The 55,338-nt window shown below is 65.8% G+C and carries 54 protein-coding genes; 24 read left to right on the forward strand and 30 right to left on the reverse strand.

Annotated elements, in window-relative coordinates:
* Positions 1-210 precede the first annotated feature (210 nt).
* A complete protein-coding gene (locus ASE69_RS20560; protein WP_056490979.1) occupies positions 211-945 on the reverse strand; it encodes an SDR family oxidoreductase in 735 nt (244 codons plus the stop codon).
* 130 nt (positions 946-1,075) lie between these two features.
* On the opposite strand from ASE69_RS20560, the gene ASE69_RS20565 reads away from it, so the two are divergent.
* Positions 1,076-1,387, forward strand: coding sequence for an ArsR/SmtB family transcription factor (locus tag ASE69_RS20565; RefSeq protein WP_056491156.1), 312 nt, complete (start codon positions 1,076-1,078; stop codon positions 1,385-1,387).
* 768 nt (positions 1,388-2,155) lie between these two features.
* Here ASE69_RS20565 and ASE69_RS20575 read toward each other — a convergent pair.
* A complete protein-coding gene (locus ASE69_RS20575; RefSeq protein ID WP_056490984.1) occupies positions 2,156-3,334 on the reverse strand; it encodes an acetyl-CoA C-acyltransferase in 1,179 nt (392 codons plus the stop codon).
* Positions 3,335-3,465: 131 nt separating this feature from the next.
* Positions 3,466-3,900 (reverse strand): MaoC family dehydratase, encoded by a 435-nt coding sequence (locus tag ASE69_RS20580; RefSeq protein ID WP_192974619.1) that lies wholly within the window; start codon positions 3,898-3,900, stop codon positions 3,466-3,468.
* Positions 3,901-4,057: 157 nt separating this feature from the next.
* Here ASE69_RS20580 and putA point away from each other — a divergent pair, with 157 nt between their 5' ends.
* Positions 4,058-7,111 (forward strand): bifunctional proline dehydrogenase/L-glutamate gamma-semialdehyde dehydrogenase PutA, encoded by a 3,054-nt coding sequence (gene putA, locus ASE69_RS20585; protein ID WP_235519033.1) that lies wholly within the window; start codon positions 4,058-4,060, stop codon positions 7,109-7,111.
* Between the two features lie 319 nt (positions 7,112-7,430).
* Here the strand turns inward: putA and ASE69_RS20590 are convergent, their stop codons facing one another.
* On the reverse strand, positions 7,431-8,603 hold the full coding sequence (locus ASE69_RS20590) for a mechanosensitive ion channel family protein (protein ID WP_056490993.1): 1,173 nt from the start codon (positions 8,601-8,603) through the stop codon (positions 7,431-7,433).
* Between the two features lie 11 nt (positions 8,604-8,614).
* Positions 8,615-9,571 carry a DNA topoisomerase IB gene (locus ASE69_RS20595; RefSeq protein ID WP_056491158.1) on the reverse strand — a complete coding sequence of 319 codons (957 nt, stop codon included), beginning with the start codon at positions 9,569-9,571 and terminating at the stop codon, positions 8,615-8,617.
* A 182-nt stretch (positions 9,572-9,753) separates the two neighbouring features.
* Between ASE69_RS20595 and ASE69_RS20600 the strand changes: the two genes are divergently transcribed.
* On the forward strand, positions 9,754-10,317 hold the full coding sequence (locus ASE69_RS20600; RefSeq protein WP_056490996.1) for a type 1 glutamine amidotransferase domain-containing protein: 564 nt from the start codon (positions 9,754-9,756) through the stop codon (positions 10,315-10,317).
* Between the two features lie 56 nt (positions 10,318-10,373).
* Here the strand turns inward: ASE69_RS20600 and ASE69_RS20605 are convergent, their stop codons facing one another.
* From ASE69_RS20605 to ASE69_RS22695, 3 genes are read right to left on the reverse strand one after another with little or no spacing between them, the layout of a single operon-like run.
* Entirely contained in the window at positions 10,374-11,456 is a 1,083-nt protein-coding gene (locus ASE69_RS20605; protein WP_056490998.1) for an acyltransferase family protein, read from the reverse strand.
* A complete protein-coding gene (locus ASE69_RS20610; protein WP_056491002.1) occupies positions 11,453-12,796 on the reverse strand; it encodes a putative O-glycosylation ligase, exosortase A system-associated in 1,344 nt (447 codons plus the stop codon). Before ASE69_RS20610 ends, ASE69_RS20605 begins: the two co-directional genes overlap by 4 nt.
* Positions 12,789-12,944 carry a hypothetical protein gene (locus ASE69_RS22695; protein ID WP_168711666.1) on the reverse strand — a complete coding sequence of 52 codons (156 nt, stop codon included), beginning with the start codon at positions 12,942-12,944 and terminating at the stop codon, positions 12,789-12,791. The genes ASE69_RS20610 and ASE69_RS22695 overlap by 8 nt, the downstream gene beginning before the upstream one ends.
* Positions 12,945-13,044: 100 nt before the next feature.
* Here ASE69_RS22695 and ASE69_RS20615 point away from each other — a divergent pair, with 100 nt between their 5' ends.
* From ASE69_RS20615 to ASE69_RS20625, 3 genes are all read left to right on the forward strand, one after another.
* Positions 13,045-14,253 carry a TIGR04063 family PEP-CTERM/XrtA system glycosyltransferase gene (locus tag ASE69_RS20615; protein WP_056491005.1) on the forward strand — a complete coding sequence of 403 codons (1,209 nt, stop codon included), beginning with the start codon at positions 13,045-13,047 and terminating at the stop codon, positions 14,251-14,253.
* Entirely contained in the window at positions 14,253-15,059 is an 807-nt protein-coding gene (locus ASE69_RS20620; RefSeq protein WP_156362456.1) for a hypothetical protein, read from the forward strand. The genes ASE69_RS20615 and ASE69_RS20620 overlap by 1 nt, the downstream gene beginning before the upstream one ends.
* 105 nt (positions 15,060-15,164) lie before the next feature.
* Positions 15,165-16,733, forward strand: coding sequence for a spinster family MFS transporter (locus ASE69_RS20625; protein WP_056491010.1), 1,569 nt, complete (start codon positions 15,165-15,167; stop codon positions 16,731-16,733).
* A 240-nt stretch (positions 16,734-16,973) separates the two neighbouring features.
* Here the strand turns inward: ASE69_RS20625 and ASE69_RS20630 are convergent, their stop codons facing one another.
* Both ASE69_RS20630 and thpR read right to left on the reverse strand, forming a co-directional pair.
* Positions 16,974-17,510 carry a superoxide dismutase family protein gene (locus ASE69_RS20630; protein WP_056491012.1) on the reverse strand — a complete coding sequence of 179 codons (537 nt, stop codon included), beginning with the start codon at positions 17,508-17,510 and terminating at the stop codon, positions 16,974-16,976.
* A 56-nt stretch (positions 17,511-17,566) separates the two neighbouring features.
* The gene (thpR, locus tag ASE69_RS20635; protein WP_056491015.1) at positions 17,567-18,124 is read right to left on the reverse strand and encodes an RNA 2',3'-cyclic phosphodiesterase; all 558 of its coding nucleotides are present in this window, start codon (positions 18,122-18,124) and stop codon (positions 17,567-17,569) included.
* Between the two features lie 122 nt (positions 18,125-18,246).
* Here thpR and ASE69_RS20640 point away from each other — a divergent pair, with 122 nt between their 5' ends.
* The 4 genes from ASE69_RS20640 (at position 18,247) to ASE69_RS20655 (ending at position 21,136) form a co-directional block, all read left to right on the forward strand.
* Positions 18,247-18,996, forward strand: a complete 750-nt coding sequence (locus ASE69_RS20640) for a Bax inhibitor-1/YccA family protein (RefSeq protein ID WP_056491018.1) — start codon at positions 18,247-18,249, stop codon at positions 18,994-18,996.
* Positions 18,997-19,084: 88 nt separating this feature from the next.
* The gene (locus ASE69_RS20645; RefSeq protein WP_056491021.1) at positions 19,085-19,864 is read left to right on the forward strand and encodes a transglutaminase-like domain-containing protein; all 780 of its coding nucleotides are present in this window, start codon (positions 19,085-19,087) and stop codon (positions 19,862-19,864) included.
* Between the two features lie 181 nt (positions 19,865-20,045).
* On the forward strand, positions 20,046-20,345 hold the full coding sequence (locus ASE69_RS20650; protein WP_056491024.1) for a hypothetical protein: 300 nt from the start codon (positions 20,046-20,048) through the stop codon (positions 20,343-20,345).
* Between the two features lie 236 nt (positions 20,346-20,581).
* Positions 20,582-21,136 (forward strand): hypothetical protein, encoded by a 555-nt coding sequence (locus tag ASE69_RS20655; RefSeq protein ID WP_056065323.1) that lies wholly within the window; start codon positions 20,582-20,584, stop codon positions 21,134-21,136.
* A 159-nt stretch (positions 21,137-21,295) separates the two neighbouring features.
* Here the strand turns inward: ASE69_RS20655 and ASE69_RS20660 are convergent, their stop codons facing one another.
* The 9 genes from ASE69_RS20660 to ASE69_RS20700 form a co-directional block, all read right to left on the reverse strand.
* A complete protein-coding gene (locus tag ASE69_RS20660; RefSeq protein ID WP_056491027.1) occupies positions 21,296-22,024 on the reverse strand; it encodes an extensin family protein in 729 nt (242 codons plus the stop codon).
* A 1-nt stretch (position 22,025) separates the two neighbouring features.
* Complete coding sequence (locus ASE69_RS20665; protein ID WP_056491030.1) at positions 22,026-22,787, reverse strand: NUDIX hydrolase; 762 nt, start codon at positions 22,785-22,787, stop codon at positions 22,026-22,028.
* A gap of 173 nt (positions 22,788-22,960) precedes the next feature.
* Positions 22,961-23,932, reverse strand: a complete 972-nt coding sequence (locus ASE69_RS20670) for an FAD:protein FMN transferase (protein WP_235519023.1) — start codon at positions 23,930-23,932, stop codon at positions 22,961-22,963.
* Between the two features lie 25 nt (positions 23,933-23,957).
* Complete coding sequence (locus ASE69_RS20675; RefSeq protein WP_056491033.1) at positions 23,958-24,797, reverse strand: DUF4198 domain-containing protein; 840 nt, start codon at positions 24,795-24,797, stop codon at positions 23,958-23,960.
* Between the two features lie 10 nt (positions 24,798-24,807).
* Complete coding sequence (locus ASE69_RS20680) at positions 24,808-25,302, reverse strand: DUF2271 domain-containing protein (protein ID WP_082453308.1); 495 nt, start codon at positions 25,300-25,302, stop codon at positions 24,808-24,810.
* A gap of 11 nt (positions 25,303-25,313) precedes the next feature.
* Positions 25,314-25,970: a PepSY-associated TM helix domain-containing protein gene (locus ASE69_RS20685; protein ID WP_056491040.1), complete on the reverse strand. Its 657-nt coding sequence runs from the start codon at positions 25,968-25,970 to the stop codon at positions 25,314-25,316.
* A gap of 105 nt (positions 25,971-26,075) precedes the next feature.
* Positions 26,076-26,843 carry an SDR family oxidoreductase gene (locus ASE69_RS20690; RefSeq protein ID WP_056491043.1) on the reverse strand — a complete coding sequence of 256 codons (768 nt, stop codon included), beginning with the start codon at positions 26,841-26,843 and terminating at the stop codon, positions 26,076-26,078.
* 75 nt (positions 26,844-26,918) lie between these two features.
* A complete protein-coding gene (locus ASE69_RS20695) occupies positions 26,919-28,112 on the reverse strand; it encodes an MFS transporter (RefSeq protein ID WP_056491046.1) in 1,194 nt (397 codons plus the stop codon).
* Positions 28,113-28,123: 11 nt separating this feature from the next.
* Entirely contained in the window at positions 28,124-29,158 is a 1,035-nt protein-coding gene (locus ASE69_RS20700) for an aldo/keto reductase (protein WP_056491049.1), read from the reverse strand.
* An 87-nt stretch (positions 29,159-29,245) separates the two neighbouring features.
* Between ASE69_RS20700 and ASE69_RS20705 the strand changes: the two genes are divergently transcribed.
* Entirely contained in the window at positions 29,246-30,154 is a 909-nt protein-coding gene (locus ASE69_RS20705) for a LysR family transcriptional regulator (protein WP_056491051.1), read from the forward strand.
* Between the two features lie 12 nt (positions 30,155-30,166).
* Here the strand turns inward: ASE69_RS20705 and ASE69_RS20710 are convergent, their stop codons facing one another.
* The 3 genes from ASE69_RS20710 to ASE69_RS20720 all read right to left on the reverse strand — a co-directional run bounded on the left by ASE69_RS20710 (position 30,167) and on the right by ASE69_RS20720 (position 32,079).
* A complete protein-coding gene (locus ASE69_RS20710; RefSeq protein ID WP_056491054.1) occupies positions 30,167-30,586 on the reverse strand; it encodes a lysozyme inhibitor LprI family protein in 420 nt (139 codons plus the stop codon).
* A 78-nt stretch (positions 30,587-30,664) separates the two neighbouring features.
* Positions 30,665-30,922, reverse strand: coding sequence for a hypothetical protein (locus tag ASE69_RS20715; protein WP_056065305.1), 258 nt, complete (start codon positions 30,920-30,922; stop codon positions 30,665-30,667).
* 218 nt (positions 30,923-31,140) lie between these two features.
* Entirely contained in the window at positions 31,141-32,079 is a 939-nt protein-coding gene (locus ASE69_RS20720) for a Gfo/Idh/MocA family protein (protein WP_056491060.1), read from the reverse strand.
* A 147-nt stretch (positions 32,080-32,226) separates the two neighbouring features.
* Between ASE69_RS20720 and ASE69_RS20725 the strand changes: the two genes are divergently transcribed.
* Positions 32,227-32,580: a lysozyme inhibitor LprI family protein gene (locus ASE69_RS20725; protein WP_056491063.1), complete on the forward strand. Its 354-nt coding sequence runs from the start codon at positions 32,227-32,229 to the stop codon at positions 32,578-32,580.
* A gap of 144 nt (positions 32,581-32,724) precedes the next feature.
* Here the strand turns inward: ASE69_RS20725 and ASE69_RS20730 are convergent, their stop codons facing one another.
* A complete protein-coding gene (locus ASE69_RS20730; protein ID WP_082453309.1) occupies positions 32,725-34,548 on the reverse strand; it encodes a diguanylate cyclase in 1,824 nt (607 codons plus the stop codon).
* Positions 34,549-34,837: 289 nt separating this feature from the next.
* Here ASE69_RS20730 and ASE69_RS20735 point away from each other — a divergent pair, with 289 nt between their 5' ends.
* Genes ASE69_RS20735 through ASE69_RS20745 form a run of 3 tightly spaced genes read left to right on the forward strand, consistent with a single transcriptional unit; the run spans position 34,838 to position 37,850 of the window.
* Complete coding sequence (locus ASE69_RS20735) at positions 34,838-36,136, forward strand: Hsp70 family protein (RefSeq protein WP_056491166.1); 1,299 nt, start codon at positions 34,838-34,840, stop codon at positions 36,134-36,136.
* Complete coding sequence (locus ASE69_RS20740) at positions 36,133-36,795, forward strand: spermidine synthase (RefSeq protein WP_056491067.1); 663 nt, start codon at positions 36,133-36,135, stop codon at positions 36,793-36,795. Before ASE69_RS20735 ends, ASE69_RS20740 begins: the two co-directional genes overlap by 4 nt.
* Entirely contained in the window at positions 36,792-37,850 is a 1,059-nt protein-coding gene (locus tag ASE69_RS20745) for an AbrB family transcriptional regulator (RefSeq protein ID WP_056491070.1), read from the forward strand. Before ASE69_RS20740 ends, ASE69_RS20745 begins: the two co-directional genes overlap by 4 nt.
* 160 nt (positions 37,851-38,010) lie before the next feature.
* Here ASE69_RS20745 and ASE69_RS20750 read toward each other — a convergent pair whose 3' ends face one another.
* Positions 38,011-39,336 (reverse strand): sigma-54-dependent transcriptional regulator, encoded by a 1,326-nt coding sequence (locus ASE69_RS20750; protein ID WP_056491073.1) that lies wholly within the window; start codon positions 39,334-39,336, stop codon positions 38,011-38,013.
* Complete coding sequence (locus ASE69_RS20755) at positions 39,333-41,117, reverse strand: sensor histidine kinase (protein ID WP_200924217.1); 1,785 nt, start codon at positions 41,115-41,117, stop codon at positions 39,333-39,335. Before ASE69_RS20755 ends, ASE69_RS20750 begins: the two co-directional genes overlap by 4 nt.
* Before the next feature lie 205 nt (positions 41,118-41,322).
* Between ASE69_RS20755 and ASE69_RS20760 the strand changes: the two genes are divergently transcribed.
* The 4 genes from ASE69_RS20760 to ASE69_RS20775 all read left to right on the forward strand — a co-directional run bounded on the left by ASE69_RS20760 (position 41,323) and on the right by ASE69_RS20775 (position 46,785).
* Positions 41,323-42,666, forward strand: coding sequence for a dicarboxylate/amino acid:cation symporter (locus tag ASE69_RS20760; protein ID WP_056491076.1), 1,344 nt, complete (start codon positions 41,323-41,325; stop codon positions 42,664-42,666).
* A gap of 51 nt (positions 42,667-42,717) precedes the next feature.
* A complete protein-coding gene (locus ASE69_RS20765; protein ID WP_235519027.1) occupies positions 42,718-44,256 on the forward strand; it encodes an alginate export family protein in 1,539 nt (512 codons plus the stop codon).
* A gap of 245 nt (positions 44,257-44,501) precedes the next feature.
* Positions 44,502-45,698 (forward strand): acyl-CoA dehydrogenase family protein, encoded by a 1,197-nt coding sequence (locus ASE69_RS20770; RefSeq protein WP_056491175.1) that lies wholly within the window; start codon positions 44,502-44,504, stop codon positions 45,696-45,698.
* A gap of 4 nt (positions 45,699-45,702) precedes the next feature.
* The gene (locus tag ASE69_RS20775; RefSeq protein ID WP_056491079.1) at positions 45,703-46,785 is read left to right on the forward strand and encodes an acyl-CoA dehydrogenase family protein; all 1,083 of its coding nucleotides are present in this window, start codon (positions 45,703-45,705) and stop codon (positions 46,783-46,785) included.
* A 163-nt stretch (positions 46,786-46,948) separates the two neighbouring features.
* Here the strand turns inward: ASE69_RS20775 and ASE69_RS20780 are convergent, their stop codons facing one another.
* Positions 46,949-47,317 carry a hypothetical protein gene (locus tag ASE69_RS20780; RefSeq protein WP_235519029.1) on the reverse strand — a complete coding sequence of 123 codons (369 nt, stop codon included), beginning with the start codon at positions 47,315-47,317 and terminating at the stop codon, positions 46,949-46,951.
* A gap of 78 nt (positions 47,318-47,395) precedes the next feature.
* A complete protein-coding gene (locus ASE69_RS20785; RefSeq protein ID WP_056491082.1) occupies positions 47,396-48,313 on the reverse strand; it encodes a LysR family transcriptional regulator in 918 nt (305 codons plus the stop codon).
* 106 nt (positions 48,314-48,419) lie between these two features.
* Here ASE69_RS20785 and ASE69_RS20790 point away from each other — a divergent pair, with 106 nt between their 5' ends.
* Entirely contained in the window at positions 48,420-49,946 is a 1,527-nt protein-coding gene (locus tag ASE69_RS20790; protein WP_056491085.1) for a CoA-acylating methylmalonate-semialdehyde dehydrogenase, read from the forward strand.
* 87 nt (positions 49,947-50,033) lie between these two features.
* Here the strand turns inward: ASE69_RS20790 and ASE69_RS20795 are convergent, their stop codons facing one another.
* Entirely contained in the window at positions 50,034-50,357 is a 324-nt protein-coding gene (locus tag ASE69_RS20795) for a GIY-YIG nuclease family protein (protein ID WP_056491088.1), read from the reverse strand.
* Between the two features lie 112 nt (positions 50,358-50,469).
* Between ASE69_RS20795 and ASE69_RS20800 the strand changes: the two genes are divergently transcribed.
* From ASE69_RS20800 to mmsB, 4 genes are all read left to right on the forward strand, one after another.
* On the forward strand, positions 50,470-51,627 hold the full coding sequence (locus tag ASE69_RS20800) for an acyl-CoA dehydrogenase family protein (protein WP_056491091.1): 1,158 nt from the start codon (positions 50,470-50,472) through the stop codon (positions 51,625-51,627).
* A gap of 115 nt (positions 51,628-51,742) precedes the next feature.
* Positions 51,743-52,786, forward strand: coding sequence for an enoyl-CoA hydratase/isomerase family protein (locus ASE69_RS20805; protein WP_056491094.1), 1,044 nt, complete (start codon positions 51,743-51,745; stop codon positions 52,784-52,786).
* Between the two features lie 77 nt (positions 52,787-52,863).
* Positions 52,864-53,637, forward strand: coding sequence for an enoyl-CoA hydratase (locus ASE69_RS20810; protein WP_056491097.1), 774 nt, complete (start codon positions 52,864-52,866; stop codon positions 53,635-53,637).
* Positions 53,634-54,629, forward strand: coding sequence for a 3-hydroxyisobutyrate dehydrogenase (mmsB, locus tag ASE69_RS20815; protein ID WP_156362457.1), 996 nt, complete (start codon positions 53,634-53,636; stop codon positions 54,627-54,629). The genes ASE69_RS20810 and mmsB overlap by 4 nt, the downstream gene beginning before the upstream one ends.
* A 3-nt stretch (positions 54,630-54,632) precedes the next feature.
* On the opposite strand, the gene ASE69_RS20820 is transcribed toward mmsB, so the two are convergent.
* Together ASE69_RS20820 and ASE69_RS20825 are read right to left on the reverse strand one after the other, a co-directional pair.
* Complete coding sequence (locus ASE69_RS20820) at positions 54,633-55,031, reverse strand: MAPEG family protein (RefSeq protein ID WP_056491103.1); 399 nt, start codon at positions 55,029-55,031, stop codon at positions 54,633-54,635.
* Positions 55,032-55,067: 36 nt separating this feature from the next.
* Positions 55,068-55,286 carry a hypothetical protein gene (locus tag ASE69_RS20825; protein WP_056491106.1) on the reverse strand — a complete coding sequence of 73 codons (219 nt, stop codon included), beginning with the start codon at positions 55,284-55,286 and terminating at the stop codon, positions 55,068-55,070.
* Positions 55,287-55,338: the final 52 nt, after the last annotated feature.

Below are 55,338 nucleotides of genomic sequence, written 5' to 3' on the forward strand. Positions count from 1 at the left end.
CCTCGCCATCGTTGTAACGCCTGGTCGTACCGTCAGTCATATGCCTCACTCTTATCTAAGAGCGGGGCCCTGTCAGGTCATTTAGGGGGCCACCTCACCGGGTGATGCGATCAGCTTGAGATACTCCAGGACAGCCGTGCTCCCCTCGATCGCACCCTCGCCCAAGCGCGATCAGCCCCTCCAATTTATCGGAGGGGCTGACCGGTAGCGTTAGGCAGCCGCGCCTCCGTCGATGTTGAGCGTGGTACCCGTGATATAGCTCGCATCGGGACCGGCGAGGAACGAGACCGCACCCGCGATTTCCTCGACCTTGCCGTAGCGGCCAAGCGGAATGAGTCCGATCATCTGCTGCGCGAACTCGCCGTTGGCGGGGTTCATATCCGTGTCGATCGGGCCGGGCTGCACCGTGTTCACGAGAATATTGCGCGATGCGAGATCTTTCGCCCAGCCTCGCGCCAACGCCGCGACGGCCGCCTTGGTCGCGCTGTAGACGGCGGTCGCCGGGAAGGCGAGCTCGCCCGAGACGCTGCCTATCAGGATGATCCGCCCACCGTCGTTCAGGTGCGACAGCGCCGCGCGCGTGCCAACGTGGAGGCCCTTCACGTTGACGCCGAACTGGCGGTCGAAGGTCTCATCCGTATCGTCGGCGACGGCAGAGAATTCCGCCACGCCGGCATTGTGGACCAGGATGTCGATCGCGCCGAGCGCGGCCGCCGCCTGTTCGACGCCCGCGCGCTGTGATGCAGGGTCGGCAGCGTCTGCCTGGAATGCGAAGGCAGTGCCGCCGGCACTCTCGATTGCCGCCACAGTAGCGTCGGCGGCAGCCTTGTTGCCGGCGTAGGTGATCGCGACGGCCGCACCGTCGGCAGCCAGTCGCTTGGCGATTGCTGCGCCGATGCCGCGTGATCCACCGGTGACGAGCGCTTTTTTGCCCTGAAGTGACATGTCAATTCTCCGAAATGTGGCCCGCGATCACGCCGTCGTGCGCTGTCGGCAAGACGGAACATAAGCTGACGCTTCCACAGTTCAATATATCCGAACTATTAAAGTGGGGCGGCTCCATTATATGAGCCCGATGCCCCGTTTCACGCATCCCCGTCTTGAGGACGTTCCGCTCGATCTCGCTCTCCACGCGCTGGCCGATCCCAATCGGCTGGCAATGGTGGCACGGTTGGCCATGACCGAGCGGCTGAGCTGCACCGACGCGGCACCATGCGAGTCGATCCCCAAGAGCACGCTGTCCAATCACCTGAAGCTGCTTCGCGCCGCCGGGCTGATCGAGACGACGCAGGCTGGGCGCGAGATGATCAACACGCTGCGACGCTCCGATTTCGACCGGCGTTTCCCGGGCCTGCTCGACGTGGTGCTCGCCAACAGCATTGCCTGACGCACACCGCGACGCCGACAGATCAGGCGCCGTATCGGGACCGAAGCTGGCGCTGGCGCTAGGCAGTCTGAGCGTCCGGGATGGGCCGGCTTGCCTCATTCCGCGAGAACCTAGTTGGATTGGTCTGTCGCCTTTGCGCTCTTGGTATCGCGAGAGGATGGTGAGCCAAAGAGCCGGGCATACTCGCGACTGAATCGCGATACGCTTTCGTACCCGACGCATAGCCGGCCGCGGCAACGTCGCGGCCGCTGACGATTAGTCGACGAGCCTCCTCCAAGTGCTAGCTCTTCTGATACTGTAGCGCGCTCATCGCCGTTGCCGTTCGGAAACGCCGATGTAGCGAAGCCGAACTCATGCCTGCCTCATCGGTCAACGCTTCGACGCGTAAAAGCTGGTCGAACTGTTCGTGGATTAGCGGAGTCGCGCGGTGCACCTGCGAAAGGCGGCTATCCGCACGTACGATTTGGCGGACGATCGCTCCCTGCGGGCCCCGAAGTAGGCAAAGGATTTCATGCTCGCAAAGCGGCGCCAATACCGTGATGTCCTGCGGCGCATCGAGTCGCCACACCAGTCGGAGCTAGGCGTCGAGCAGTTCAGTAATAGAAAAACCGGGCGGCATTTTAGTTTCGTAATGCGTTGTAGGGACCCGACTGCGTGCGGTTCCAGAGTATTGAACGGAGCTACTAACACGGCCGGGGACCATATAGGCAAGACGATGGGGACAGCGTCGGTGTAGTACGTGGGCTACACCGACGCTGCATTTCGAATTTACAGCACCTCGAACAACCCGGCTGCGCCCATGCCGCCGCCGACGCACATCGTGACCACGACATACTTGGCACCGCGACGCTTGCCTTCGATCAGCGCGTGACCGGTCGCGCGGGCGCCGGTCATGCCGTAGGGGTGGCCGATCGAGATCGCGCCACCACTCACGTTGAGCAGCTCGTCGGGGATGCCGAGGTTGTCGCGGCAGTACAGGACCTGCACCGCGAACGCCTCGTTCAGTTCCCACAGGCCGATATCGTCCATCTTCAGGCCGAAGCGCTTGAGCAGCTTGGGGATCGCCACCACAGGACCGATGCCCATCTCGTCCGGCTCGGTGCCGCCGACTGCCATGCCGACATAGCGACCGAGCGGCTGGAGCCCGCGCTGCGAGGCGATCTTCTCTTCCATCAGTACCGACGACGACGATCCGTCCGACAACTGCGACGCGTTGCCAGCGGTGATCGTGAAGTCGGGGCCCATTACTGGCTTGAGCGACTGGAGGCCTTCGAGCGTGGTGTCGGCGCGGTTGCCCTCGTCCTTGGTGATCGTCACGTCCTTGTACGTGACTTCCTTCGTCTCCTTGTTGACGATCGCCATGTTGGCGTCGACGGGGATGATCTCGGCATCGAAATAGCCGGCGGCCTGCGCGGCGGCAGTGCGTTGCTGCGACTGGAGCGCATAGGCGTCCATCGCGTCGCGGCTGATGCCGTAGCGCTTGGCGACGACCTCGGCGGTCTGCAGCATCGGCATGTAGACGTCCTTGTGCATCGCGATCAGCTGGGGATCGGGGGCGACGCGCATCTGCGGGGTCTGGACGAGGCTGATGCTCTCGACGCCGCCGCCGATCGTGATGTCCATGTTGTCGGTGATGATCTGCTTGGCCGCGGTGGCGATCGCCATGAGGCCGGACGCGCACTGGCGGTCGACCGACATGCCCGAGACGGTGACGGGGAGGCCGGCGCGCAGCAGCGAGGTGCGGGCGATGTTGCCGGCCTGATGACCCTGCTGGAGGGCGCAGCCGAACACTACATCGTCAACTTCGGCGCCGTCGATGCCGGCACGCTCGACCGCGGCCTTGATCGAATGCGAGGCGAGGGTGGGGGCGGGGGTGTTGTTGAAGCCGCCGCGATAGGCGCGGCCGATGGGGGTGCGGGCGGTGGAGACGATGACGGCTGAACGCATGATTTTATCCTTATCTGCTCCCTTCCCGCTTGCGGGAGGGGTTGGGGGAGGGGGTGGCCAGAGCAGCCGGCGCAATCGCGGCTATCTCGGACCCTCCCCTGACCCCTCCCGCAAGCGGGAGGGGATTAGTTTCAAACGAAGACCTGGCTGATCCATTCGGCGATCAGGGCGGGCTTTTCCTGGCCTTCGATCTCGACGGAAAACGCGTTGGTCTGCTGCCACTGCCCCGGACGCTTCTCGTCGAAGGAAAGCAGCTTGAAGCGACCACGCACCTTCGAACCGGAGCGGACCGGCGTCAGGAAGCGGACCGAGTTGCCGCCGTAATTCACGCCCATCTTCGCGCCCTCGATGGTCGGCGCATCGGGGACCTTCGACGACAGCAAGGGCATCAACGACAGGGTCAGGAAGCCGTGCGCGATCGTCCCGCCGAACGGGGTCTGCGCCGCACGGACCGGATCGATGTGGATGAACTGGTGGTCGCCGGTCGCATCGGCGAACTTGTCGATCATGGCTTGTGTCACCTCGACCCAGTCGGAAACCGTCTCGGTGCCGATGCGCTGTTGCATCTGCGCGGTGGTGATCGTCGCCACGGCATTCCCCTCAAAGCTCATTTGGCGCTAAGCGCTGAAATGTCTCTAGGCGTACAGGCGAGCGGATCGCAAGCCTCACCCAACCGGAAGCTGGAAAATGTCGACTGCCGTAACGTCCAATGCCCGCGATATCATGGCAAAGCTGTACCGCGCGAGCGAACCCGATGTTCTAAAACCGCTGCTCGACCGCGCTGCGCTCGATTCGGATTCGCGCGAACGGGTGATGGGGCATGCGCTGGGCCTGCTCGCGGACCTGCGGGCGGCGCAGAGCAAGGGCTGGGTGAACCAGTTCCTCCAGGAATATCGACTGAATTCGTCGGAAGGCGTCGCGTTGCTGTCGCTGGCCGAGGCGTTCCTGCGCGTGCCCGATCCCGAGACCGCGGATCTGCTGATCGCGGACAAGCTGGGCGATGCCGATTGGCGTGCGCATGCGGGCAAGTCGAATTCGAAGCTCGTCAATTCGGCGACCTGGGGGCTGGTAGTCGGCCGCGTGCTGGTCGGCGAGGGATCGACCGGGCCGCTGCGGCGCCTGATCAGCCGCGCGGGCGAGCCGTTCGTGCGCCAGGCGGTCGGCGCGGCGATGAAGATGATGGGCGAGATCTTCGTGATGGGTCGCACCATCGACGAGGCGATGAAGCGGATGCGCCGTCCGGAGAACAAGGGCTTCACGGCGAGCTTCGACATGCTCGGCGAGGCGGCGCGGACGCATGCCGATGCGCAGCGATACTTCCAGGCGTATGTCGGTGCGGTCGATGCGGTCGGGCGCGATCCGGCGGCGGGGCATTCGATCTCGGTCAAGCTGTCGGCACTGCACCCGCGGTACGAGGTGGCGCGGTGGAGCGAGTGCGTGCCCGCGCTGACCGAGATGCTGGAGGCGCTGGCGGTCCAGGCGGCGTCGAAGGGCATCGCGCTGACCGTCGATGCGGAGGAATCCGAACGGCTGGAGATGAGCCTCGACATCATCGGCACGGTCGCTGGGCTGCCGTCGCTGAAGGGCTGGGACGGGTTCGGCATGGCTGTGCAGGCCTATGGCAAGCGCGCGCGGCCGGTGATCGAATGGGCGAACGGGCTGGACCGCGTGATGAACGTGCGGCTGGTGAAGGGCGCGTATTGGGATAGCGAAATCAAGCGCACGCAGGTCGAGGGGTTGGCGGACTATCCGCTGTTCACGCGCAAGGCGGCGACCGACGTGTCGTATTTGGCTGTGGCGAAGGACATGCTGGCGGCGGAGAATATCCGGCCGGCGTTCGCGAGCCACAATGCGCTGACGGTCGCGACGATCATGGAATGGGCGGGCAACTCGCGCGACTTCGAGTTCCAGCGGCTGCACGGGATGGGCGACGGCCTGTACGAACGGCTGGTGCAGGAGAATGGGTATCATTGCCGGGTTTATGCACCGGTCGGGGGGCACCGCGATCTTCTGGCGTATCTGGTTCGACGGTTGTTGGAGAACGGGGCGAATTCCAGTTTCGTGCACCAGTTGGCGGACGAGCGGCTGACCGAGGCAGAGATTCTGGCGGATCCTGTGGCGAAGATCGCTGCGGTCGGGGGGAAGCGGCATCGCAGCATTCCGTTGCCGGTGGATTTGTTCGGGGCTGGGGGGCACCGGAATTCTGCCGGGTTGGATTTGAGTGATGTGGGGACGCTGGAGGCGACGGTTGCCGCGGTTAATGCCCCCCTCCCGCAAGCGGGAGGGGCCGGGGGTGGGCTCGCGCTATCGTCGTCGGCTACGGCTGGTGATGAGCGGGCAGCCGCAGCCGCAAGCGTTGCGGCCAGTGGTGAGCGCGTGCCCACCCCTAGCCCCTCCCGCTTGCGGGAGGGGGATGCTGTCGTGGCTGCCATTACGCGGGCGCATGCGGCGTTCCCCGGTTGGTCGACTACGCCGGTCGACGAGCGCGCTGCTTGCCTCGAACGCCTTGCCGACCTGCTCGAGAAGCATCGCGACGAACTCATGGCGATCTGCGTGCAGGAGGCGTTCAAGACGATTGGCGATGCGATCGGCGAGGTGCGGGAAGCCGCCGATTTCTGTCGGTATTACGCGCAGCAGGCGCGGTTGAACCTGCATCCGATCGAACTGCCGGGACCGACGGGCGAGCGCAACACGCTGCATATCGAGGGACGCGGAGTCTGGGCGACGATCGCGCCGTGGAACTTCCCGCTGGCGATCTTCCTCGGGCAGACGGTGGCGGCGCTCGTCACCGGCAATACCGTCGTCGCCAAGCCTGCACCGCAGACCCCGCGGATCGCGGCGCGTGCGGTTGAGCTTGCGCATGAGGCTGGCGTGCCGGTCGATGCGCTGGTGCTCGTGACCGGCGGGCCGGAGGTCGGCGCGGCGCTGACCGCGGATGTGCGGATCCAGGGTGTCGCGTTCACCGGATCGACCGCGACGTCGCGGAAGATCGCGCGGTCGTTGCTCGACGACGAGACGCGGCCGATCGTGCCGCTGATCGCGGAGACCGGCGGGATCAACGCGATGATCGTCGATTCCACCGCGCTGCCCGAGCAGGTGGTGGCGGACGTGATCGCGTCGTCGTTCCGGTCGGCGGGGCAGCGTTGCTCGGCGTTGCGCTTGCTGCTGGTGCAAGAGGATATCGCGGACGGCGTGATCGAGATGCTGTCGGGGGCGATGGAGACGCTGCGGATCGGGCGGTCGGGCGATCCCGCGACCGATGTTGGGCCGGTGATCGACCAGGCCGCGTATGACCGGCTGATGGCGTATCGCGAGAGCGTGAAGGCGAAGATCGTCAAGACGCTCGATGCGCCGGCGGACGGGCTGTTCGTGCCGCCGACTCTGGTGCGAATCGGGGCGATCGAGGACCTCAACCAGGAGTGGTTCGGGCCGATCCTGCATGTCGCGACGTGGGAGGCGGGGAAGCTCAGCGAGACGATCGCTCGGGTCAATGCCAAGGGTTACGGCCTGACGATGGGCCTGCACAGCCGTATCGCGCGGGCGGCCGAGGTGATCGAGGCCGAGGCTGCGGTGGGGAATCTGTATATCAACCGGTCGATGATCGGGGCGGTCGTGGGGTCTCAGCCTTTTGGGGGTGAGGGGCTTTCGGGGACTGGGCCGAAGGCTGGTGGGCCGCGGTATCTTTATCGGTTCTGTGCGGAGCGGGCGGTTTCGGTGGATACGACGAGCGCTGGGGGGAATGCGACGTTGCTGTCTTTGGATGAGGGTGGGATTTAGTTCCTGCTCAACTGAACTCGGCCTCCGTTCGTTTCATGATGCACGTCCCCGGCATCATAAAGCACCACCCCGGCGGAGGCCGGGGTCCAATTGGGGAACGGTGCTGACGACCGTCGCGCTTCGTTACTGCGACCTTGCCAATTGGGCCCCGGCCTTCGCCGGGGTGGTGTTGGGGCGTGGCGGCGAATTCTTCACGTCCAGCTTGTCTCAGCAGCGGTGGTTTCGCGGTACTCTAGCAAGCATTGTTTCCCCGCGAAGGCGGGGACCCAGACTGGGCTCCCGCCTTCGCGGGAGAACAAATTAGCAGAGATAACGCGGCTTAGGCGGGCGTTGCCTCAGTATCCGACCGTCGCCCCTCCGGATACGGCATCACCACCGAGCCATCCGGCGCCGCCATCATGTTCACCTGCGTCGGGAACGCGATCTCGATCTTCTCGTCGTTGAACCGCTTAAGGATCGCGATCCCCACCGCGGTGCGGCCATCGTAGAAGCTCGCATAATCCGGCCCCTTGCTGTCGAACTGAACCTCGAAATCCAGGCTCGACGCGCCGAAGCCGGTGAAGCCGGCGCGGGTGAAGATCTTGTCGTTGGCTTCGACGATCTCCTTCAGCATCGCAGGGATGAGCGAGCAGACTTCGGGGGGCGTGGAGTAGGTGACGCCGATGACGAACTTCGCGCGGCGATGGTTGCGTTGCGTGTTGTTGAGGATTTCCTTGTTGAGGAGGTTCTTGTTCGAGATCACGCGCTCCTCGCCGTCGATGCCGCGGATGCGGGTCGATTTGAGGCCGATCGCCTCGACGCTGCCCGAGGCGGTGTCGTAGCTGATCGAGTCGCCGCGGCGGAACGGGCGGTCGAAGATGATCGCGAGCGCGGCGAACAGGTCCGCGAAGATGCCCTGTGCCGCCAGACCGATCGCGATGCCGCCGACGCCTAGACCGGCGACGAGGCCGGTGACGTTGACGCCGAGATTGTCGAGTACGACGACCAGCGCGACCGCGAACACCACGAACGTGACGAGCAGGCGGATCAGGCCCATCGCCGAGAGCAGGGCTTCACCCGAATAATGTTCGGACTGCGTGCGGTGCTCAATCGCACCGAGGATGATCTCGCGGACCCAGACGGCGGCCTGGAACACTGCGGCGACGGTGAAGAGGAAGTTGATCGTCGTCGCGACTTCGCCGGGGGCGGCGGAGTACCCGGCGACCAGCTTTGCGGCGAGCATGACGATGAAGAAATTGCCGGTCCGCGCGATCGCCTTGCCGACGACGATGCCCCAGCCGTTGAGTGCGCGCGGGCGTTCGCAGAGCTTGCTGCCGAAGCGGCGTGCGGTGTGGAGCACGATCACGATAACCGCGCCGATCCCGAACGCGATCAGGATCTGGAGCCAATAGGCCTGGATCCAGGCGACGCTGGCGGTGACGAAGCCCTGGGCTTGGTTGCCGACGTCGCCTGCGTCGAAGATCGGCTGCTTGGGGGCGGTAGTGTTGGACATGGGGATACTCGTCAGGCCGCTTTTGCGATGGTTGCGACGGCGGGCGTGCCGGCTTCGAGGAAGGTGATCAGGCCACATTCCTCGCGGCTCATGTAGCGCTTGGCGCGGGGGAGGCGGAGCGCCTTGCGGAACGTACTTTGACCGGTCTTTACGAGTGCGATCAGCGAGGGGTGGACATAGCTTTTGCGCGCGATCGCGTGCGTGTTGCCAAGCCGCGCGACGACGGGTTCGAGCATCGACTTGAGGCTGAGGTCGCGCTCGGCCGACGCAAGCGCCTCGAACGCGGCGACGCTGGCGGCCCAGGTGCGGAAGTTCTTGGCGGTGAAATCGGTGCCGGTGACGTCGCGGATGTAGCAGTTGACGTCGGTTGAGGTGACGGGGTGCGCAACGCCGGCATCGTCGAGCCACGCGAACAGATGCTGTTCGTCGAGGTCCTGGCATTTCTTGACGAAGCTGCTGAGCGAGCGATCGGTGATCCTGAGCGTCCGCATCTTGCCGGACTTGCCCTTGTACTGGAGCTTCAGCGTCGCGCCCTTCACCTCGCCGTGGCGCTTGCGCAGCGTGGTGGCGCCGAAGCTCTCGTTCGCTTCGGCATAGGCTTCGTTGCCGATGCGGATGTGGCCGCCGTCGAGCAGGCGGATGACCGCGGCGACCGCGCGTTCGCGGGTCAGCGAGCGTTTGCGGAGGTCGGCCTCAACCGCCTTGCGGATCTTGGGGAGCGCATGGCCGAAGTCCGCGCAACGCTCGTACTTGGCGGCTTCCTGTGCTTCGCGGAAACCGAGGTGATAGCGATATTGTTTCCGGCCCTTCTCGTCCCAGCCGACCGCCTGGATATGGCCGTTGGGCTTGGGGCAGAACCACGCGTCGCGGTAGGCGGGGGGCAGGCCGACCGCGTTCAGCCGGTCGATCTCGTCGCGGTCGGTGATGCGTTGGCCCCTGGCATCCCAATAGCCCCAGCCGTTCCGCATCTTCTTGCGGGTGATGCCGGGCTTGGAGTCATCGGAATACACGATCTTGGTGGGCAATGCGGTGGTCCCTTGGGGGCGTCTGATTCTGACTATCTCTGCAAATGTTCGGGAAGGCGCATCGTTCCGGAACGAGGCGGGCTGCGCTTGGTTGAGGGGGCACGGGATTTCACTGGAGACATGACATGGCCGATCTTTCCCAAGCTCGCGTATTGATGCTCGCTGCCGATGGTTTCGAGACCGTCGAACTGTTCGAACCGCGCAAAGCGCTGGAGGCGGCGGGCGCGAAGGTCACGCTCGCGTCGATCAAGACCGACCCGATCCAGGGCATGAAGGGCGACATCAACAAGGCCGAGACGGCAACGCCCGACCTGACGCTCGACGAGGTCGATACCGACGATTACGACGCGCTGGTGCTGCCGGGCGGCGTCGCCAACCCGGACACGATGCGCCAGGAAGAGCGCGCGATCGAGATCATCACCGAGTTCATGGAAGACGGCAAGATCATCGCCGCGATCTGCCATGCGCCGTGGCTGCTGGCCGAGGCCGACGTGATCGATGGACGCCGCGTGACGAGCTTCCCGTCGATCCGCACGGACCTGGAGAATGCGGGGGCGGACGTGGTGGACGAGGAGGTCGTCGTCGACGGCAACCTTATCACGAGCCGCAAGCCGGACGATATCCCCGCGTTCAACAAGGCTATCATCGACGCGCTCGAGGAAGAGCTGGCCGACGAGTCGGTCGATTGACCTGTCCCCCTCCCGCTTGCGGGAGGGGTTAGGGGAGGGGAGCGGGCACCGACCTGTTACGGACGCCCCTCCCCCGACCCCTCCCGCAGGCGGGAGGGGAGCCTGTTTAGCCAGCGTTGAGCCGGGCGTTCTATTAGGTGGTAGAGGGCGATCGAAGTCAGCAGAACCAGGCCGAGATACAGCGCGACTTTCGTTAGCGGAACGGCCGCCGCGTCGCTGACGAAGACGAGTTTGAACGCTTTCCAGAGAATGAAGTGACTGAGATAGGTCGCGTAGCTGGTCTCGCCGAGATAATGGGTCCATCTCAGTTCGAACGGATTTCCAGGCCTGCCAGCGGTCAGTGCCAGCAAGAGCAGGACCGCTGCGAACAGTGCCGGAACGACCAGAGTTTCTGGCGCGCCGGCGATCCAGCCTCCTGCGAAAAGCACAGCCACCAGTGTCGCCCATACCGGGGCGCGCAAGACGCCACGCCAGCGCAACCATAACGCGCAGACGATGCTGCCGGTCGTAAACTCTACCAGGCAGCGAAGCAGGCCGTAGCGCGGGATGTCGGTGCCGAGCGTCGGCGCGTCCATCGCAAGGTGCAGGCCGACCAGCAAGCCGGCGATGATCGCCAGCAACGCCGAGCTCGGCAAACGCCGCCAGTCCACCGCCATAACCAGCAGCGGAAACAGCAGGTACGCACCCAGTTCGGCGCTGATCGACCAAGCCGGGTCGTTCCAGGCGAGGTGATGCGTGAAGCCCCAGTTCTGGAGCAGCATGATGTGGAGCGGCAATTCCGGGAAGACGAACTGCGGATCGCTGCGGCCGGTTGCGCGGAGCAGCAGGGCCAGTGCGACGGCGCCGCCTAACGTGACCAGATGCAGAGGCCAGATGCGGGCGATGCGTTTTTGCAGGAAGCGCGGAATGCTTGCCGCGCCGCCGGTACGAATGCGCTCGGACCAGGTCAGCCAGATCACGAAGCCGGACAGCAGGAAGAAGAAGTCGACCGCCAGATACCCTTTGGCAAAGACGTCGCGCACGCCGCTGGGCAGCCCCGCGATCGACAGGCGGATGTGGTAGAACACGACGAACCACGCGGCGATCCCGCGCACGCCGGTCAGCGCGCGCAGTTCGTGAACAGGTGTGCGATCCGTCACGCCGGAGATGGCACGGCACTGCGGCGCATCGGCCGGAACGATTGCTCGCTCCGCTTGCGCGCCAGATACGTGTCCAGGCCGATCTGCGCGCCGATCAGCATGTAGATAAACGGCTGAAACGCGATCGCGATGAACCCTGCGCCGAGCAGGTAGACGATGTGTCCGCTTTGGAGCGCGGCTGCGAGCGGTCCGGCCCAGGCATACTCCCCGTCCGGATCGCGGTAGCGGCGGCGTATGAATTCCATGCGGGCGATGCCGATCAGGTTGATCGCGAGCCATATTGCAAGGCCGGGATAGCCCTGCTCGCCGAGCATCTCGAAATAGGCGCTGTGATAGGCGCGGGCCTTGTCGACCTCGACCTTGGGTGCCTCGGCAGCGCCGGGTGTGGTCTTCAGGTCATAGCGGATGCGGTTGCCCAGATACGCGTTAAAGCCGCCGCCGAACGGGTTCGCCTTTGCGTATTCGATCGTCCATTTCCAGACCGCGAGCCGCGTCGACGCGGATTCGTCGGCGTCGTAGGTCTTGATGGTGTGCATGCGATTGGTGAAGGTCGAGGGCAGGAACGGGATCGCCGCCAGCCCCAGCACGCCCAGCATCGCCAGATACGCGACCTTGCGTTTCACGTTGCGGATCGACAGCAATGCTAGCAGGCCGATGCAGAGCAGCCCGGTGCGCGTCGACGTGCCGACCGGGATCAGCAGGCACGCGAAGACGAGCGCCACGCAATAGGCCTTTACCCGCCAGTCCGGCCTGAAGATCGTCCCGTGATGCATGAACCAGACGATGATCGGGACGATCGCGATCGCCACCGCGCTGATCGTGCTGCCCTCATACAGGCCTGAGTTATTGTCGACCATCAGATTCAACTGACCGTAGCCGCCGCCGCCGCTGGCGATCGTCTTGATCCCGCCGACGACGATGATCGACGATGCGGCGAGGATCATGAACAGCAGCAGCGCCTCGATCCGGACGCGCGTGCGCAGTGTCAGGGGGAGGAACGCGGCGAAGGCGAGCGCCTTCCACACCCAGTCCCATTTCTCCTTGGCCTCGACCGGGAAATCCGCGGCGATCGTCGTGCCCCAGCAATAGAGCAGCAGCAGCACGATCAGCACCTGGCGTCCGCCGACGCGCGTGTCCCGCTTGTCGTCGGCGAGGATCCACCCGCCGACCGCCAGCGCGACCGCGATCAGCGAGATCGGCACGCTGTTCAGTAGCAGGTAGGTCAGCCGCTGCGGCGATACGATGTCGATATAGACATAGACGAGCACGAGCAGGAACGGCCGCTTGAACCCCATTCCGAAAAACGCGAGCAGGAAGGCGATGAACGCGAGATCACGCATCGCGGCGGGGTTTCTCTATCGGCGCGGGCTTCTTTTCAGGCGCGTCGTGCGGGCTCGGCTCGCGATCGAGGTCGGGCCGCTTGAGCAGCAGGAACGCGGCGAGCATCATCAATCCGTGGCTGAGGCCGAGCGCGAGATTGTCGATCATGGGTACGGCCTCCTTTTCGGAAATGCGGGCTTCTCGGAATCGTCTGTACGTCTAGTCGGTTGACGCGCCGTTAAGCGATCTGTGGCAGGGGGATAGCACGATGCGTATCCTTCATATCCTCGATCACGGCCTGCCGCTGCAAAGTGGCTACACGTTCCGCACGCGGGCGATCCTCAAGGCGCAGGAGGCGCTTGGGTGGACCGTCGCGGCGGTGACCGGCCCGCGGCACGGCGTTGCACCCGCATCGGTTGAGTCGGTCGACGGGCTGACCTTCCATCGTACGGATGCGGGTGTGAAGCCGGGACCGGTCGGCGAAGTCGTCGGGATCGCGGCGTTCGCCAAGCGGATCGAAACGGCGGTCGATGCCTTCAAGCCCGACATTCTCCATGCCCATTCGCCGGTGATCGACGCGCTCGCCGCCCTCATTGTCGCGCGGAAACGCAAGCTGCCTCTGGTGTACGAGATCCGCGCGTTCTGGGAAGATGCGGCGGTCGGCAACGGGACGGGGACGGCGACGTCGATGCGCTATCGTGCGACGCGGGCGCTGGAGACGTGGGCGGTGCGGCGGGCGGATGCGGTCGCGGTGATCTGCGAAGGCCTGCGCGGCGACCTGATCGCACGGGGAATCTCCGGCGGCAAGATCATGGTCTCGCCCAACGGCGTCGATCTCGACCTGTTCGGCAACGCGCCGCCGCGTGACGATGCGCTGGGGGCTAAGCTGGGGCTCGACGGCGCGGATGTCGTTGGGTTCATTGGCAGCTTCTACGATTACGAAGGGCTCGACGACCTGATCGCGGCGATGCCTGCCCTGGTGGCGTTGCGGCCCAAGGCGCGGCTATTGATGGTCGGCGGCGGGCCGATGGAGGCGGCGTTGCGCGCGCAGGCGGAGGCGTCGCCAGTGGCGGACGCGATCGCCTTCGTCGGGCGCGTGTCGCATCAGGAGGTCGAACGCTATTACGGGTTGGTCGACATCCTAGCGTACCCCCGCAAACGGATGCGGCTGACCGATCTGGTCACGCCGCTGAAGCCGCTGGAGGCGATGGCGCAGGGGCGGCTGGTCGCGGCCTCGGATGTAGGCGGGCACCGTGAGCTGATCCGCGATGGCGATACCGGCACGCTGTTTCCGCCCGACGATCCGCAGGCGATCGCGGAGGCGCTGGCGGGGATGTTCGCGGATCGCTCGGGGTGGGACGAACGGCGTGCGCGGGGGCGTGCTTTCGTCCAGGAAGAGCGTAACTGGTCGTCAAACATTCGCCGTTATGCTCCAGTCTATGAGCGGCTGATCGCGGCCGCGGTGCGGGAAAATTAATGGCAGAGTTTGCTCTTCGGACTTTGCAGCGTGGCAATCTAAATCGTCTGATGCCGATCGTCGGTGCGATCGCCGGGGGGGTGATCGCGGCGGCGGGCGTGATGCTGTCGTCGGGCGAAGCGCTGGAGGCGCTCGTGTCGGAAACGGGGATCGCGGCGCTGATCCCGATGGCGGCACCGCCGCTCGGGGCGACGGCGCGCGCGATACTCGCGCTGGGGGCGGGGGCGTTGGTGGCGGCGATCCTATGGTCGTCGCTGTACCTATTGTTCGGGCCGGGTGGGGTGTTTGCCGGTGCGCGGCCGCGGGAAGACGGCGTGCCGGTGATCCGCCGCGCCGACGCGCATCCCGACGCGCCGCCGCGCAAGCCGATGTCGGCGGCTGATCTCGGTACGCCCTTGATGGAGGTGGGCGTTGCGGGGGCGGCCGATGGGGCCGCGCGCGATGAGCGGGCTATTCCCGCCGACCTCGACCTGCCGCTGGCCGCCTATGATCCGAAGGCGATGCGGCCCGTGCCGATGGAGCCTGCCCGGCCGGTCGCGCCGCTGGCGCAGCCAACGATGGTCGCGCCGGTGATCGAAATGTCGCCGACCGCCGAGCCGGACACGTTCGTGACCGCGCCTGTGCCGAAGCCGGTCGGGCCACCGCTCGTCGAAACGTCGCAACCGGTGGAGGAGGTCAGCGCGCCGACGCCGATCGCTCGGCCTTTGCGTGCGCAGGCCGAGCCGACTACGCCGCCGACGATCGAGACGCTCTTGCAGCGGCTGGAGCAGGGGGCGCTGCGTCGGGGTCGGATCGGGTCGCACTGAGGTAGACGCGCACCGCGCGCTCCGACGTACCCGACTATTCCGAAAGCGCTGTTTCTCTCTCCCACCCTCTGATACCCATAGCTCGAAAACAGCGAGGAGGGGTCAATGGCGAACGCCGAAACCGTTACGGGCGAGCCGGAAAAAGGCGCGTCGCGCTATGCGTGGTACGTGCTGTCGATCCTGTTCCTCGTCTATGTCCTGAACTTCGTCGACCGGCAGATCATTTCGATCCTGGCGGAGGACATCAAGCGCGACCTGGGGCTGAAGGATCAGGATCTCGGGTTCCTGTACGGCACCGCGTTCGGCGTGTTCTATTCGCTGTTCGGTATTCCGCTAGGGCGGCTGGCTGACAATTGGCACCGCGTCAGGCTGATGACGATCGGACTGTCGCTGTGGTCGGTGATGACTGCGTTGTCGGGCTTTTCGAAGACCGGCGGGCATCTTGCCGCCGCGCGGATCGGGGTGGGGATCGGCGAGGCAACTGCTAGTCCTTCGGCATACTCGATCATTTCCGATTATTTCCCGAAGCGGCTGCGGGCGACAGCTTTGTCGATCTACTCGGCCGGGTTGTACGTGGGCGGCGGCTGTTCGTTGTTCATCGGCGGGCTGATCGTGCAGGGCTGGAACAAGGCCTATCCGGGCGGCGGACCGCTCGGGCTGGTCGGCTGGCAGGCGGCGTTCATGGCGGTCGGCGTGCCGGGGCTGTTGCTCGCGGTCTGGATCGCGACCCTGAAGGAGCCGATCCGCGGGCTCGTCGAGGGGCTGCCCGAGCCGGAGAAGCATCCGGCGCCTTTCCGCGCGTTCGGGGCCGAACTGGTGACGATCGTGCCACCGCTGACGTTGATCGGTGCGGCGATGGGTGGGGCGCGGGCGCTTGGGTACAACCTTGCTGCGCTAGCGCTGGTGGTCGCGGCTGTGTCGGGGCTGGTCGCGGCGGGCGAGCCTTGGCCGCAATGGGTGGCGATCGGGATCGGCGTGTATGCGGTGTTCTCATGGGCGTCGGCGCTGAAGCGGCGCGATCCGCCGACCTTTGCGCTGATCGTCGGGACGCCGGCGTTCCTGTGCACGGTGGTGGCCTATGGGCTGAACGCGTTCCTGAGCTATGCGGCGAGTTTCTGGGCGGCGCCCTATGCGTTGCGCGAGCTTGGTGCGACGCCGGCGTCGGCGGGGTTCATGATCGGCAGCCTCGGCGCGACCGCGGGGTTCCTGGGGCTGACGATCGGCGGCGTGGTGTCGGATCGGTTGCGGCAGGGTAATCCGGCGGGGCGGTTGTGGGTGGTGATCTTCGGCGCGGTGGTGCCGGTGCCGTTCCTGATACTTGCCTTCACCGCGTCGTCGCCGACCGCGTTCTATACCGGAATTTTCCTGGCGCAGTTGACGGCGTCGTGTGCGCTGGGCGCCGCGGCGGCGACTACGCAGGACATGGTGTTGCCGCGGATGCGGGGCACGGCGACGGCGACGTTCTTCATTGGGACGACGCTGATCGGGCTGGCGCTCGGGCCGTACATGGCGGGGCGGGTGTCGACGCTGACCGGGAGCTTGTCGATCGGCATGCTGTCGTTGCTGGTGGTGACGCCGATTACGCTGGTTTGTGCGGTTGCCGCGTACAGACTTGCGCCTGGGGCCGAGGCTACGCGGGAGGCTAGGGCTCGGGCGGCGGGGGAAGTGGTTTAAGGTTTGACGCGCGCCCCACTCCGTTCGTCCCGAGTAGCCGTCGAGTAGCTGCTTCAGCAGCGTATCGAGACGGCGTATCGAAGGACAGGTTGGCGCGCGGAACCTGTGCTTCGATACGATCCCTCGATACGCTTCTCCGAAGCTACTCGGTCTCTACTCAGCACGAACGGAATTCGGGTTCATCCCTACGGAGGTTGAGATCACCCCAACGCAGGTCGGGGATCACTCCGTCGGCTGGTGTTACCCCGCCTGGAACACCCCGCAGGCGATCCGCCCACCGCTATTACCGGCCGGGTCGGTCATCAAGTCGTCCGGACCCGCGTGCACCACGAAGGCCGAGCCGTCCGTGTCCATCAGGCCCGCCATCGTCGCGCCGGGGATCGTGATGCCGATCGTGCCGCGGCCATCGGTGCCGATGATCAGGTTGGGCAGGTCGCCTTCATGCGGGCCCTGCGGGTTCATGCTGCCGTGCTTCATGCTGGTCGGGTTCCAGTGGCCGCCCGCGGTCGTGAAGTCGGGGGCGTCGCAGCGGCCGACCATGTGGATGTGCGCGCCGTGCGTGCCAGGGGGCATCGCCTTGGCGTCGAGCGTGAAGCGGAGGCCGCCCGCGACTTCGGTGGCGGTGGCGCGGCCGACGTCGGTGCCGGTCGCGGTCTGGAGCGTAGCGGTGGCACGCTGGCCGCCGGATACGGGGGCACCGGTCTCCATTCCAGTCTTCTCGCAGGCGGTCAGCCCGATCGTCGCCGCGCCGAGCAGTGCCAGTGTCGCAATCCGCATAGTGTCTCTCCCTGTTGATCTGTGACTTGGTCTTTGGGCGAACCCTCCGCCGTGGCTCAGGTTCCACCCCCGCTATCGAGCGCCCAGCGCGCGACCGGTTCGTACGTTGCGCCGTCGCGGCCGAGATGGCTCTGGTACAGCACGAGATGGGGTAGCGGGAAGGGCGCGCTCGACAGCGCGGCATGCGTCGCCAGCCAGTCCTCGATCGCGAACGCGACGCCCGCCGCCCGTGCCAGCCGCGCGACGGTGATGTGCGGGAGATAGGCACGATGTTCGGGCGGGAGGCCGGCACGAACGCACGCCTGGTCGACCTTGCGGTGGAGCGCGGCGAGCGCGTCGGGGGGCGTTACGCCGGCCCAGAGCGTATCGGTCCGTCCGCGCTTCTCGAAGCGGCCGACTCCGGTGAGCGACACTCGTGGTACTGGGGCGACGATCTGGCTCAGCGCAACCGCGACGTCCTCCGCGACCGGTCGTTCGACCTCGCCGATGAAGCGGAGCGTCACGTGCAGCTGTTCCTCGTCCTGCCAGCGCGCGGAGGGCACGCCCTCCATTATGTCGAGCAAGCTCTGACGGATAGCGGGCGGCGGGCGGAGGGCGACGAAAAGGCGGATCATGGATTGCGGCAGGTTAACCGCGAACCACTGTGCCGATGCAACCACTCTGCTTGAAAAGCGTCCTGTAAAAGACGATATTCACCGTAACCGGCACCATGCCGGACAAAGGAGCTGATTTTACAATGGCTAATTGGTCTGACCCCCGGCTCCGCGCCGCGCCGTTCGGAACGACGGCCACGGGCCAGCGTACCGAGGCCTATGACGCTGGTCTCCGGTCGTACATGCTGTCCGTGTATAACTACATGGGCTCAGCTGTCCTGCTGACGGGCATCGTCGCGATGCTGTTCGCATGGGGCGGCGCAGAGTCGCCCGCCGCACAGGTGTTCATGAGCGGTGGCATCCTGAAGTACGTCATCATGTTCTCGCCGCTCGCGATCGTGTTTGGCATGAGCTTCGGCCAGAACCGGATGTCGACGGGCACGATGCAGATGCTCTTCTGGGGCTTTGCCGTCCTGATGGGCCTGTCGATGTCGACGATTTTCCTGGTCTATAGCGGCACGTCGATCGCGGGTGCGTTCTTCGCCACCGCAGCCGGTTTCGCTGGTCTCAGCCTGTACGGCTACACCACCAAGCGCGACCTGTCGGCGTTCGGGACGTTCCTGATCATCGGTGTCGTCGGCCTGCTGGTCGCGAGCCTGATCAACATGTTCCTGCAGTCGGGCGTGATGCAGCTGGTCATCAGCGGCGTCGGCGTGCTGCTGTTCGCGGGCCTTACCGCCTACGACACGCAGCGTACCAAGGCGCTGTATGCGCAGGTCGCTGGCACGGACATGGTCGGCAAGGTCGTCATCATGTCGGCGCTGAGCCTGTACCTCGACTTCATCAACATGTTCATGTTCGTGCTGCGTCTGTTTGGTAGCAGCCGCAACTAACTCCCGCTAAGGGTGTGACGAACGCAGGGCTCGGCGGGACACCGCCGGGCCCTTTTCTTTTGGCCTCGGGACAGGAATGGGACGCGCAATGCGGCTCTCGATCGACGTGCGTCTGGATTACGGGATCACGGGGGATGCCGATGTGCTCCTCCAGATCGAGGCGGCGGCGATGGCCGACCAGACGATCGAGTCCGAGTCCCTTACCTTGTGGTCGGACAGCCCGATCCGGGCGGTGCGCGGCGAGGATGGGATCGGGCAACGTTGCTGGTCTCGTGGGCACGGGCGGTTCACGGCCGAGTATAAGGCCATCGTCGCCGTAAATCGCGAGCGGGTGCAGCTCGAGCTATATCCGGCAACGCCGCCGCGAATGCTCGATGGCGAACTGACACCGTATCTTATGCCGAGCCGCTATTGTCCCTCTGACCGGTTCGAGGGCTTCGTCGCGCGCGAGTTCGGCGGGCTGGAAGGTGGTCCGCTCGCGGCGGCGCTCACCGAGTGGGTGTATCAGTCGCTCGACTACCGCTGTGGATCGAGCAGTGGCGAGACAACGGCGCTCGATACGTTTGCGTCGCGGTCGGGCGTGTGTCGGGATTATTCGCATCTGCTGGTATCGCTGGCGCGCGCGGGCGGGATCCCGGCGCGGTGCGTGTCGGCCTATGCGCCGGGCGTCGATCCGCCCGACTTCCACGCGGTCGCGGAGCTTTGGCTGGCAGGGGACTGGCGGCTGATCGATGCGACCAAGATGGCGACGTGCAGCGATATCGCGCGGGTCTGCGTCGGGCGCGATGCGACCGACATCGCGTTCATGACGGTGTTCGGGCAGGCCTATCTGTGGGAGCAGACGGTCAAGGTGACACCGCTCGATTGAGTTGTTCTCCCCTCCCTGAAAGGGAGGGGGCAGGGGGTGGGTCGGGTTCCGCGTTGGCTGGCTTTCGACTAAAGTGGGCCGACCCACCCCCGACCCCTCCCTTCCAGGGAGGGGCGCAGGTAGCGGAACGCTCCGCCCCGTCGACCGTTGGTCATCGCCAAGATTAAAAAGGGACGTCGCAATGACCGACATAGACAAGAGCGCGCTGGATAGCCTGTCCGTAGCGCCCGACGACAAGGATGCCGAGGGCAAGAGCTCAGGCCGCGACCCGCGCCAGGAAGCGGGCCAGGACAAGTCGATCGGCAAGCGCCTGCAGAAGAATCCCGACAGCGCCGATGCGCGTCTTGACAACGGGCTCGACGAGTCGATGGACGGCAGCGATCCGATTTCGGCCACGCAGCCGGGCTCTGGCACCGAGCCGGCGAAGTCGTCGGGTTATGACGAAGATGCCGAGCGGGCGCTGCGCGAAAAGCAGACGTAACACTCGCATCTGCTCAACGAACGGGCGTCGGTCGGCAACGATCGGCGCCTTTTTGTTGCCCAAACGCCTCGCAAGACGATCAAATTGCTTAGTTTCGTTCGGTTCGTCGCAGCCTTGTTGCAGCGCAACAGCTTTCATGGTCGCTTGGTGTTACGGAAAGATGACGCGCGATAGGGTCGTTGTTAACCATCCGAGCGCATAGTCTGCCGGTTCCTTGACGAGAGCGGGGTGACGACATGGCTTCCAGAATGAAACCGGCACAGGGGTCGATGACCCTCGCCGAGATGAAGGAGTTCGCGGCTTTTCCGAGTTCGACGCAGCGGTATATCCGGCGTTCGCTCGATGTAGGCCTGGACCGCGAGGACGCGATGCAGCGCTGGTCGCGCGACGTCGTCGAGGCGGCGAGCATCCGGGCGCAGGCGCGGCTCTATAACAACCTTCCCGATCTGCGCGCGATGGTGCCGGACGATAGTGGTCTGGATGCGATCGAGCCGTTCCTGGCGCCGTTGATGACGTTGGTCGCGTTCGACCTGGGGCAGGGGCGGCTGACGAGTTTCTCGGCGTTGCGGTTCCTGTACGAGCGGTTGATCGGCGCGGAGGTCCGGCCCTGGCTGCCCTCGGCGTTCTGCGCGGCGGCGGCGTTGCCGCATCTGCATCCGGAACTGCGGCGGAAGCTGCTCCAGTCGATCAGCGAGGCGGCCGCGACTGCGTCGGGTTGGTCCAACCGTCAGCCGGCGTTTTTTCCGTACTGGGTCGAGAAGGTGGATTCGGGGACGACCTTGGCGAGCTGAAATCTCGCGGTTAGCGAGGCGGACTGCCAGGGCGTTATCCCCCCGGCGAAGGCCGGGGCCCAATTGGAGAGGTCGCAGTAACGATGCGCACCCCTTCGTTTAGCGAGGTCTGCCAATTGGACCCCGGCCGTCGACGGGGGGGTAACGAGGCGGATCGGATCACCGACACGCACGCCATCCCATCGACCCACGGTTCGCCTGGTCGAGATGCAGGTGGTCGGCATGCGCGGCGTTGTAGTCGGGGGACAGCGTCGTCGCGAACAGCTGACATGCGCCGTCGCGGACCTCGCCGAGGAATGCGGCTTTGGGATCGTCGCCCTTCCAGTCTCGCGCGACGGTGACGCGGGTACCGTCGGTCAGGCGGAAACCGGCGATGTCGACCGCGTCGGCGGTCGCGTGTTCGCTCCAGTTGCTCGAATGGCTGCCGGCGATGCGGCGGCAACTATAGCTGCCGAAATGATCGATCGTCGCGACGCGTGCGCCGAAGTGCCGTTCGGCGGCAGGCTGGACGATGTCCCATTCCCACATCGCCAGCGCCGCGGCGACCGGACAGGCGACGCCCAACCCGGCAGGTGCGAAGGCGATCTTTCGAGCACCGCCGGTCAGGCGCACGCCGTCTGCATAGCCGCACTGCCCGTCGCCCTTGCGCGGCGGCAGGACGGTGTAGCGGACGCCGGCGCGGCCGAGCAGCGCGCGGCAATGCGGAAAATCCTCGGTCAGTGCGGTGAGCTTGCGGCCCGTGAACAGCCCGATCGGCTGACCGAGATCAAGCGGCGCCCAAGGTACGTCCTGTAGCCGTCCGCGCAGGCTCGCCCACAGCATCAGCGCCAGCGTCGCGGTGATGGCCAGCGCGACCAGCCACCCGATCGTCCTTCGCACGGCGCGCATGTCAGCCGCGCACCGCGTCCGACATCGGCTCCGACGTTATCGGATAGCCAAGGTCATCGGGGATGCAGAGATGCTCGACGCTGTCGCGTATCTCGGTCCACGGCGTGACGGTGCGGATCGGATGCGCGCGCGCGTTAGCGACCGCGGCGTCGAAATCGGCGAACTGTGCGAGACGTTCGAGATTGCGGCGGGTCGGGAAGATGATCGTCGCGCGTCCGGCGTCAGTCTCGGCGAGAATGTGCGCGGCGGTTGCCCAGAACAGGCGGACGTTTTCGGTTTCGTCGACCCGCGCCGCAGGGGCCTGGGCGGGCAGGCGGGCGAGATAGAAGCGCGTGTCGAAGATGCGCGCATGGGCGTGTGCTGGCCGCCAGCGGGCGAAATACTTGAGTGTTTCGAGATCGAGGGATGTGCCCGCTTCCGCTAACGCCTCGCCGAACGCGGTGCCGGCGTGGAGGGCGGCGCGCAACCGCTCAAAGGCCTGCGTAGAAGGCATCGGTGACAGGCCGATCGGCAGCCCAGCCTCCTCGATCGTTTCGCGGATCGCGGCGATGCGTGCAGCGGTTTCGTTGTTGGGCGAGCCTAGTACCGCGGCCAGCGCGTGGTCGCCGGGATCGACGCGGCCGCCGGGGAATACCAGTGCGCCGCCCGCGAACGCCATCGCCTTCGCACGCTCGACCATCAGCAGTTCGGGAGGGCTGGCTGCCGTGTCGCGGAAGATGACGAGCGTCGCGGCGGGGATGGCGGGGGGAAGCGCGTCGGTCATTGGCTTTGGTAACGCGCGAGGGCGGGATCGGGTAGCGTCGTGGGGGCGTTGGCGTTTCGGGGCTAGGGATACATGCGATCCGGCGCGGTTAACCTTGTTTTCCCGCGAAGGCGGGAGTCCAGTCTGGGTCCCCGCCTTCGCGGGGAAACAGGGAGACGCTCGGTTGTCAGCCGTCAGTCTGCGAGCATCGCGGCGAGTGCGGGAGTCAGGTATTCGCGCGCAATTCCGCCGATTTCGGTGACGAGGCGGGCGGCGATGCCGTGATTGTGCGCGAGGTCGAGGCCGTCCGGCCCCAGCACGGTGAGTGCGGTTGCCCAGGCGTCGGCGTCGAGCGCGGTGTGGTGGATAACGCTGGTGGATACGACGTGCGTTTCGATCGGGCGTCCGGTGCGTGGATCTAGCGTGTGAGCGCCGCGGCGGTAGTCGCCGGAGGTTGCCACCGCTTGGCCGTGGAGCGCGATCCGAAGCGGGGGGAGTGTCAGCCCTGGGGGGCTTTCGAGGTCGACCCACCAGGGATCGCCGTCCGGCTTGATCCCGCGACCGACGAGTTCGCCACCGATCTCGATCAGCGCGTTGGCGATGCCGACGTCGTGCAGCAGGTCGGCGATGGCGTCGACCGCGTGGCCCTTGGCGATCCCCGACAGGTCGAGCGCGGTGCCGCCGGGTTGGCGGAGGTGCGCGCCGGTGGCGGCGAACGACAGTCGGGACCAGCCCGATGTCGCGCGCGCCGTCTCGATTTCGGGTGTGCTCGGGGGGCAGGCGACGGGGACGGGACCGAAACCCCAGGCATCGACGAGCTTGCCGATCGCCGGATCGAACGCGCCGCCGGTTATCTTGGCGATCGCCAGGCCGCGCGTCATGACGTGTGCGAAGTCGCGTGGGAGCGTCGTCCAGGTGCCGCTCGGCGACCGGTTGAAGCGGGACAGGAGCGAGTCCGGTGCCCAGTGGCTCATCTCCGCGACGAGCCCGGCCAGCCGCGCGACGATCGCGGCGCGGATCGACGACGGATCGGTGCCGGCGGGCGCGGCGAAGCGCACGCACCACGACGTCCCCATCGTCTCGCCGTGTAGATCGAGCACCACCGCCGACGGATCGCGCCCCCCGAACGCCGCGGCGTCGATCGTCGGTGGCAGCGCGATCCTCATGCCGCCAAACTCACACCCGGACGCCTCAGGGCGTGAGCACTTCGAGCGTCGTGACGTAGCTCATCCGGCGCTCGGTCGCGCGCGGGGTGGTTGCCTTGGCGTCGGTCAGCGTCGCGTTGAGCCAGTACATCCCGGCGGTCGGCCATGAGACGCTGAGCACGCCGTCCGCCCCGGTGGCCAGCTCGCGTCCGCCCTCGTCGTTGCGGTAGCGCTTGCCGCCGGGGATGACCGTGATCTTCACGTTGGGGGCGGGTTTGCCGTCGACCAGGAAGCGGAACTTGGCGGTCTCGCCCGCGACCAGTTCGTCGGGGTGCGTGATCGGTGCGAACTCGAGGCCCTTGCCGGTCGGCTTGAAGACGGTGGTGGTCGGCGCGCCGGCGGTCACGAAGATCTCGTTGCGGCCCGACACCTCGGTGACCTTCACGTCGGTCGCGTTGGCGGGTATGTCGGCGACGGTCAGCGGGGCGGGGGCGTTCGGCTGCGGCGGACCACGACGACCGCCGAGGCGCTTCTCGACGCCATCGACCTTGAAGCTGCCCATGACGGCGGACATCTGCGTGCCGATCTTCCACGTGCCGGGCTTGTCGAGCTTCACGTCGAATACCGAGCGATAGCGCCCGGTTGCGCCGTTCTGCAGTGCGCCTTCGCTACCGTCGGGCTGCCACACCTTCATGCCATCGAGGCGGAGCGGCTGGTGATCGAAGAAGAACAGGTCGTTCGAGACGGCGGCGTCGACCGTCACCCAGCCATCGGTCCCCGAGAACACGGTGGCCGACGGCAACAGCCACATACGGTGCGCCGACAGCGCGGCGGGGATCGACAACAGCGCGGCGGCGGCCATCAGGCGTGCAACAAAAGGCTTCATGCTGTGATCCTTAGCGGGCGGAGATGGCGACGGCGCCGAGCTCGGTCTTACCCGTGGTGCGGGCTCCGGCGGTAAGCGGTACGGAGACGAGTTCGCGACCACCGGTCTCGCGCGCAGCCTCGACGTTGAGGACATACTGGCCGGGCTTGACGTCGGCGGGCAGGGGGATGGTGTACTGGCCCGGCGTCCGCGTCGCGCCGCTGACGCCGTCGGCGGGCATCGTCATGCTGCGGCCGCCCTTGCGCCACCACGCGCGCAGGTCCGCGAGCCATTTGGTACCGGGATCGTTGCCGCGCTTCTTGAGATCATACCAGACCGCCAGCGTCCGCGGCGCGCCGCCACCGACCGGCTCCAGCCATACCGCGACATAGGGACGATGATATTCCGCGACGTCGAGCCGCGGGATCGTGATCGTCACGGCACCGGGCGGCGCTGCAACCGCAGGTGACAACAGGGCAGGCGCGGTGATCGCCCCGCCGAGCAACAGGAACGCGGTAGGACGCATGGCTAAACCCCTCAATGGATGAACAGGATGGCGAGCAAGACGGGAAGTGCGAGCCCGGCCGCGACGATCGGCCAGGTCGAGGGCCGGTGCCGCGCGTGGAGTTGCAGCAACAGCAGCCCGGTGAGCGTGAAGAGGATGCACGCGCCTGCGAAGACGTCGATGAACCAGAACCACGCCGCGCCCGCGTTTCGACCCTTGTGCAGGTCGTTCAGATACGAGATCCAGCCACGATCGGTGGTTTCCGCGGTGATCGCGCCGGTCGCGCGCGCAATGCTGACCCAGCCGTCGCCGCCGGGGCGGGGCAAGGCGACATAGGCGTCGCTATCGGACCATTCGACGGGCTTGCCGGCGGGATCGAGCCCGACCGCGGTGACGACCGCCTTAGCGACGGGAACGGGAAGCGGCGCGTCGGCGGTATGCGGTGCGCTCAGCATGTGGAGCAGCGAGCGCGGTAACGTGCCGCTTTTCTCCACGACGACCGGTTTGGCACCGATCGTCGCCGCATGGTTCAGCGTGATGCCGGTGATCGCGAACAGCAGCATCGCGGTCAGCGACAGCGCCGCGCTGATCCAGTGCCAGCTGTGCAATTGCTTGAGCCACCAGCTTCGCCACTTGCGTTTGCGCTTGGCGATCGTCGCGGGCGACGGGGAAGTTTGGGAGGCGTTCACAGTCGTCCGCCTATCGGCTCGCGACAGGCAGATCAAGGCTATTGAGAATAGTTAGCAGAAAAGGCGGGTAGAGCCTCGACGTTTCGTACGTCGAGGCACCAGCGATCAGCCCCCGCGGCGCGCGCGTTCGGCCATTTCGTTCAACTGCACGACGGCTTCCGGAAAGCGATGATCGGCTTCGGCATTGCGCAACGGCCGAACACGTTCGACGAGTATTTCGTTAGGCGTCGGCTGCTGCTTCCAGAGCGTCATGACCTCATCCGCAAACGCCTCCAGCGGCATATAGCCGGGACGCGTTTCCTGCCCGGGGGTAAGGCCGGTCTGCACGCCGGGGGGGGCGATCTCGATCACCTCGACCTTGCCGTCCAGAACGCGACGCAGGGACACGGTGTAGGAATGGATCGCCGCCTTGGTCGCCGAATACGTGGGGGCGGCGGTCAGCGGGACATAGGCGAGCCCGGACGTCAGGTTGACGATCGTGCCGCCGGATTGCGCTGCAAGATAATCGACCAGCGCGTTGGTCAGTCGGATCGGACCCAGCAGATTGGTGACGATCGTCGCCTCCGCATCGGTCAGATCACGGCGGGTCGCGGCGTCCTCCAGCTTCATGATGCCGGCATTGTTGACGAGTACGTTGAGCGCGGGATGTTCAGCGACGACGCGCTTGGCAAAGTCCTCGATCGCGGCGGGGTCGTCGATGTCGAGCGTCATCGCACTCATGTTCTCGCGCCCTGCGATCGCCTCGTCGAGCGCTTCCTGACGTCGGCCGGCAACGATTATCGCGTTGCCCGCATCGTGGAGACGCTGCGCCAGCGCGGCGCCAATACCCGACCCGCCGCCGGTGATGAGGATAGTGTTGCCGGTTGGGTTCATGGTGCGTCTCCTGATGATAGCGGCCGTACAACGCAGGCGATGCGCGTTCGGTCCCCATCGATCAGGGGTCGGCTTCTACATAGCCTCGACCGTGCCCACCGACGCAGGATGGCGGCGACTGCGCGTGGCAACCCTACGAACGCTGACGACCACCGCGATCAGCCCGAGAGCCGACGAGACGGCACCCGCCATCGCCACCGCCGGATACCCGAACCCTGCCGCGATCACGCCACCGCCGACCGCCGCGCCGATCGCGTTGCCCAGGTTGAACGCACCGATGTTCATCGCGGATGCAAGGTTGGGCGCGTCCGCCGCGGCATGCATTACGCGGATCTGCAGCGGCGGAACGAGCGCGAAACTCGCGATACCCCAGAGGAAGATGAGGATCGCGGTCGGAATCTTGAACGGCATCAGCAGTGCGAACACGATCAAGATTGCCGTCAGGGAGGCGAGCGTGATGATCAACGTCTTGTCGACCGAGCGATCGGCGAAACGGCCGCCGAGCCAGTTGCCGAGCGTCAGCCCCAGGCCGTAGGTCACCAGCATCGCGGTAATGTAGCCGAGCGAGGCGTGGGTCACTTCGCGCAAGATCGGCGTGATGTAGGTGAACACGGTGAACATCGCGCTCGCGCCCACCACGGTCAGGCCCAGCGCGCCGAGCACGGGGCCCCGTGTCAGTACGCGCAGTTCCGCCATCGCATCGCTGCCCTCGGGCGCAGGCAAAGCCGGCAGCGTCAGCCGCAGCGCCGCCATCGTCGCCACGCCGAGCGCCGATATGCCCCAGAACGACGCGCGCCAGCCGAGATGGTCGCCTGCCCAGGTCGCGAGCGGCACGCCGACGACGTTCGCGATCGTCAGCCCCATGAACATCGCCGCCACTGCGCCGGCGCGCCGTTCCGCCGGCACGAGGCTGGCCGCGACGATCGACCCGACGCCGAAGAACGCGCCGTGGTTGAACGAGGTCAGGATCCGTGCGGCCATCAGCATGCCGTAGCCGGTCGATACCGCCGCGAGCAGGTTGCCGATGGTGAAGATACCGGCGAGTGCGATCAGCAACGTCCGCCGCGGCACCCGCCCGGTGGTCAACGTCATCAATGGCGCACCAATGACGACGCCGAGCGCATAGGCGCTGATCAGCAACCCCGCGGTCGGGATCGACACGCCGAGATCGGTCGCGATGACGGGAAGCAGGCCCATCGGCGCAAATTCGGTCACGCCGATGCCGAACGCGCCGACGGCGAGGGCCAGCAGGCCGGGATTGAGTTTCATGATGTCGTTCCTCAGACCAGCGCAGGGTTCAGCCGGGCGAAACCCTCTTGCTGGCGATAGGGCGTATGGGGGTAGGGTGGCAGCACATCGCTGGCCGTATCGAGCATAGCGACCTGCGCCGCCATCAGTTCCCAGCCGACCGCCCCCAGATTGTCGCGCAACTGGGCTTCGTTGCGTGCGCCGATGATGACGGACGATACGGTCGGGCGGCGCAACAGCCAGTTGATCGCGACCTGCGGCACGGTCTTGTCCGTCTCCGCCGCGACCGCCTCGAGCGCGTCGATCACGCGGTAGAGGTGCTCGGCCTCGACCGGCGGTGCGAATTGTTCGGTATCGTGCAGGCGGCTGCCCGCGGGGATCGGCCGGTCGCGCCCGATCTTGCCGGTCAGGCGACCCCAGCCAAGCGGGCTCCACACCAGCGCGCCGACTCCCTGATCCGCGCCGACCGGCATCAGGTCTGCCTCGTACGCGCGACCGATCAGCGAGTAATAGACCTGGTGCGCGACTAGCCGCGGCGAGCCGTGGCGGTCGGCGATGCCTTGCGCCTTCATCACCTGCCAGCCGGGATAGTTGGATACGCCCGCATAGCGGACTTTGCCCGCAGCGATCAGCATGTCGAGCGTGCCCATCACCTCCTCCGTCGGGGTCGATGCATCGAAGGCGTGAAGCTGGAGAAGGTCGACGTGATCGGTCCCTAACCGGCGCAACGAATCCTCGACCGCGCGGATCAGTCGCGACCGCGACGCGCCCCAGTCCTGCGGGCCGTCACCCATCGGCAGGCCGGTCTTGGTCGAGATCAACACCCGGTCGCGCCGCCCCCTGATCGCCGCGCCGAGCACGGACTCCGAGGCGCCGTTGGAATAGACGTCGGCGGTGTCGAACAATGTCACGCCCGCCTCCAGGCAGACATCGACCAGCCGTCGTGCTTCGGTCTCGTCGCTGCGTCCCCACGCGCCGAACAACGGCCCGGTGCCGCCGAAGGTCGCGGTGCCGAAGCTCAACACGGGAACACGCAAGCCCGATGATCCCAATTGCCGACAGTCCATGTGCGTATCCCCGATGTTCGCGTTGGTGCATAGATGGACGGTATGGTGCCCCCTTATTAGACGATGTGACGGCGAAGGATTTGTGACGTGGACGCAAAGATCGGGATAGGCGCCGACCGGGCCCGTGCGCTGGAGATCTTCGCGACGGTGATGCGCGAGGGCAGTTTCTCGGGGGCTGGGCGCGCGCTGGGGCTGACGCCATCGGCGGTGGCGCGGTCGATCGACCGGATCGAAACACGGCTTGGCGTGCGGTTGCTGCTACGCTCGACGCGGGCCCTGACGCCGACCGTCGAGGGGCAGGTCTATCTGCAGACCGCGCGTCGGATCCTCGCCGACCTGGACGACGCGGAGCAACAGATCGCCGATCAAGGTGCGCCGCGCGGGCGGCTGCGGATCAGCGCCGCGCTATCGCATGGGCGGTTGTGCATCGTGCCGTTGCTGGGCGAGTTTGCACGTTCGTATCCGCATATCCTGGTCGATTTCGCACTGACCGATACGCTCGTCGATGTCGCGGGCGGGCAGGCGGACGTCGCGGTGCGCTTCGGTCCGCTGGCCGACAGCCTGCTGACCGCCCGCAAACTGGGCGAAAGCGGGCGCGTCATCGTCGCGGCGCCCGACTATCTCGCACGGTGCGGGACGCCGACGGTCCCCGAAGACCTGCACGCGCATAATTGCCTGAACTTCAACTTTCGCCGCGTCGAACCGGTTTGGCCATTCCGCCGCGAGGGGCAGGACATCGCGTTGGCGGTGAAGGGCAATATCGAGGCGAACAACGGCGAAACGCTGGGTCAGCTCGCATGTGCAGCCGTCGGGATCGCGCGTGTCGGGGCATTCAGCGTCGTCGACGACATCGCCGCGGGACGGCTCGTACCCGTACTGGAGGACTTCAATCCAGGCGATGCCGAGCAGATCCACGCGGTGTTCGTCGGCGGCACGAACACACCGGCGCGCGTGCGCGTGTTCGTCGACTTCCTCGTCGCCCGGCTGGCCAACTAGGCGATCGGACGGTCAGCGCTCGATCGAGAGTATGCGCGCATAGCCTTCCAGTTGCAGCGCGCGGTCTCGCGTCAGGATTGTCCCGGCGGCCGCCTCCATCGGAACGTACATCGTGCCGCGGCGGGTGGCGTAGAGCGCATTTCGCGCCCTGTCCTCGGCATCCCGGAAGGTGATCCAGGCCCTTTGCGATTGGCGCAGAGATTGCGCTGCCGGGGCAGAGAGCCGCCGCAGCAGTGCCGCGTACGCAAGGTTCATGCGCCGATCATAGTCGCGCAGCGCTGTAGTCTGGCATTCGGTCTGGCCGGCGGTGGAGGCGTTGGCTTCGCGCTCCAAACAACGCGCCAAGCTGGTGCCGGTAGGATCGGCCGACGGCATTGCGGCAAGGTGGGCGGGCGATGCCAGCAGCGTCAGGAGAAGCCATGCGCGGGTCATTAGTTCGCCTCGATGCGGCTCGATCCGCGGCAATCTGTTCGATAGAAAAATGGGCCGGTGTTACCCGACCCATTTCACTTAGTTGCTGTCGGAGTTGTTGTCGTCTTCATGGTCGACGATCAGGTACGTCACACCAGCGACGATGCCGACGCCGATGATCAGCGGAACAATGCTCACGCCGGTGAGATTGCTTGCCTTCTTCGACGACGTGCCCGCACGAACCGGCGACGCGACCGAAAGCGACTGTGCCGAATTGGCGACAGGCGCGGCGCTGGCCGCAACTGGCAGGGCAGTCATGGCGACGGCGGACGCGCCGAGAATCAAAGTTTTAATCATAAGTCACTCTTCTCATGGAACAGCCGTTGCGGCTGCGGGGCACCAACGATTCCAGACCGAGTGGGTTCCTGAGGATAACATGTCCGGATCGGACGGATAATGGTGTCCTGTATCGAAGCGGATTGGTTGCTTACGATGAGAAGAATTCGACGCTGAAACTCAGCCGATTTGGTTTTGATGTACTTGTATTATAGTGCGTATGTATCGGAGATCTCGTCCTAATTACCTGAAATATCTTCATAAGATGATTGGTCGGCTCTCCCGGGCGCATCCGCATGGACGGTGATGGCTTCGCAGAGCGCGTGTGTCGCCAGAATGTCTGCGGCCGGGGTGGTACGGCCCGCGCGTGCTGCCGTCAGAAAGTCGGCGCACATCGCTTCGAACCCACGCTGACGGCCGACGGAGGTCCAGTCACCGCGCCGGTGGTGGCACTCCGTACCTGCCGAGCGCACCAGTTCCGACATGTTCCGCACCGACTGCCGCACGCCGTTACCGATCACGTCCAGTCGTTCCTCATCGAGTCCGCTATCCCGGTGCATCGTGCCGATGGCCGTAAAGCCGTCGCCCGCCAGCATCAGCGTCACCGCCTTCAGCAGTCCATGCTCGAGATGAGTCTCGATCGTGCGGCGCAGTATTGGGGCAGGTGCCAGAAACAGCAGCGTGTCGACGACATGGATGAAGTCGTCGAACACCACTTTGCGCGGGGTGTCGGCCTGTCGGTGACGGTGCTTTTCCATGACGATCAAGCTCGGGCCGGTACCACGAAGCGCCGCATAGTCTGGCGCGAACCGGCGGTTGAACCCTACCGTCAGCAACGTTTCCTGGCGTTCGGCCAGCGCCACAAGTTCTTGGGTTTCGGCAAGATTGTCGGCGAGCGGCTTGTCGACGAAGGTGGGGATACGCCGCTCCAGCAACAGGCGAACGAGCGCCGGATGCGCACCGGTCGCCGCATGGACGAACGCCGCGTCGAAGGTCGCCGCCGCCAATGCATGCTCTACGCTGGCATGAAGGTGAGGCACGCGGAACGAACGTCCGGCTTCACGGAGAACCCGCTGGTCGCGCGTCGCCAGATGGAGTTCCAGTTGGGGGTTGGCCGCCAGCACCGGCAGATATCCCTTGTGAGCGATGTCGCCCAATCCCGTCACCAACACGCGCATCGCGACCTCCGAACTGTCAATTCCGGTGCGGTAGATACCGCAATCGCGCTCCGTGCCGATACGTGGCTCCCGCGTGGCTGACGATTTACGCAGGCGCCACAGAACCGACCCGGCCTTGCGACGTTGGACAGGCAAAGGAGACCTGAAATGCTGATCCTAGCACTTGCCCTCACCCTAGCTGGCTCGCCTGATCTCGACCGCTGCCTCAACACCGGGGAGGCCGCACAGGGTATCACCCCAGCGATGGCGGCCTGTTTCGGCGCGGATTACAAGCGGGCCGATGGGCGGCTGAACAGGACCTATGGCACCACCATGAAACGGTTGCCGTCTGCGCGTCGCGCCGCATTGCGCATGTCGCAGCGCGCCTGGATCAAGCAGCGCGACGCTGCCTGCCCGATCGATCAAGGCGACGGCGTCGGCACGATCGAACGCCTGAACCATCCCGCCTGCCTGACGAAGCAGACTGACTGGCGCACCGCGTGGCTTGCGCGCTACCGCTGATGTGATTCCTGCCGCAGCCGATTGGAAGCGGAGCGGGGTCGGAGAGAGACTTCAGTCCGGTGAGATCCTCTATCCGGGCAATCCGGTTCTCAATCCGACGCGGTTCAAGTCAACGGCGCGCCGGGACCGGTCCGAACGGCCGGATCAAGCCGCTTGCATGCTGATGGTGGCGCGGTTGCGGCCATCACGCTTGGATTGATACAATGCCATGTCCGCCGCCTGGATGAGTGTCGCGCCATCCCGGTCCATGGCGTCGGACCAGGTCGCGATGCCGAACGACATGCTGGTCGAGCCCAGCGTGCGGTTGCCGTGTCGGACCGCCAGTTCCGCAATGGCGCGCCGCACGGTCTCGACGCGACCGGCAAGCGCTTCCGCCGTCGTGCCCGGCGCGATGATCGTGAACTCCTCGCCGCCGAAGCGGCAAATGACATCGCCGTCGCGGAACCGGCTGCGCATCTCCGCCGCGACCATCTGCAGCACTGAGTCGCCGGCATCGTGGCCGAACTCGTCGTTGAACCGCTTGAAATGATCGATGTCGCACATGACGAGGCTGAGCGGAGTTCCCGCGCGCGAGGATCGGGCGATCTCCAGCTTGAGCGTTTCTTCCATGTAGCGACGATTGAACAGGCTGGTGAGCGGATCGCGGATCGTCTGCTCGCGCAGCGATCGCTGCAAGCGGTGGTTGACCAGCGCGGATGCGATGTTCTCGGTCAGCACGTTCATCCGGAAGCGGTTCTCAGCCCCGATCCGTCCCTGGAGATAGAGCACGCCGATGACCTCGCCGCCCGCGAGCAGGGGTTCGCAATGATACACCTCGTTCTCCGCGACATGCCCGCAGACGATCTCTCGGCTGGGGTCTTCGACGGAGTGGCTCTGGCCGCGACGCAGCGCCCAGCACCGCTCCGGCGCAAAGCCTTCGATCGGCACGGTGATGCCGCCCCAGCTCGCGACGGGGACAAGGCAATTGCGCGAGTTGTTGTGCGCGTACAGCGCGCCGGGAATGTCGGGGAGCACCTGTGGTACGAACACCCGGATGATCTGCGCCAACTCGTCGTCGGTGCGCGCGGCCTGCATGCGATGCGCCATGCCGCCGAGCAGTTCGATCACCTCGCCGCGTTCGCGAAGCGACTTCGTGTTCTGCTCCAGTTCGGTGTTGACGATCTGCAATTGCCGCTCGCTGGTGCCCTGGTCTGCGACGGCACCCCTTAATCGGTCGGCCATCGCATTGTAGCCGACGGCAAGGCGGGCAAATTCGCGCGATCCCATCGCAGTATCGATGCGGGCGTCCTGTTCGCCGCTGCCTAGCGCGGTCATCGCTCGCATCATGGTCGCCAGCGGGCGGCGGATCGCCCGGACGAGCAGTGCAAAGCTGCCGACGACGACGAGGGCGACGGCGATCGCGCCGAGTATCGCCAATCTCTTGCCGCTCTCCAGCCGCTGAACCGCCGCGTCCTGCCGCGTGGACTGGAGCGCGCGTTCCTCGTCGAGAAAGCCCTGCGCGCGCACGCTGATCGCATCCATCAGTTCGCGGCCGCGGCCACTCGCGATGACCGCGACCGCGCCGGAAAAATCACCCCGGCGGGCAAGATTTAACGGTTGCAGCAAAAAGGCGGAGCGTTCCTTCATCAGCAACGCGATTTCCTTCGCCCGTGCGTGCTGAAGCGGATTGTCGTCGGTCTGTTCAACGACTCGGGCGATGGTTCGGGCAGCGCTATCCACACGTTCGGCGTACGACCGAGCATAGGCTGGATCGCGCGTGATGACGAAGCCACGCTGGCCGGATTCGGCCTCGCGCAGATCGCCCAGCGCCGCCTCGGTCGTCTCGATGATCCCGGCGGAATGCGCGGCCCAGTGAACGCTCTGGCTGGCCTGATACGACGCATCGGCGAGGAGCCCCGCCAAAGACGCCAACGCCAGGAGGACGATGAGTCCGATCGCGGTGATACGCGCTGTCAGCGATACGAACATCGCGGCATGCTTATCCCGAAGAGCTTAGCGTTTGGTTACGCTGCGAGGGACCGGCCTTGTTTCGTCCGCGGGAAAAGGGGCGTGCCCGATAAAATCTGGGCGAACGGCTCCCTTGGAGAACGGCAAACCGCTGGAGACCGACTCTCTAGCGGGCTTCCGCTGTGTGCGGTCATCCAGTCATAGATCACAGCTCAACCAAACCCGCTCAACTGGTCCGCCGAAGCACGCATGGGGTTGCCATCCCGGCCCCCGCATCGGCATAGGCGCGCGTTCATTGAAGGACGACGCGATGCAGACGGACGCTGGCGGCCCCGCCTTGGGGCTGGACTTCGGCACGACCAACAGCGTCGTGGCACTGGGGACGCGCGGCGGGACGCCCGAACTCGTGACGTTCGCCGCTCCTGCCGAAACGAGCCCGGTGTTTCGCTCGGCGCTGTGCTTCTGGCAGGACGACAGCGGCAAGGGGCTCGCGTCGGATGCTGGGCCGTGGGCGATCGCCGAATATATGGAGTATCCGCTCGACAGCCGGTTCATCCAGTCGTTCAAGTCGGTCGCGGCGATGAAGACGTTCGAGCAGGCGTCGGTCTTCGACAAGCGCTATCGCTTCGAGGAGATGGGCCAGCTGTTCCTTGAAAAGCTGATTTCGCACGCGGGGGGCAAGCTCGACACGCGGCCGCACCGGATCGTGGTGGGTCGCCCGGTCGAATATGCTGGCGCCCGGCCCGACGAGGCCTTGGCGCGGACGCGGTATGACGCGATGTTCAAGGGGTTCGGCGCGGAGATCCACTACGTCTACGAACCGCTCGGCGCGGCCTACAGCTATGCGACGCGGTTGACCGAGCCGGCGACGATCCTCGTGGCGGATTTCGGTGGCGGGACGAGCGACTTTTCGGTGGTGCGCGTTGCCGAGCCGGGCGCGGCGCGGCGGTGTACGCCGCTGGGTCATGCCGGTGTCGGGATCGCCGGCGATCGGTTCGATTACCGGATCCTCGACCGGCTGGTGCTGCCGATGCTGGGCAAGGGCGGCGCGTACAAGTCGTTCGGCAAGGAGCTTGAGATTCCGCGCGCGTATTTCGCCGATTTCGCGGACTGGTCCAGGCTGGCGCTGATGCGCAACCGCAAGACGATGACCGAGCTGGAGCGGTTGCAAAAGACCGCCGTCGACCCCGACGCGATCGGGCGGATGATCGCGGTGATCGAGAACGAACTCGGCTATCCGCTGTACGATGCGGTCGGGTCGCTCAAGCGTGCGCTGTCGAGTGGCGAGGACGCGCATTTCCATTTCGCAGGTGCGGGGCTTGAGATCGAGGCGGACGTGACGCGCGCGCAGTTCGAGGGGTGGATCGCCGATGATGTCGTGCGGATCGAGTCGGCGGTCGACCGGGCTTTGGAGGTGGCGAACGTCGGTGGCGGCGAGATCGACCGGGTTTTCCTGACCGGCGGGTCGTCGCTGATCCCGCGCATCCGCCGGATATTCGTCGAGCGGTTCGGCGAGGCGGCGATCATGAGCGGCGGCGAACTGACGTCGATCGCGCATGGGCTGGCCTTGATTGGCGAGCAGGACGATATCGCGGCTTGGTCGGCATGATCCCTCGCGTACTCCTTGGAACGGCGCAGGTGCCGGGTGGGGGTGAGCTGCGGTTGCTCCAGCGTGGTGCCGAGTTTTCGATCATGCTCGGTGCGAACGAGTTGATGAACAGCCGGTTGAGCGGATCGGAAGAGGCGCTGGCGGAGCAGGCTTGCGACCGGATCGGGGGGCGGCCGGGCGTGCGGATGCTGATCGGCGGGCTTGGGATGGGGTTCACGCTTCGCGCGGCGCTCGCACGGCTTGGGCCTGATGCAGAGGTAGTTGTGGCGGAGATCGTGTCGGCGGTGATCCAGTGGGCGCGGGGGCCTATGGCCGCGCTGCACGGGGACAGCCTGACCGATCCGCGGACGCGCATTTTCGAGGGCGATGTCGCCGCGGCGATCGCGGAGGGCGATTGGGACGCGATCCTGCTCGACGTCGATAACGGCCCGGACGGGATTTCTCGGCCGGGTAATGACCGGCTTTACGGCGCGCGCGGATTGTCCCTGGCGCGAGAGGCTTTGCAGCCGGGCGGGGTGCTCGCCGTGTGGTCGTCAGCGCCGAGCAAGCCGTTCGCCACACGCCTTGCTGAAGCCGGTTTCGCGGTGGACGAGGTTATGGCGCGGGCGACGCGGAAGGGCGGCGCGCGGCACACGATCTGGTTCGCCACCAAGCCATGATCTGGCGGTGGGCCGTCTTGATCGCGCTGTCGGCGGTGATCGCGGGGCTGCTGGAGCTGGTCGGGCTGCCTGCGGGGTTGCTGCTCGGGCCGATGGTCGCGGCGGTCGTGCTGGCGGTGCGGGGGTGGTCGCTGAGCGTGCCGACTTCGGCGTTTCGCGGGGCGCAGGCGGCGGTCGGAACGCTGATCGCGGGGTCGATCACCACCGGGATCGTCGCGACGGTGGCGGATCACTGGCCGGTGTTTCTGATGGTGAATTTCGTCACGCTCGCGGCGAGCAGCGTGCTTGGGTACCTGCTGAGCCGGTGGCAGGTGTTGCCGGGGACCGTCGCGGTGTGGGGATCGACGCCGGGTGCTGCGAGCGCGATGGTGTTGATGGCGCAGGCGTATGGCGCGGATTCGCGGCTGGTCGCGGTGATGACCTACACGCGGGTGGTGAGCGTGGCGGTGGTCGCGTCGGTGCTGGCGGCGGTGATGGTCGGTGGCGGGAGCGGGCATCATGTTGCGGCGACTTGGTTCGCATCCGTAGACCCGGTCGCCGTGCTGCGGACGATCGCGATTGCCGGTGTTGGTGCGACCGTGGGGGTCGTACTGAAGCTTCCCGCCGGCGCCTTGCTCGGGTCGCTGGTCGCGGGGGCAGCGCTTAACGTCACCGGCGTTGCGCAGCCGGTTTTGCCGCAGTGGTTGCTCGCAATCAGCTACGCGGTGGTCGGGTGGCGGATCGGGCTATCGTTCACGCGCGATACGCTGCGGGTGGCGGGGAAGGCGATGCCGCGGATCCTGTTGTCGGTGGCGCTGCTGATTGCGTTCTGCGGCGGGATCGCGGCGGCGTTGACGCGGTGGTGGGGGATTGATCCGGTTACCGCGTATCTGGCGACTAGCCCGGGTGGGATGGACTCTGTGGCGATCATCGCGGCGTCTAGCCCGGTGGACGTGCCGTTCGTGATGGCGTTGCAGGTGTTGCGGTTCCTGGGGGTGTTGCTGGTCGGGCCACCACTCGCGAAGTTCGTGGCCACGCGGCAGGGCGGTGTGCCGCCGCCGGTTATTCCGACTTAGCGCTGCGCTTGCAGCCGTAGCGAACTCGTGATCCTCCCCCGCCAGGGGGAGGTGGCTGGCGCTTGCCAGACGGAGGGGGAGGTCAGGATAACCACTGCTCCGTGTCCTCCCCCTCCGTCACCTTCGGTGCCACCTCCCCCTGGCGGGGGAGGATTGAGAGTTAGCCCTTGTTCGGGCGGTAGGCTTCGACGTCGATCTCGTGGCGCTTCAGCTTATCGTAGAATGTCTTTCGCGGGATGCCGAGCGCGGCCAGCGCAGACCGCACGTCGCCACTCACCTGTTGGAGCACGGCGCGGATCGTCGCTTCCTCGAACTTGTCGACGCGGGCGGGGAGGGGGATGTCGCTGTCTTCGTCGACCGCCTCTTCCGCCTCGACTCGGAGCACGAGACGCTTGGCGAGGTTGTCGAGTTCGCGAACGTTGCCGGGCCAGTCGTGCTGGCCGAGATACGCTAGCGTCGCGGTGTCGATCGTCGGCACCTCGCGGCCGAACCGCTCTGCCGCCTGATGGAGCAGGTGGCCGAACAGGAGCGGAATATCGTCGCGTCGTTCTCTGAGCGGCGGGATGCGCAGGCGGACCGCGTCTAGCCGGAACAGCAGGTCGGCGCGGAAGCGGCCTTCCTCGACCGCGTGATCAAGGCCCGGTTTGGCGGCGGCGATCACGCGTAGGTCTAGCGCGCGCGGCAAGTCGCCGCCGACCGGCATCACCTCGCGCTCCTCAAGTACCCGGAGCAGTTTCGCCTGGAACGCAGGGAGTGTGCTCTCGATCTCGTCGAGGAACAGCGTGCCGCGGTTCGAGGCCTCGATCCGGCCGGTGCGGGGCAGGCGGGAGTCGCCGTCGTGGCCGAACAGCTCGATCTCCGCGACCGCCTCGGGCAGCGCGGCGCAGTTGACCGCGACGAACGGACGCGAGCGGCGGTTGCTCCAGCGGTGGAGCAGGACCGCGACGAGTTCCTTGCCGGTGCCGGTCTCGCCTTCGACCAGCACGTCGATGTCGGCCTGCGCGATCTGGCGCATCGTTTCGCGGAGGCGGACCATGACCGGGGTCTCGCCGATCAGCGGTTCGGCGCCGATCGTTTCCTCGGCGGCGGCGCGGAGACGGCGATTGTCGAGGACGAGGCGGCGCATTTCGAGCGCCCGGCGCGCGCCGGCGATCAAATGGTCCGTCGCGAAGGGTTTCGGGATGAAGTCGAACGCGCCGTTCTTGAGCGCGGCGACCGCCATCGCGACGTCGCCGTGGCCGGTCATCAGCAGCACCGGGATCTCGTGGTCGATCGCAGCGATCCGGCGGAAGAGCTCTAGCCCGTCCATCTTCGGCATGCGGATGTCGGACACCACCGCGCCGTCGAACCCCGCGGTCACGCGGGCGAGCGCCACGGTCGGGTCGCGCTCGGCGATCACCGCGATGCCGGCGAGTTCGAACGATTGCTCAAGCGCCCCACGCAACACGTCGTCGTCGTCGACGAGCAGCACCGCTTGCTCGCTCATGCCTTCACCAGGATCATACGGAAGATGGCGCCTTCTGGAGCAGGGACGAGGTCGAGCGTGCCGCCGAACTCGGTCATGATGTCGCGCGCGATGCCGAGCCCGAGCCCGAGGCCGTCCTTCTTGCTCGTCGCGAACGGGGTAAAGAGGTGGTCGGCGATGTCGGGCTCGATGCCGGGGCCGTTGTCGGCGACGGTCAGCACGACATCTCGGCCTTTCCTGCCGACGGTGACGCTCACGCGGGCGTCGCGGCGGTCGGCGACCGCGTCGAGCGCGTTCTGGAGGAGGTTGACCAGCACCTGCTCCAGGCGGACGCGACCGGCGATCACCGTCAGTCGCGCCTCGGGACCGTTCGGCAGGTCGAGCGTAACGCCCTTGGCGCGGAAGCGGTCGCCGATCAGCAGGCGGACGCCGTCGATCGCCTCGTCGAGCGCGACGGGGCCGATCGATCCTGCGCCGCGCCTTGCATAACGGCGGAGGCCCGCGGTGATCGTGCCGATCCGGCTGGTGAGGTCGACGATCGACTGGAGATTGGTTGCCGCGCGCGCGGGTTCGCCGCGGTCGAGGAAGGCGGCGGCATTGTCGGCGAAGGTGCGGATCGCGGCGACGGGCTGGTTGATCTCGTGCGCGACGCTGGCGGTGATCGTGCCGATCGAGCCGACGCGGTTGGCGTGCGCCAGTTCCTCGCGCGCCTGGCGGAACCGCTGGTCGGACGCCTCGCGCTGCTCGACCTCGATCTGGAGGCGGTCGGCGGTCGCGCGGAGCTCGGCGGTGCGGCGGGCGACTTCCGCCTCCAGTTCCGCGCGCGCGCCGACGTTGCGCTTGCGCCGTTCGTACAGCCACCACGCGCCGAGCATCGCCGCGATCGTCAGCATCGCGGCGATCGCGGTGGCCCAGCGCGTGCGCGCGGCGGCGGTGCGCAGGGCGGCGTCGAGCGGCTCCATATGCACCAGCCGCCAGCCCGAGATCGGCACGGGCAGCGACACCGTGATCGCAGGCGATCCGTCGGGCAGCCGCGAAACCCCCTCGGCAAGGGTGAGTAGGGCGGGGGCCAATGGCGATGCCCCGAACTGGCGCGTCTCGACCAGTTCAGCGCGGCGCGAAGGCGAGAGCGGGCGGGTGGTGCGGAATTCGAGCTTCGGATCGCTGGAGATCAGGATGACGCCGTCGGGATCGGTGACGAAGGTCGCCATCCGGTCCTGGATCCACGCCCGCGCGATCTTCTCGAACTCGACCTTGACCACGACGACGCCGAGCGGTCGACCGGCGCGGTCGATCCGTCGCGACAGGTACAGGCCCGGTCGCCCGCTGACGCTGCCGAGTGCGAAAAACTCGGTCGCGCCGGAGGCCATCGCCTTGGTGAAATAGTCGCGGAACCGGTAGTCGTGGCCGAGGAAGCTGTCCGGGCGCCCGGCGTTCGAGGCGGCGATCGCCATGCCCTGCGTGTCGAGTGCGTAGATCACCGGGGCGCCGGTGCGTTCGGCCAGCAGCGCGAGCTTGGTGTTGAGCGCCGGGTCGACCTTGCCCGACGCGAGTGCCGCGCGGACATCGGGGTATTCGCCGAGCATGATCGGCAACAGGCGATAGGTCTGCAACTCCGCTTCCAGCAGGCGAAGGTTGCTCCGCGTCTGCTGGACCGCGCGCATCCGCACGCCTGCGCGCGCGTCTTCGGCGGCGCGCTGGCCGTAGATCGAGGCGACTCCCGCGACGATCGTGCCAAGCGCCGCGAACGCCATCAGCACCGTCAACGCCGTGATGAAAAGGGGAGATCGGAGTCGGATCATTTTGTGCGGATTATCACACACGCAGCGGTCACGCTATTACTGAAACACGACATTTCCCACACGTCAGAATAATCGGTATGCAAATAAATGGCTTAAAACCAACGTTTTGCGGGCTTGTGACCCCCACTCTTGTAGTCCCCGGTCCGGCCCGGCATTACCGTCGCACACAACGTCCCGCGTGAGTGGACGAGAATACCAGGAGGCGATGTTGACCCTACCCACCCAGACATATGGCGTCGCGGAAACGCCCGCGCGGAAGCGCTGGAGCGGCCAGCTCTATATCCAGGTCCTGATCGCGATCGCGCTCGGCGCGGCGCTCGGGCATTTCTATCCGACCTACGGCGCGGCGCTGAAGCCGCTTGGCGATGCATTCATCAAGCTGGTGAAGATGATCATCGCACCGGTGATCTTCCTGACGCTCGTCACGGGTATCGCCGGGATGAAGGAGCTCGGCTCGGTCGGCCGCGTTGCGGGCAAGGCGTTCGCCTACTTCCTGTTCTTCTCGACGCTGGCGCTGATCGTCGGGCTGATCGTCGCCAACGTCGTCCAGCCGGGCGCGGGGATGAACATCGATGCCGCCACGCTAGATACCAAGGGTATCGCCGACTACACCGTGAAGGCGCACGAGACGACGATCACCGGGTTCCTGATGAGCATCATCCCGGACACGATGGTCAGCGCGTTCACCGAGGGCAACATCCTCCAGATCCTGCTCGTCGCGATCCTGTTCGGCATCTCGCTGAGCCTGGTCGGCGAGCCTGCCAAGCCGGTGCTGAACTTCCTCGAGCGCCTCAGCCTGATCGTCTTCAAGCTGGTCGGCATCCTGATGCGCGCGGCCCCGCTCGGCGCGTTCGGCGCGATCGCGTTCACGATCGGCAAATACGGGATCGGCAGCCTTGCCAATCTTGGTGCCTTGGTCGCGACCTTCTACCTCACTGCCGCACTGTTCGTGGTCGTCATCCTCGGCACCGTCGCGCGGCTGACCGGCTTCTCCATCTTCAAGCTGATCCGCTATCTCAAGGCCGAGCTGCTGCTGGTCCTCGGCACCTCGTCGTCGGAAGCCGCGCTGCCGAACCTGATCCAGAAGATGGAAGCGGCAGGCTGCGAGAAGTCGGTCGTCGGACTGGTCGTGCCGACCGGTTATTCGTTCAACCTCGACGGTACCAACATCTATATGACGCTGGCGGCGCTGTTCATCGCGCAGGCGACCAACACGCATCTGACGCTCGGGCAGGAACTGTTGCTGCTGGTTGTCGCGATGATCTCGTCGAAGGGTGCGGCGGGCGTTACCGGCGCGGGCTTCATCACCCTGGCCGCGACGCTGTCGATCGTGCCGACGGTGCCGATCGCGGGCATGGCGCTGATCCTCGGCGTCGATCGCTTCATGAGCGAGTGCCGCAGCCTGACGAACTTCATCGGCAACGCGGTCGCTACGATCGTCGTCGCCCGCTGGGAAGGCGGTCTCGACCGCGACAAGCTGAACGCGGCGCTGTCGGGCAAGCTTCCTGAATTCGTGCCTGCTCCAATCGCAGCCGTTCCTGCCCACTGACGCGTACGGGGCCGGTTCGCCGGTCCCGCGTCCTGTACCGGATATTTGCTTATGACCTCGATGACGATCCGCCGCATGGCGTATGCGGCCGGCTTTGCCGCGTCCGCGCTTTCGACCCTGGCCTTCTCGAGCGTGGCGGTGGCGCAGGCCGAAGCGCCGCCCTCGCGACAGGCGAATGCCGGCGCCAAGGACGTGTCGAGCACCGGCGAAGCCTCGCCGATCGCCGAGAGCTACCCCAATGCCGCGATCGGCGACGGAACGACGTCGGGCGGCTACAACCAGTCGCGCTGGGCAGAGGACTGGTCGAAGCTGCGCGATCCGAAGAAGCGCAAGGACATCGTCGACCAGCTGAAGTTCATCTCGATCGCGGGTGATGGCGACGTCTATCTGACGCTGTCAGGCGAGGCGCGGTTGCGCGTCAACCAGACGACCAACCCCAATCTCCGCGACGCCGAAGCACAGCGGCAGGACATCCTTCGCCTGTTCGGTGGCGCCGATCTGCATGTCGGTGAGCACCTTCGCTTCTACGGCGAACTCGCGCATGGCACTCTTGAGGGGCAGAATCTGGGCACCGCGCTGCCGAACCTGCGCAACAAGCTGGCCGTGCAGCAGGCGTTCGTCGACCTGACCGGGACGGTCGCCGATGTCGACGTCGGCGTGCGCTATGGCCGCCAGACGTTTGCGGACGGTCCCAACCTGCTGGTCGTGCCGCGCGACAACAACACGTTGTTCTTCGGGTTCAACGGCTTCCGCGCCTGGGCGCGCACCGCTGGTGTCCGTGCCGACGTGTTCGACTTCAAGCCGACTGCGTATGGCAATGGCGGTACTCAGGACGACAATGCGGAGAGTGCGCGGCGCTTCTCGGGTATCTCTACGGGCATCGTCGTGCCGGAGACGCTGTTCGGCGGCTCGAAGTTGTACGTCGATCCGTTCCTCTGGCGCCTGCGCAACCGCGGGGCGGTATGGGGCACCGACAACGCGCGCGAAGCTCGCAACTTCTATGGTTTGCACGTCTGGGGCGATGCGGGGCCGGTCAATCTCGACTGGACGATCAACTATCAGGGCGGTTCGTACGACAATCGCTCGATCAAGGCGTGGCTGATCCTGTTGGCGCAGACCTACAAGCTCGGCGAAGGCAAGTCCGCGCCGCGCGTCGGCTTCCACGCCGATTATGCGAGCGGCGGCGGCGCGTACGGTAACGGCACGTTGCGCAACTCGTTGGCGCCGTTCGGCAACAACGTCTATTACAGCTACCAGTTGTTCGCGACGCCAACCAACCTGGTCGCGCTGGCGCCGAACGTGACGTTCAGCGTGTTCGACAAGTTGCGGCTGACCGCGGAATATCAGCGCTCGTGGCGCGATACGACGAGCGATGCGGTGTACCGTGCGAACGGCTCGGCGTTTGCGGGCACGCAGAATTTCGGGGGCAAGAAGATCGCCGATACGCTGCGGTTCCAGGCGGTGTACCCGTTCACCTCGCGGCTGTCGTTCACCGGGCGCTACGAGCATCTGATCGCGGGGCCTGCGCTGACGAATGCGGGATACAAGAACTCCGACTTCCTCGCCGGCTGGATCAGCTACCGGTTCTGATACTGCTCCCCCCCCTGGAAGGGAGGGGCTGGGGGTGGGTCGGCTTCCGCATACGCACGCACGAGGCCCAAGCAGGCCGACCCACCCCCGATCCCTCCCTTTCAGGGAGGGGGGGAGAAGTTGGATACCGGCTGGATTAACCTGCGTCGCACGACGCAACAAATTCCATCGTATAGACCATACCGGTCCTTCAATTCCTTGATCGACTGTGGCACACAGGCTCCAACATCAGGAGTCACATGGCCATGGATCTCAGCTTCACGCCCGAAGAAGAATCGTTCCGCGACGAAGTCCGCAGCTTCTTCCGCGACAAACTTCCCGCTCGCCTCTCGACGCTGGTTCGCGAGGGCAAGCGGCTGCGCAAGTCGGACATGGAGGAATGGCACGCGATCCTCAACGAACGCGGCTGGCTGGCGAACCACTGGCCCGAGCAGTGGGGTGGTCCGGGCTGGAGCGTGATCCAGCGTTTCATCTTCGACAATGAATCCGCACTCGCCCACGCGCCCCGCGTGGTGCCGTTCGGCGTCAACATGCTCGGGCCGGTGCTGATCAAATACGGTTCCGAAGAGCAGAAGAAGCAGTGGTTGCCGCGGATTCTCGACGGCTCCGACTGGTGGTGCCAGGGGTATTCGGAGCCGGGTGCGGGCTCCGATCTCGCGGGCCTCAAGACCACCGCGGTCCGGAAGGGCGACGTCTATGTCGTCAACGGCCAGAAGACCTGGACGACGCTTGGCCAGCATGCCGACATGATCTTCTGTCTCGTCCGCACCGACGCGACGGCTAAGAAGCAGGAGGGCATCTCGTTCCTGCTGATCGACATGAAGTCGCCCGGCATCGAAGTCCGCCCGATCACGCTGATCGACGGCGAGCAGGAGGTGAACGAGGTGTTCTTCACCGATGTCGAGGTGCCCGTCGCCAACCTTGTCGGCGAGGAGAATATGGGCTGGACCTACGCCAAGTATCTGCTGACGTATGAGCGGACCAACATCGCTGGTGTCGGCTTCTCGATCGCCTCGTTCGAGCGGCTGAAGGAAGTCGCGCAGATGCAGAAGAAGGGTGGGCGCTCGCTGGCGGACGATCCGTTGTTCGCGGCGCGGATGGCGCGGGTGGAGATCGATCTAGCGAACATGCAGACGACCAATCTACGCGTGCTGGCGGCGGTCGCGGGTGGCGGTGCGCCCGGTGCGGAGAGTTCGATGCTCAAGATCAAGGGTACCGAGATCCGGCAGGAGATCACCTCGCTGACGCGTCGCGCCTATGGTTCATACGCGGCACCCTACATACCCGAAGCTCTGGAGGCCGGCTGGAACGGCGAGGATGTAGGCCCGGAGGACGCCGCGATGGCGGCGCCGAGCTATTTCAACAACCGCAAACTGTCGATCTTCGGCGGGTCGAACGAGATCCAGAAGAACATCATCTCCAAAGCCATCCTGGGTCTGTGATACCATGAATTTCGAACACACCGACGACCGCCGCATGCTCGCCGACACGCTCGTGCGGGCGTTGCGCGACGGCTATCCGATCGAGACGCGCAACGCGGGTGCGTACGGCGAGGCAGGGTATGACCCGGCGGCCTGGCAGCAGTTGAGCGAACTCGGCATCGTATCCGCGCTGTTCGACGAGGCGGCGGGCGGCTTCGGCGGCAGCGGGTTCGACATCATGGTGGTGTTCGAGGCGCTCGGCCGCGCGCTGGTGGTCGAGCCGTTCCTATGCGCGCTGATGGCGGGACGTGCGCTCGCGAAGGCTAGCGGGCATGACGACACGCTGGCCGCGATCGTGTCTGGCGAGACGATCGCCGCGTTCGCGCACGAGGATGGCGCGACGCCGGTGACTGCGACGGAGAGCGGCGATGGTTGGACGCTCAATGGGACGAAGGCTGTCGTTTCGCAGGCGGGTGCGGCATCGGTGTTCGTCGTGACGGTGGAGCAGGATGGCGACCCGCTCGTGCTGCTCGTACCGGCGGATACGGCCGGGGTATCGGTCCGCAGCTTCAACGTCGTCGAGGGCGGCGCTGCCGGTGACGTGATGTTCGAGAACGTGGCGCTCGGCGCCGAAGCGCGCGTTGGTGGCGAAGGGCAGGGGCAGGCGATCGTCGACGCGGCGGTCGGGGCGGGGTTGCTCGCGCTGTCGGCCGAAGCGGTCGGTGCGATGGAGTTCGTCAAGGAAGCGACGCTCGGCTATCTCCGCGACCGTAAGCAGTTCGGCGTGCCGATCGGCAAGTTCCAGGCGCTTCAGCACCGCATGGCGACGGTGTTACTCGAGATCGAGCAGGCGCACTCCGCGGTGATCAACGCGGCCTCGGCGTTCGACGGCGACGATGCGAAGGCGCGCGAGCGGGCGTTGTCTGCGGCGAAATACACGATCGGGCGTACTGGGGCGCTGGTCGCGGAGGAAACGATCCAGCTTCATGGCGGCATCGGCATGACGTGGGAATATGCGGTGTCGCATTATGCGAAGCGGCTGGTGATGATCGACCACCAGTTGGGCGATGAGGATTATCACCTGCAACGGTACATCGCGCTAGGCTGAACCGGGCCTATTGGCTGTCTGGAATAGACCAAGCCAGCCCGCCCACAACGCGTACCCCTCCCTGAAAGGGAGGGGCTAGGGGTGGGTTGGCTGCTTGTAACTTGGTACGCCAGCCAACCGACCGACCCACCCCCAACCCCTCCCTTCCAGGGAGGGGGGCAGATTAGTGCTCAGGCTCGACAGGAACGCTTTCCACCGGGACAACAGCATCCGGCCCGGTCTCCACCACACCCGTCTTGACCATGACCCGCTGCGCAATCATCGGCCGCAACCGCACCCCGACACAGATCACAGTCGGCCAGAGCAGCGTGTTGATGATGTCCAGCGAGGTATCCTCCCAGCGCCACGAGCCGAAGTTCAGCCGGTCCATGATCTCGTTAAACGCCTCGCCGGCGACGACCACCCACCATGGAATGAACGTCCCGAACGACCGCCGCGTGATCAGCCGGGCAATCATCAGCAGCGCCATGCCCGCGTGAATGTGAAGGATGATGTCCGGCAGGCCGGTGCCGTCGCCGATCGCGTCGATCATCTGGTGATAGAGTTTGGGGATCAACGCGCTGCTCCAGGCCCGGCGATGCTGCGATGCACCATCGATCTTATACGGGCCTCACTCGGGGGCGGCAATCGGCGGGGGCGAGACGCCCAGCATCAGCGGTTTCAGGTCGCCGATGGTCGAGTCCAGCCAGGCTATGAAGCGATCGATCCGCGCGATCCGGCGGACGTCGCGGTGGACGACGAGCCAGAACGAGCGCTGGATGTCCACCGTTTCCGGCAGCACGCGCACCAGTCCCGGCATTTGGTCGCCGATAAAGCACGGAAGTATCCCACACCCCGCGCCTGCCGCGATCAGTCCAGCCTGTGCGACGATGCTCGAACTGCGGATCGAGGCATCAAGCCGCCCGTCGATCTCCGCCAGATAGCGGAGCTCGGGCGCGTAGATCATGTCGGGCACGTACCCGATCAGCCGGTGCCGCATCAGGTCCGCGGTGGTCGCGATCGGTCCCGACCGTGCGAGGTGATCGGGATGCGCGTAGAGGCCGAGGTGATAGTCGGTGAGCTTCCGAGCGACCAACGGCCCACTCTTCGGTCGCGCCAGCATCACCGCGATATCCGCCTCTCGCCGTGAGGGATTGAGGAAGCCGGTCGACGCGATCAGGTCGACCGCGATCCGCGGATGCTGGTTGGTGAATGACGCGAGCCGTGGGGCGAGGATGCGGCTGCCGAAGCCTTCCGAGACGCTCAATCGGATTGGGCCGGCGAGTACGCCTGCATCGGTGCCGACGACCTCCTGAATCCCGAGCGCGGAGGCCTCCATCGTCTCGGCATGGTCGAGCAACGCCGCGCCGCGCTCGGTCAGTGCGTAACCCGCCACGGTCTGCTCGAACAATGTCGTCTGGAGTCGCCGCTCCAGCCGCTGCAGGCGCCGCGAGACCGTCGTCGCGTCCTGTCCCAGCAGTTTTGCGGCTGGCCCAAGCCGGTGCGTGCGCGCCAGAGCGAGGAAATACCGGACGTCGTCCCAATCCATGAACGCCTCACCCTATACTGCATATTCGCAGAGCGATTCTGCAAACAACCCCGCTTGGCTGCGAAACGCTTATGCCCGACGGTGCGTGCAACAAGAAGAGGATGCCATGCGGACGATCGAGAATTTCGTTAGCGGTGCGGCCAGCACGGCCGAGCGCTTCGGTGATGTATTCGACCCGAATTCGGGCGAGGTGCAGGCGCGCGTGCGATTGTCGGGCGCGACCGATCTGGACCGTGCGGTCGCTGCCGCGCAGGAGGCGCAACCCGGCTGGGCGGCGACCAACCCGCAGCGTCGCGCGCGCGTGATGTTCGAGTTCAAGCGGCTCGTCGAAGCGAACATGGACGAACTCGCGCGGATGCTCTCGTCCGAGCACGGCAAGGTGATCGCGGATTCGAAGGGCGATATCCAGCGCGGGCTCGAGGTGATCGAGTTCTGCTGCGGCATCCCGCACATCCTCAAGGGCGAATACACGCAGGGCGCCGGGCCGGGGATCGACGTATATTCGATGCGCCAGCCGCTCGGTATAGGTGCGGGTATCACGCCGTTCAATTTCCCGGCAATGATCCCGCTGTGGATGTCGGGCGTAGCGATCGCCACGGGCAACGCGTTCATCCTCAAGCCGTCCGAGCGCGATCCGTCGGTGCCGGTGCGGTTGGGCGAATTGTTTGTCGAGGCGGGGCTGCCCGAGGGCATCTTCCAGGTCGTCCACGGCGACAAGGAAATGGTCGACGCGATCCTCGATCACCCGGCGATCTCGGCGGTGAGCTTCGTCGGGTCGTCCGACATCGCGCATTACGTGTACCGTCGCGGCGTCGAGGCGGGCAAGCGCGTCCAGGCGATGGGCGGCGCGAAGAACCACGGTATCGTCATGCCCGACGCGGACCTCGATCAGGTCGTCGCCGACCTGTCGGGTGCGGCGTTCGGGAGCGCCGGCGAGCGCTGCATGGCGCTGCCGGTGGTGGTGCCGGTGGGCGAGAAGACCGCGATCGCGTTGCGCGAGAAACTGATCCCGGCGATCGCGGCGCTGCGCGTTGGCGTGTCGACCGACAACGATGCGCATTACGGGCCGGTGGTGAACGCGGCGCATCGCACCCGGATCGAGAACTGGATCCAGACCGGCGTCGACGAGGGCGCGGAACTGGTCGTCGACGGGCGTGGGTTTGCGTTGCAGGGCCACGAGAAGGGCTTCTTCATCGGGCCGTCGCTGTTCGACCACGTGACCACCGAGATGTCGGCGTACAAGGAAGAGATCTTCGGGCCGGTGCTCCAGATCGTCCGCGCCGCCGACTTCGAGGAGGCGGTGCGCCTGCCGAGCGAGCATCAATACGGCAACGGCGTCGCGATCTTCACGCGCAACGGTCACGCGGCACGCGAGTTCGCGGCACGAGTGAACGTCGGGATGGTGGGGATCAACGTGCCGATCCCGGTGCCGGTGGCGTATCATACGTTCGGTGGCTGGAAGCGCTCGGCGTTCGGCGACACCAACCAGCACGGCATGGAGGGCGTGAAGTTCTGGACCAAGGTCAAGACGATCACGCAGCGCTGGCCGGACGGGTCTGCGCTGCCGGCGATGGCCGAGGATGGTGGGCCTGCGCGCGATAACGACGCGTTCGTTATTCCGACGATGGGGTGATTGGGTGCGGTCTGCCTCCTCCGTCATCCTGACGAACGTCAGGACCCAGAGCCACGGGCGTAGGGGCTCGTGGCTCTGGGTCCCGGGTCAAGCCCGGGATGACGGCCGGGGGAGCGGATCGAAGCCCCAATCCTCTGCCAGATCGCGCCACGTCGGATTGTCAGCTTCGATCAGTTCGATTTTCCAGGCGCGGTGCCAGTTCTTCAACTGCTTCTCGCGAGCTATGACCCCCTCCATCGTGTCCGCCATCGCGAACCAAACGAGCCGTTTGACGCCGTACATTCGCGTAAAGCTGCCAAAGGATCCGGCACGATGCTGAACGATCCGCGCCATCAGGTTGGACGTGACGCCGATGTACAGCGTCCCGTTGCGCCAGCTTGCGAGGATGTAGACAGCCGGTTGCCGATCCACGTCATTTCCCCCAATCGTCATCCTGACGCACGTCAGGACCCAGAGCCACGAACACCGGCGTCCGTGGCTCTGGGTGCCGGGTCAAGCCCGGCATGACGGAGATAGGACCACGATGAACCAGTTCACCTCAAACCAGTTCGACCTCACCGACGACCAGCGCGAGATCCAGGAGCTGGCGCGCCGCTTTACCGCAGACCGGATCACGCCGCATGCGGCCGAGTGGGACGAGAAGCACATCTTTCCGCGCGATACGATCAAGGCGGCGGCCGAGCTCGGCTTTGCGGCGATCTACGTCAGCGAGGAGAGCGGAGGGATCGCGCTTGGGCGGCTCGAAGCGGCGCTGATCATGGAGGCAATGTCGTACGGATGTCCTTCGACGTCGGCGTTCATCAGCATCCACAACATGGCGGCGTGGATGATCGACCGGTTCGGTTCGCAGGCGGTGAAGGACAAGTATCTCCCCAGCATGGTGACGATGGACCGGCTTGGCAGCTATTGCTTGACCGAGCCGGGGTCGGGTTCCGACGCGGCTGCTCTGAAGACGCGAGCCGTCCGCGACGGCGACGACTGGATCGTGACGGGCTCGAAGCAGTTCATCTCGGGTGCGGGCGAGAACGAGGTGTATGTCACCATGGTCCGCACCGGTGAGGACGGGCCGAAGGGCATCTCGTGCCTGGTGATCGAGAAGGACATGCCGGGCGTGTCGTTCGGCGCGAACGAAAAGAAGCTCGGCTGGCATTCGCAACCGACGCGGCAGGTGATCTTTGACGGCGTCCGCGTGCCGGCGGCGAACATGGTTGGCGGCGAGGGCGAGGGCTTTCGGATCGCGATGATGGGGCTCGATGGCGGGCGGCTGAACATCGGTGCGTGCTCGCTCGGCGGTGCGCAGCGGTGTCTAGACGAGGCGATCGCGTATACCAGGGACCGCAAGCAGTTCGGGAATGCGATCGCGGATTTCCAGAACACGCAGTTCATGCTGGCGGACATGGCGACCGAATTGGAGGCGGCGCGCGCGTTGCTTTACATGGCGGCTGCGAAGGTGACGGCGAACGCGCCCGACAAGACCAAGTTTGCGGCGATGGCGAAGCGGCTGGCGACGGACACGGGGTCTTCGGTGGTCGACCGTGCGTTGCAGCTGCATGGCGGGTATGGGTATCTGCAGGATTATCCAATCGAACGCTTCTGGCGTGATCTGCGGGTTCATTCGATCCTGGAGGGGACGAACCAGGTCATGCGGATGATCGTCGGTCGCGAGCTGACGCGGCAGTGAGTCCGCGCAGCTTTGCTCATTCCTTCCGCTCCGCGCCTCCGCGTCTCCGCGTGAAAAGATCCTTGGTTCACGCGGAGACGCGGGGGCGCGGAGATGGTGCTTTGGAGGTGACCGCGTGACCGATGATCTGATCGTCGAGAGTGAAGGGCCTGTCGGCCGTATCCGGTTGAACCGTCCGAAGGCTTTGCACGCTCTGAACCTCGCGATGTGCGAAGGCGTGCTTGAGGCGCTGGAAGCTTGGCGTGGCGATGCGGCGGTCGAGGCGATCGTGGTCGATCATGCGGAGGGACGCGGGTTCTGTGCTGGCGGGGATATCCGCATGCTTGCGGCCTCGGGCGCGACCGATGGCGTCGAGGCGCGGGCGTTCTTTCATGCTGAGTACCGCATGAACCATCGGCTGTTCACCTATGCCAAGCCGATCGTCGCGTTCATGGACGGGATCACGATGGGCGGCGGCGTCGGGCTTGCGTTGCCGTGCCGGTTCCGGGTGGCGACCGAGAACACCAAGTTCGCGATGCCGGAGACGGGGATCGGGTTGTTCCCGGATGTCGGTGGCGGCTGGTATCTGTCGCGGTTGCTGGGGCGGATCGGGCAGTATCTGGCTCTGACCGGGCACCGGCTCGATGGTGCGGAGTGTCTCGCGCTTGGGTTGGCGACGCAGTATCTGGCTAGCGATACGCTTGATAGCGCCAAGGCGCGGATTGCGGAGACTCCGCAGGATATCGCGGGCGTGTTGGACGCGTTGGCGACGTCGGCACCCGATGCGAAGATCTTGGCTCGCAAGGACGAGATCGACCGGCTTTTCGCTTCAGACGTGCTGGAGGAGATCTACGCTGTGCTCGACGCCGATGGCGGGGAGTGGGCGACTCAGACACTTGCGACGCTGAAGACCAAGTCGCCGCAGACGATGAAGGTGTCGCTCCGGCTGCTCCACGAGGGCGCTGGGATGGCGAGTTTCGCCGACGAGATGCGGCAGGAATATGCGGTCGGTGCGCATGTCGTGCAGCGGCATGACTTCATCGAGGGCGTGCGGGCAGTGATCGTCGACAAGGACAATGCGCCGCGTTGGGACCCTGCGACGCCCGAGGATGTGACCGATCATGTGATCGACCAGATCTTCGCGCCGTTGCCTGAGCATGAGGCGTGGACGCCCGGCTGATCCGTCTAAATGTTCTCCCGCGAAGGCGGGAGCCCAGACTGGGTCCCCGCCTTCGCGGGGATACAAGGAGTAAGTGAATGACCTACGAAACCATCCTGGTCGAGCAGCGCGGCGGCGTTACGCTTGTCACGCTGAACCGGCCCCAGGCGTTGAACGCATTGAACTCGCAGGTGCTCGCCGACCTGATCGCCGCGTTTGCCGCGTTCGATGCGGACCCGTCGCAAGGGTGCGCCGTGCTGACCGGCTCGGCCAAGGCGTTCGCGGCGGGGGCGGACATCAAGGAGATGCAGTCGCAAGGCTTCGCGGAGATGTACGCGAGTAACTTCTTCGCAGGCTGGGAAAATTTCACGCGAACGCGCAAGCCGATCATTGCGGCGGTGGCGGGCTATGCGCTCGGCGGCGGGTGCGAACTGGCGATGATGTGCGACTTTATCCTCGCGGCGGATACCGCCAAGTTCGGCCAGCCCGAGATCAAATTGGCGGTGTCACCTGGCATGGGCGGATCTCAGCGCCTCACGCGCGCGGTCGGCAAGGCGAAGGCGATGGAGATGTGCCTGACCGGGCGGATGATGGATGCCGCCGAAGCGGAGCGCTCGGGGCTGGTCTCGCGGATCGTGCCGGCGGACGAGTTGGTCGAGGAGGCGGTGAAGACGGCGACGACGATCGCGGCGATGGCGCCGCTGGCGGTGCTGGCGAACAAGGAAATGGTCAACGCGGCGTTCGAGACGGGGCTCGCGATGGGTGTCCAGTTCGAGCGGCGGCTGTTCCACGGGCTGTTCGGGACCGAGGACCAGAGCGAAGGCATGGCCGCGTTCGTCGAGAAGCGCGCCGGGACCTGGACGGGGAAATGATCGTAGTCCCCCTCCCGCTTGCGGGAGGGGCTAGGGGAGGGCGCGACGTACGTACCGGCGTCCGGTCTGTGAGAGCCAACCCCTCCCGTGAACGGGAGGGGAGCAAAATTAGGAGAGAGAACATGGCACGGATCGGTTTCATCGGGCTCGGCAACATGGGCGGCGGCATGGCGGCGAACCTCGCCAAGAAGGGCCACGACGTTCGCGCGTTCGATCTGAGCGTCGACGCTTTGGACAAGGCGAAGGCCGCAGGCTGCCTGCCGGTCGCCTCCGCGCAGGATGCCGCAGACGGTGCCGAAGCGATCGTGACGATGCTCCCCGCCGGCAAGCATGTCGCCGAGGTGTACGACGCGCTGTTCGCGGTCGCATCGCCGTCCGTAATCCTGATCGACTGTTCGACGATCGACGTCGCCACCGCCAAGCAGGTCGCCACCGCCGCGCAAGCCAAGGGTCTCGTCGCGGTCGATGCGCCCGTCTCGGGCGGGATCGGCGCCGCGAATGCGGGGACGCTGACCTTCATGGTCGGTGGCTCGGCGGAAGCGTTTGACCGGGCGCAGGCGATCCTCGCCGACATGGGCAAGGCGGTCATCCACGCGGGCGCGAACGGTGCGGGGCAGGCGGCGAAGATCTGCAACAACATGATCCTCGGCGCGACGATGATCGCGACTTGCGAGGCTTTCGTGCTGGCGGAGAAGCTCGGGCTCGATGCGCAGGCGTTCTACGACATCGCGAGCGTGTCGTCGGGGCAGAGCTGGTCGATGACGACCTATGCGCCGCTGCCCGGTATCGGTCCCGAGACGCCCGCCGACCACGACTATCAGGGCGGCTTTGCGGCGGCACTGATGCTAAAGGATCTGCGGCTTGCGATGGCGGCGGCAAAGGACACCGGCGCGGATACGCCGATGGGCGCTAAGGCTGCCGAGCGTTACGAAGCGTTCGCCGAGGCCGGGCAGGGTGGGCTCGACTTCTCGGCGATCATCCGCACGCTCTGACCCTCAGAGAAAGCGGATCAGCATCAGCAGCAGGCCGAGGATCGACACCGTCCAGCTCAGGCTGCGGACATATTTGATGCCGAACAGATAGAGCGGAATGTAGGCGATCCGCGCGCCGAACCAGAGCCATGCGCCGATTGCACCGATGCCGCCAGTGCGATCGGTCACCGCCAGTCCCAAAGCGAGCGCGATGAAGACCGGATAGGTTTCCTGGAAATTCTTCAGTGCGCGTTCGGCGCGACCGGCCATCTCGCCGAGCGGCTTCTGCTCGCCATCGCGGGGCCCAGCGTTCCAGTCGAGCCCGCGGTCGCGCGTCGCGGTCTGCCCTTGGATCATGACGTACGCGAATAGCAGGACCGTCGACCAGCCCAGCAGCAGCATTTCGGTGGATAGGTGCGTCATGATCGATCTCCGCAGGGCAGCGGGTCTCGAACGCCGCTATGCGCGCGAGGTTGCGCTCTGTTGCAGGGGGATGGCTAGCTGCTGGGCATCGCGGGCGCGGTGGAACGCCCGGTCTGCGTCGTCGATCGCGCCGAGCAACGCGCCGAAGCACGGCATCTCGTCGATCGGATAGACGCGTGAAAGGTCATGGCCGAGCGCGAAAACATCGCGCTGCGTGAGCAAACCGATCGCAACGATGCGGTCTTGATCAGGCAAATGTCAGGCTCCGGTTGTGTAACACACGTTAACACACTGCAGCGGTTATGTA

Origin of the sequence: Sphingomonas sp. Leaf208 (genome assembly GCF_001421415.1) — a bacterium.
Lineage (GTDB): Bacteria > Pseudomonadota > Alphaproteobacteria > Sphingomonadales > Sphingomonadaceae > Sphingomonas.

What these genes read in the sequence shown, in the direction of transcription:
- ASE69_RS20580 (WP_192974619.1), bottom strand. Translation starts at nt 3,900, where the DNA reads ATGCAACAGCGCATCGGCACCGAGACGGTTTCCGACTGGGTCGAGGTG.
- ASE69_RS20720 (WP_056491060.1), bottom strand. Translation starts at nt 32,079, where the DNA reads ATGCGCGTGTTGGTGACGGGATTGGGCGACATCGCTCACAAGGGATAT.
- ASE69_RS20590 (WP_056490993.1), bottom strand. Translation starts at nt 8,603, where the DNA reads ATGTCCAACACTACCGCCCCCAAGCAGCCGATCTTCGACGCAGGCGAC.
- ASE69_RS20755 (WP_200924217.1), bottom strand. Translation starts at nt 41,117, where the DNA reads ATGATCCGACTCCGATCTCCCCTTTTCATCACGGCGTTGACGGTGCTG.
- ASE69_RS20790 (WP_056491085.1), top strand. Translation starts at nt 48,420, where the DNA reads ATGCGGACGATCGAGAATTTCGTTAGCGGTGCGGCCAGCACGGCCGAG.
- ASE69_RS20800 (WP_056491091.1), top strand. Translation starts at nt 50,470, where the DNA reads ATGAACCAGTTCACCTCAAACCAGTTCGACCTCACCGACGACCAGCGC.
- ASE69_RS20745 (WP_056491070.1), top strand. Translation starts at nt 36,792, where the DNA reads ATGATCTGGCGGTGGGCCGTCTTGATCGCGCTGTCGGCGGTGATCGCG.
- ASE69_RS20780 (WP_235519029.1), bottom strand. Translation starts at nt 47,317, where the DNA reads ATGATCGACGCGATCGGCGACGGCACCGGCCTGCCGGACATCATCCTT.
- ASE69_RS20575 (WP_056490984.1), bottom strand. Translation starts at nt 3,334, where the DNA reads ATGCGTTCAGCCGTCATCGTCTCCACCGCCCGCACCCCCATCGGCCGC.
- ASE69_RS20675 (WP_056491033.1), bottom strand. Translation starts at nt 24,797, where the DNA reads ATGAAGCCTTTTGTTGCACGCCTGATGGCCGCCGCCGCGCTGTTGTCG.
- ASE69_RS20655 (WP_056065323.1), top strand. Translation starts at nt 20,582, where the DNA reads ATGGCTTCCAGAATGAAACCGGCACAGGGGTCGATGACCCTCGCCGAG.
- ASE69_RS20820 (WP_056491103.1), bottom strand. Translation starts at nt 55,031, where the DNA reads ATGACGCACCTATCCACCGAAATGCTGCTGCTGGGCTGGTCGACGGTC.
- ASE69_RS20560 (WP_056490979.1), bottom strand. Translation starts at nt 945, where the DNA reads ATGTCACTTCAGGGCAAAAAAGCGCTCGTCACCGGTGGATCACGCGGC.
- ASE69_RS20765 (WP_235519027.1), top strand. Translation starts at nt 42,718, where the DNA reads ATGACCTCGATGACGATCCGCCGCATGGCGTATGCGGCCGGCTTTGCC.
- ASE69_RS20770 (WP_056491175.1), top strand. Translation starts at nt 44,502, where the DNA reads ATGGATCTCAGCTTCACGCCCGAAGAAGAATCGTTCCGCGACGAAGTC.
- ASE69_RS20700 (WP_056491049.1), bottom strand. Translation starts at nt 29,158, where the DNA reads ATGGACTGTCGGCAATTGGGATCATCGGGCTTGCGTGTTCCCGTGTTG.
- putA (WP_235519033.1), top strand. Translation starts at nt 4,058, where the DNA reads ATGGCAAAGCTGTACCGCGCGAGCGAACCCGATGTTCTAAAACCGCTG.
- ASE69_RS20565 (WP_056491156.1), top strand. Translation starts at nt 1,076, where the DNA reads ATGCCCCGTTTCACGCATCCCCGTCTTGAGGACGTTCCGCTCGATCTC.
- ASE69_RS20640 (WP_056491018.1), top strand. Translation starts at nt 18,247, where the DNA reads ATGGCTAATTGGTCTGACCCCCGGCTCCGCGCCGCGCCGTTCGGAACG.
- ASE69_RS20680 (WP_082453308.1), bottom strand. Translation starts at nt 25,302, where the DNA reads ATGCGTCCTACCGCGTTCCTGTTGCTCGGCGGGGCGATCACCGCGCCT.
- ASE69_RS20710 (WP_056491054.1), bottom strand. Translation starts at nt 30,586, where the DNA reads ATGACCCGCGCATGGCTTCTCCTGACGCTGCTGGCATCGCCCGCCCAC.
- ASE69_RS20665 (WP_056491030.1), bottom strand. Translation starts at nt 22,787, where the DNA reads ATGACCGACGCGCTTCCCCCCGCCATCCCCGCCGCGACGCTCGTCATC.
- ASE69_RS20670 (WP_235519023.1), bottom strand. Translation starts at nt 23,932, where the DNA reads ATGAGGATCGCGCTGCCACCGACGATCGACGCCGCGGCGTTCGGGGGG.
- ASE69_RS20785 (WP_056491082.1), bottom strand. Translation starts at nt 48,313, where the DNA reads ATGGATTGGGACGACGTCCGGTATTTCCTCGCTCTGGCGCGCACGCAC.
- ASE69_RS22695 (WP_168711666.1), bottom strand. Translation starts at nt 12,944, where the DNA reads ATGATCGACAATCTCGCGCTCGGCCTCAGCCACGGATTGATGATGCTC.
- ASE69_RS20735 (WP_056491166.1), top strand. Translation starts at nt 34,838, where the DNA reads ATGCAGACGGACGCTGGCGGCCCCGCCTTGGGGCTGGACTTCGGCACG.
- ASE69_RS20695 (WP_056491046.1), bottom strand. Translation starts at nt 28,112, where the DNA reads ATGAAACTCAATCCCGGCCTGCTGGCCCTCGCCGTCGGCGCGTTCGGC.
- ASE69_RS20660 (WP_056491027.1), bottom strand. Translation starts at nt 22,024, where the DNA reads ATGCGCGCCGTGCGAAGGACGATCGGGTGGCTGGTCGCGCTGGCCATC.
- mmsB (WP_156362457.1), top strand. Translation starts at nt 53,634, where the DNA reads ATGATCGTAGTCCCCCTCCCGCTTGCGGGAGGGGCTAGGGGAGGGCGC.
- ASE69_RS20760 (WP_056491076.1), top strand. Translation starts at nt 41,323, where the DNA reads ATGTTGACCCTACCCACCCAGACATATGGCGTCGCGGAAACGCCCGCG.
- ASE69_RS20750 (WP_056491073.1), bottom strand. Translation starts at nt 39,336, where the DNA reads ATGAGCGAGCAAGCGGTGCTGCTCGTCGACGACGACGACGTGTTGCGT.
- ASE69_RS20620 (WP_156362456.1), top strand. Translation starts at nt 14,253, where the DNA reads ATGGCAGAGTTTGCTCTTCGGACTTTGCAGCGTGGCAATCTAAATCGT.
- ASE69_RS20690 (WP_056491043.1), bottom strand. Translation starts at nt 26,843, where the DNA reads ATGAACCCAACCGGCAACACTATCCTCATCACCGGCGGCGGGTCGGGT.
- ASE69_RS20595 (WP_056491158.1), bottom strand. Translation starts at nt 9,571, where the DNA reads ATGCGGAACGGCTGGGGCTATTGGGATGCCAGGGGCCAACGCATCACC.
- ASE69_RS20650 (WP_056491024.1), top strand. Translation starts at nt 20,046, where the DNA reads ATGACCGACATAGACAAGAGCGCGCTGGATAGCCTGTCCGTAGCGCCC.
- ASE69_RS20630 (WP_056491012.1), bottom strand. Translation starts at nt 17,510, where the DNA reads ATGCGGATTGCGACACTGGCACTGCTCGGCGCGGCGACGATCGGGCTG.
- ASE69_RS20775 (WP_056491079.1), top strand. Translation starts at nt 45,703, where the DNA reads ATGAATTTCGAACACACCGACGACCGCCGCATGCTCGCCGACACGCTC.
- thpR (WP_056491015.1), bottom strand. Translation starts at nt 18,124, where the DNA reads ATGATCCGCCTTTTCGTCGCCCTCCGCCCGCCGCCCGCTATCCGTCAG.
- ASE69_RS20615 (WP_056491005.1), top strand. Translation starts at nt 13,045, where the DNA reads ATGCGTATCCTTCATATCCTCGATCACGGCCTGCCGCTGCAAAGTGGC.
- ASE69_RS20625 (WP_056491010.1), top strand. Translation starts at nt 15,165, where the DNA reads ATGGCGAACGCCGAAACCGTTACGGGCGAGCCGGAAAAAGGCGCGTCG.
- ASE69_RS20810 (WP_056491097.1), top strand. Translation starts at nt 52,864, where the DNA reads ATGACCTACGAAACCATCCTGGTCGAGCAGCGCGGCGGCGTTACGCTT.
- ASE69_RS20730 (WP_082453309.1), bottom strand. Translation starts at nt 34,548, where the DNA reads ATGTTCGTATCGCTGACAGCGCGTATCACCGCGATCGGACTCATCGTC.
- ASE69_RS20645 (WP_056491021.1), top strand. Translation starts at nt 19,085, where the DNA reads ATGCGGCTCTCGATCGACGTGCGTCTGGATTACGGGATCACGGGGGAT.
- ASE69_RS20715 (WP_056065305.1), bottom strand. Translation starts at nt 30,922, where the DNA reads ATGATTAAAACTTTGATTCTCGGCGCGTCCGCCGTCGCCATGACTGCC.
- ASE69_RS20740 (WP_056491067.1), top strand. Translation starts at nt 36,133, where the DNA reads ATGATCCCTCGCGTACTCCTTGGAACGGCGCAGGTGCCGGGTGGGGGT.
- ASE69_RS20610 (WP_056491002.1), bottom strand. Translation starts at nt 12,796, where the DNA reads ATGCGTGATCTCGCGTTCATCGCCTTCCTGCTCGCGTTTTTCGGAATG.
- ASE69_RS20725 (WP_056491063.1), top strand. Translation starts at nt 32,227, where the DNA reads ATGCTGATCCTAGCACTTGCCCTCACCCTAGCTGGCTCGCCTGATCTC.
- ASE69_RS20600 (WP_056490996.1), top strand. Translation starts at nt 9,754, where the DNA reads ATGGCCGATCTTTCCCAAGCTCGCGTATTGATGCTCGCTGCCGATGGT.